The sequence below is a fragment of the Providencia sp. PROV130 genome (assembly GCF_028482225.1).
GTDB classification, from domain to species: Bacteria; Pseudomonadota; Gammaproteobacteria; order Enterobacterales; family Enterobacteriaceae; genus Providencia; species Providencia rettgeri.
In genome coordinates, this window is sequence record NZ_JAMPQC010000003.1 from 1 (window position 1) to 57,671 (window position 57,671).

51 protein-coding genes and 2 pseudogenes (1 of these 53 running past the window's edge) are annotated in these 57,671 nt (G+C 40.5%); 43 read left to right on the plus strand and 10 right to left on the minus strand.

The features are described from left to right. The 13 genes and pseudogenes from PSF28_RS01090 to PSF28_RS01150 all read left to right on the plus strand — a co-directional run. Window positions 1-313: pseudogene (locus PSF28_RS01090) on the plus strand (hypothetical protein); the annotation flags it as partial. A 2-nt stretch (window positions 314-315) separates the two neighbouring features. Continuing rightward, the gene (locus tag PSF28_RS01095) at window positions 316-1,800 is read left to right on the plus strand and encodes a terminase (protein ID WP_272684500.1); all 1,485 of its coding nucleotides are present in this window, start codon (window positions 316-318) and stop codon (window positions 1,798-1,800) included. Window position 1,801: 1 nt separating this feature from the next. Continuing rightward, window positions 1,802-3,178 (plus strand): DUF4055 domain-containing protein, encoded by a 1,377-nt coding sequence (locus PSF28_RS01100; RefSeq protein ID WP_272684501.1) that lies wholly within the window; start codon window positions 1,802-1,804, stop codon window positions 3,176-3,178. 8 nt (window positions 3,179-3,186) lie between these two features. Beyond that, complete coding sequence (locus PSF28_RS01105) at window positions 3,187-4,251, plus strand: minor capsid protein (protein ID WP_272684502.1); 1,065 nt, start codon at window positions 3,187-3,189, stop codon at window positions 4,249-4,251. 74 nt (window positions 4,252-4,325) lie between these two features. After that, the gene (locus tag PSF28_RS01110) at window positions 4,326-5,012 is read left to right on the plus strand and encodes a hypothetical protein (protein ID WP_262960991.1); all 687 of its coding nucleotides are present in this window, start codon (window positions 4,326-4,328) and stop codon (window positions 5,010-5,012) included. A 5-nt stretch (window positions 5,013-5,017) separates the two neighbouring features. Beyond that, a complete protein-coding gene (locus tag PSF28_RS01115) occupies window positions 5,018-5,968 on the plus strand; it encodes a major capsid protein (protein WP_272684503.1) in 951 nt (316 codons plus the stop codon). 40 nt (window positions 5,969-6,008) lie between these two features. Then, window positions 6,009-6,386 (plus strand): DUF7370 family protein, encoded by a 378-nt coding sequence (locus PSF28_RS01120; protein WP_272684504.1) that lies wholly within the window; start codon window positions 6,009-6,011, stop codon window positions 6,384-6,386. Window position 6,387: 1 nt separating this feature from the next. Then, window positions 6,388-6,759 carry a hypothetical protein gene (locus tag PSF28_RS01125; RefSeq protein ID WP_272684505.1) on the plus strand — a complete coding sequence of 124 codons (372 nt, stop codon included), beginning with the start codon at window positions 6,388-6,390 and terminating at the stop codon, window positions 6,757-6,759. Window position 6,760: 1 nt separating this feature from the next. After that, entirely contained in the window at window positions 6,761-7,129 is a 369-nt protein-coding gene (locus PSF28_RS01130) for an HK97 gp10 family phage protein (protein WP_272684506.1), read from the plus strand. Continuing rightward, on the plus strand, window positions 7,126-7,497 hold the full coding sequence (locus PSF28_RS01135) for a phage tail termination protein (RefSeq protein ID WP_272684507.1): 372 nt from the start codon (window positions 7,126-7,128) through the stop codon (window positions 7,495-7,497). Before PSF28_RS01130 ends, PSF28_RS01135 begins: the two co-directional genes overlap by 4 nt. A 61-nt stretch (window positions 7,498-7,558) precedes the next feature. Next, the gene (locus PSF28_RS01140; RefSeq protein WP_272684508.1) at window positions 7,559-8,299 is read left to right on the plus strand and encodes an Ig-like domain-containing protein; all 741 of its coding nucleotides are present in this window, start codon (window positions 7,559-7,561) and stop codon (window positions 8,297-8,299) included. Between the two features lie 49 nt (window positions 8,300-8,348). Next, window positions 8,349-9,035, plus strand: coding sequence for a DUF6246 family protein (locus PSF28_RS01145; protein WP_272684509.1), 687 nt, complete (start codon window positions 8,349-8,351; stop codon window positions 9,033-9,035). Between the two features lie 2 nt (window positions 9,036-9,037). Continuing rightward, window positions 9,038-9,301 carry a hypothetical protein gene (locus PSF28_RS01150; protein WP_272684510.1) on the plus strand — a complete coding sequence of 88 codons (264 nt, stop codon included), beginning with the start codon at window positions 9,038-9,040 and terminating at the stop codon, window positions 9,299-9,301. 12 nt (window positions 9,302-9,313) lie between these two features. On the opposite strand, the gene PSF28_RS01155 is transcribed toward PSF28_RS01150, so the two are convergent. Then, entirely contained in the window at window positions 9,314-9,559 is a 246-nt protein-coding gene (locus PSF28_RS01155) for an Arc family DNA-binding protein (protein WP_006661960.1), read from the minus strand. A gap of 325 nt (window positions 9,560-9,884) precedes the next feature. On the opposite strand from PSF28_RS01155, the gene PSF28_RS01160 reads away from it, so the two are divergent. Together PSF28_RS01160 and PSF28_RS01165 are read left to right on the plus strand one after the other, a co-directional pair. Continuing rightward, a complete protein-coding gene (locus tag PSF28_RS01160; RefSeq protein WP_272684511.1) occupies window positions 9,885-10,331 on the plus strand; it encodes a hypothetical protein in 447 nt (148 codons plus the stop codon). A gap of 3 nt (window positions 10,332-10,334) precedes the next feature. Further along, entirely contained in the window at window positions 10,335-10,772 is a 438-nt protein-coding gene (locus PSF28_RS01165) for a type II toxin-antitoxin system YafO family toxin (RefSeq protein WP_272684512.1), read from the plus strand. Between the two features lie 44 nt (window positions 10,773-10,816). Here the strand turns inward: PSF28_RS01165 and PSF28_RS23615 are convergent, their stop codons facing one another. The 3 genes from PSF28_RS23615 to PSF28_RS01180 are packed head-to-tail and all read right to left on the minus strand — an operon-like array spanning window position 10,817 to window position 12,901. Continuing rightward, entirely contained in the window at window positions 10,817-11,899 is a 1,083-nt protein-coding gene (locus PSF28_RS23615) for an ORF6N domain-containing protein (protein WP_442958795.1), read from the minus strand. After that, complete coding sequence (locus PSF28_RS01175) at window positions 11,896-12,753, minus strand: phage antirepressor KilAC domain-containing protein (protein ID WP_272684513.1); 858 nt, start codon at window positions 12,751-12,753, stop codon at window positions 11,896-11,898. The genes PSF28_RS23615 and PSF28_RS01175 overlap by 4 nt, the downstream gene beginning before the upstream one ends. Then, window positions 12,731-12,901 (minus strand): Arc family DNA-binding protein, encoded by a 171-nt coding sequence (locus PSF28_RS01180; RefSeq protein WP_187710208.1) that lies wholly within the window; start codon window positions 12,899-12,901, stop codon window positions 12,731-12,733. The genes PSF28_RS01175 and PSF28_RS01180 overlap by 23 nt, the downstream gene beginning before the upstream one ends. A gap of 112 nt (window positions 12,902-13,013) precedes the next feature. Here PSF28_RS01180 and PSF28_RS01185 point away from each other — a divergent pair, with 112 nt between their 5' ends. The 5 genes and pseudogenes from PSF28_RS01185 to PSF28_RS01205 all read left to right on the plus strand — a co-directional run bounded on the left by PSF28_RS01185 (window position 13,014) and on the right by PSF28_RS01205 (window position 18,705). Next, the gene (locus PSF28_RS01185) at window positions 13,014-13,451 is read left to right on the plus strand and encodes an Arc family DNA-binding protein (RefSeq protein WP_272684514.1); all 438 of its coding nucleotides are present in this window, start codon (window positions 13,014-13,016) and stop codon (window positions 13,449-13,451) included. A gap of 67 nt (window positions 13,452-13,518) precedes the next feature. Continuing rightward, window positions 13,519-13,746, plus strand: a complete 228-nt coding sequence (locus tag PSF28_RS01190) for a hypothetical protein (protein ID WP_272684515.1) — start codon at window positions 13,519-13,521, stop codon at window positions 13,744-13,746. 55 nt (window positions 13,747-13,801) lie between these two features. Next, window positions 13,802-14,014, plus strand: a pseudogene (locus PSF28_RS01195) (DNA translocase FtsK); the annotation flags it as partial. A 727-nt stretch (window positions 14,015-14,741) separates the two neighbouring features. Then, window positions 14,742-15,260: a hypothetical protein gene (locus PSF28_RS01200; RefSeq protein WP_272684516.1), complete on the plus strand. Its 519-nt coding sequence runs from the start codon at window positions 14,742-14,744 to the stop codon at window positions 15,258-15,260. 100 nt (window positions 15,261-15,360) lie between these two features. Further along, on the plus strand, window positions 15,361-18,705 hold the full coding sequence (locus tag PSF28_RS01205) for a tape measure protein (RefSeq protein WP_272684517.1): 3,345 nt from the start codon (window positions 15,361-15,363) through the stop codon (window positions 18,703-18,705). Between the two features lie 217 nt (window positions 18,706-18,922). Here PSF28_RS01205 and PSF28_RS01210 read toward each other — a convergent pair whose 3' ends face one another. Further along, a complete protein-coding gene (locus tag PSF28_RS01210; protein ID WP_272684518.1) occupies window positions 18,923-19,453 on the minus strand; it encodes a hypothetical protein in 531 nt (176 codons plus the stop codon). An 87-nt stretch (window positions 19,454-19,540) separates the two neighbouring features. On the opposite strand from PSF28_RS01210, the gene PSF28_RS01215 reads away from it, so the two are divergent. The 5 genes from PSF28_RS01215 to PSF28_RS01235 all read left to right on the plus strand — a co-directional run bounded on the left by PSF28_RS01215 (window position 19,541) and on the right by PSF28_RS01235 (window position 25,771). After that, window positions 19,541-20,026 carry a hypothetical protein gene (locus PSF28_RS01215; protein ID WP_272684519.1) on the plus strand — a complete coding sequence of 162 codons (486 nt, stop codon included), beginning with the start codon at window positions 19,541-19,543 and terminating at the stop codon, window positions 20,024-20,026. Then, window positions 20,023-20,490, plus strand: coding sequence for a DUF1833 family protein (locus PSF28_RS01220; RefSeq protein ID WP_036943373.1), 468 nt, complete (start codon window positions 20,023-20,025; stop codon window positions 20,488-20,490). The genes PSF28_RS01215 and PSF28_RS01220 overlap by 4 nt, the downstream gene beginning before the upstream one ends. Further along, entirely contained in the window at window positions 20,490-20,882 is a 393-nt protein-coding gene (locus tag PSF28_RS01225; protein ID WP_136135588.1) for an NlpC/P60 family protein, read from the plus strand. The genes PSF28_RS01220 and PSF28_RS01225 overlap by 1 nt, the downstream gene beginning before the upstream one ends. Window positions 20,883-21,504: 622 nt before the next feature. After that, entirely contained in the window at window positions 21,505-23,346 is a 1,842-nt protein-coding gene (locus PSF28_RS01230) for a host specificity factor TipJ family phage tail protein (RefSeq protein WP_272684520.1), read from the plus strand. 61 nt (window positions 23,347-23,407) lie between these two features. Beyond that, entirely contained in the window at window positions 23,408-25,771 is a 2,364-nt protein-coding gene (locus tag PSF28_RS01235; RefSeq protein WP_272684521.1) for a hypothetical protein, read from the plus strand. A gap of 106 nt (window positions 25,772-25,877) precedes the next feature. Here PSF28_RS01235 and PSF28_RS01240 read toward each other — a convergent pair whose 3' ends face one another. From PSF28_RS01240 to ybfF, 4 genes are all read right to left on the minus strand, one after another. Next, complete coding sequence (locus tag PSF28_RS01240; protein ID WP_272684522.1) at window positions 25,878-27,809, minus strand: type I secretion system permease/ATPase; 1,932 nt, start codon at window positions 27,807-27,809, stop codon at window positions 25,878-25,880. Window positions 27,810-27,812: 3 nt separating this feature from the next. Then, window positions 27,813-29,141, minus strand: a complete 1,329-nt coding sequence (locus PSF28_RS01245) for an HlyD family type I secretion periplasmic adaptor subunit (RefSeq protein WP_210840210.1) — start codon at window positions 29,139-29,141, stop codon at window positions 27,813-27,815. Next, complete coding sequence (locus tag PSF28_RS01250; protein ID WP_210840211.1) at window positions 29,138-31,243, minus strand: peptidase domain-containing ABC transporter; 2,106 nt, start codon at window positions 31,241-31,243, stop codon at window positions 29,138-29,140. Before PSF28_RS01250 ends, PSF28_RS01245 begins: the two co-directional genes overlap by 4 nt. A 242-nt stretch (window positions 31,244-31,485) precedes the next feature. Continuing rightward, complete coding sequence (ybfF, locus tag PSF28_RS01255; RefSeq protein ID WP_210840128.1) at window positions 31,486-32,262, minus strand: esterase; 777 nt, start codon at window positions 32,260-32,262, stop codon at window positions 31,486-31,488. 324 nt (window positions 32,263-32,586) lie between these two features. Here ybfF and seqA point away from each other — a divergent pair, with 324 nt between their 5' ends. The 13 genes from seqA to kdsB all read left to right on the plus strand — a co-directional run bounded on the left by seqA (window position 32,587) and on the right by kdsB (window position 47,921). Further along, window positions 32,587-33,132: a replication initiation negative regulator SeqA gene (gene seqA / locus PSF28_RS01260; RefSeq protein WP_210840129.1), complete on the plus strand. Its 546-nt coding sequence runs from the start codon at window positions 32,587-32,589 to the stop codon at window positions 33,130-33,132. A gap of 56 nt (window positions 33,133-33,188) precedes the next feature. Then, window positions 33,189-34,823, plus strand: coding sequence for a phosphoglucomutase (alpha-D-glucose-1,6-bisphosphate-dependent) (gene pgm / locus PSF28_RS01265; protein WP_272684523.1), 1,635 nt, complete (start codon window positions 33,189-33,191; stop codon window positions 34,821-34,823). Window positions 34,824-35,110: 287 nt separating this feature from the next. Further along, complete coding sequence (serC, locus tag PSF28_RS01270) at window positions 35,111-36,202, plus strand: 3-phosphoserine/phosphohydroxythreonine transaminase (RefSeq protein WP_210840131.1); 1,092 nt, start codon at window positions 35,111-35,113, stop codon at window positions 36,200-36,202. A gap of 120 nt (window positions 36,203-36,322) precedes the next feature. Next, window positions 36,323-37,600 (plus strand): 3-phosphoshikimate 1-carboxyvinyltransferase, encoded by a 1,278-nt coding sequence (gene aroA / locus PSF28_RS01275; RefSeq protein ID WP_210840132.1) that lies wholly within the window; start codon window positions 36,323-36,325, stop codon window positions 37,598-37,600. A gap of 187 nt (window positions 37,601-37,787) precedes the next feature. Next, window positions 37,788-38,471, plus strand: coding sequence for a (d)CMP kinase (cmk, locus tag PSF28_RS01280; protein WP_004909557.1), 684 nt, complete (start codon window positions 37,788-37,790; stop codon window positions 38,469-38,471). 173 nt (window positions 38,472-38,644) lie between these two features. After that, on the plus strand, window positions 38,645-40,318 hold the full coding sequence (gene rpsA / locus PSF28_RS01285; protein ID WP_004909559.1) for a 30S ribosomal protein S1: 1,674 nt from the start codon (window positions 38,645-38,647) through the stop codon (window positions 40,316-40,318). A gap of 56 nt (window positions 40,319-40,374) precedes the next feature. After that, a complete protein-coding gene (gene ihfB / locus PSF28_RS01290) occupies window positions 40,375-40,662 on the plus strand; it encodes an integration host factor subunit beta (RefSeq protein ID WP_004256221.1) in 288 nt (95 codons plus the stop codon). Between the two features lie 394 nt (window positions 40,663-41,056). Then, the gene (locus tag PSF28_RS01295; protein ID WP_272684524.1) at window positions 41,057-43,459 is read left to right on the plus strand and encodes a DNA internalization-related competence protein ComEC/Rec2; all 2,403 of its coding nucleotides are present in this window, start codon (window positions 41,057-41,059) and stop codon (window positions 43,457-43,459) included. A gap of 36 nt (window positions 43,460-43,495) precedes the next feature. Continuing rightward, entirely contained in the window at window positions 43,496-45,241 is a 1,746-nt protein-coding gene (msbA, locus tag PSF28_RS01300; protein WP_210839492.1) for a lipid A ABC transporter ATP-binding protein/permease MsbA, read from the plus strand. Then, entirely contained in the window at window positions 45,238-46,236 is a 999-nt protein-coding gene (lpxK, locus tag PSF28_RS01305; protein ID WP_210839490.1) for a tetraacyldisaccharide 4'-kinase, read from the plus strand. The genes msbA and lpxK overlap by 4 nt, the downstream gene beginning before the upstream one ends. A 399-nt stretch (window positions 46,237-46,635) precedes the next feature. Next, entirely contained in the window at window positions 46,636-46,851 is a 216-nt protein-coding gene (locus PSF28_RS01310; protein ID WP_004909576.1) for a cold-shock protein, read from the plus strand. A gap of 138 nt (window positions 46,852-46,989) precedes the next feature. Further along, window positions 46,990-47,169 carry a Trm112 family protein gene (locus PSF28_RS01315; protein WP_115167639.1) on the plus strand — a complete coding sequence of 60 codons (180 nt, stop codon included), beginning with the start codon at window positions 46,990-46,992 and terminating at the stop codon, window positions 47,167-47,169. A 5-nt stretch (window positions 47,170-47,174) separates the two neighbouring features. Beyond that, a complete protein-coding gene (kdsB, locus tag PSF28_RS01320) occupies window positions 47,175-47,921 on the plus strand; it encodes a 3-deoxy-manno-octulosonate cytidylyltransferase (RefSeq protein ID WP_210839488.1) in 747 nt (248 codons plus the stop codon). Between the two features lie 87 nt (window positions 47,922-48,008). Here the strand turns inward: kdsB and elyC are convergent, their stop codons facing one another. Further along, the gene (elyC, locus tag PSF28_RS01325) at window positions 48,009-48,836 is read right to left on the minus strand and encodes an envelope biogenesis factor ElyC (RefSeq protein ID WP_210839486.1); all 828 of its coding nucleotides are present in this window, start codon (window positions 48,834-48,836) and stop codon (window positions 48,009-48,011) included. Between the two features lie 355 nt (window positions 48,837-49,191). Here elyC and cmoM point away from each other — a divergent pair, with 355 nt between their 5' ends. The 5 genes from cmoM to ldtD form a co-directional block, all read left to right on the plus strand. After that, window positions 49,192-49,980 (plus strand): tRNA uridine 5-oxyacetic acid(34) methyltransferase CmoM, encoded by a 789-nt coding sequence (gene cmoM, locus PSF28_RS01330; RefSeq protein WP_272683410.1) that lies wholly within the window; start codon window positions 49,192-49,194, stop codon window positions 49,978-49,980. Continuing rightward, a complete protein-coding gene (gene mukF, locus PSF28_RS01335) occupies window positions 49,977-51,302 on the plus strand; it encodes a chromosome partition protein MukF (RefSeq protein WP_210839482.1) in 1,326 nt (441 codons plus the stop codon). The genes cmoM and mukF overlap by 4 nt, the downstream gene beginning before the upstream one ends. Further along, window positions 51,283-52,008, plus strand: a complete 726-nt coding sequence (mukE, locus tag PSF28_RS01340; RefSeq protein ID WP_210839474.1) for a chromosome partition protein MukE — start codon at window positions 51,283-51,285, stop codon at window positions 52,006-52,008. The genes mukF and mukE overlap by 20 nt, the downstream gene beginning before the upstream one ends. Beyond that, window positions 52,008-56,453 (plus strand): chromosome partition protein MukB, encoded by a 4,446-nt coding sequence (mukB, locus tag PSF28_RS01345; RefSeq protein WP_210839472.1) that lies wholly within the window; start codon window positions 52,008-52,010, stop codon window positions 56,451-56,453. Before mukE ends, mukB begins: the two co-directional genes overlap by 1 nt. Before the next feature lie 417 nt (window positions 56,454-56,870). Next, window positions 56,871-57,671, plus strand: partial view of a L,D-transpeptidase gene (gene ldtD / locus PSF28_RS01350; protein ID WP_210838434.1) — the 5' portion only. 942 nt of this gene lie beyond the right edge of the window; 801 of the gene's 1,743 nt are visible here — the first part of the coding sequence; the start codon lies at window positions 56,871-56,873; its stop codon lies beyond the right edge, outside the window.

Genomic DNA, 57,671 nt, shown 5'->3' on the forward strand with positions numbered 1-57,671 from the left:
TGATATTCGCAGGGCAAGAGAGCTGACCAATAACTTGTTTGATGAGCTATCGGCTGAATGTGCCGATGTGCCAGCTTTAAGAAAACTAGGCGAGTTAATGTTTAGCCCTGATGACAACGGACGCGACAAGCTAAATGAAATTTACAACTCAATCATTTCTCTCCCTGAGCGCGTTAAGTCAGTCAAAGCATTAAGCGAAACACTTAAAAATCTAGTTGGACTTGAGCGTCAAGCTTACGGGCTAGATGAAGTACAGCCGAATAAGACAGCTAGCCAGCTATCAGAACTAATGGACGACTTATCTAAGGAATAATCATGAAGCCAGAACATCTTGCACTATTGAGAGATAAGCTCTGGCGATTGAATCATCTTTACTGGATCACCAACAAAGAAGGTAGGCCAGTTCGATTTAAAATGACGCCTGAGCAGCTTGAATATTTTGAAGGGATGCACACGCGAAATATTATCTTAAAGGCTCGCCAGCTTGGTTTCACGACTGAGGTTTGCATCATCCAATTAGATGCAGCGTTATTTGAGGCGGCTAAATGTGCATTGATAGCTCACACGCTAAATGATGCTAAGCGGCTATTCAGGGAAAAGATAAAGTATGCCTACGATAAGCTACCCGATGAAATTAAAGCAGCAAATCCAGCGAGTAATGACGCGGCTGGTGAATTGGTTTTTAGCAAAGGCGGCTCACTTTATATCAGCACGTCATTTCGTGGCGGAACGCTCAGATATTTACATGTATCTGAGTTCGGTAAGATATGCGCTAAGTATCCAGAAAAGGCTCGTGAGATTGTTACTGGCGCGTTTGAAGCGGTATCAAGCGATTGTTTCACGACGATTGAAAGTACAGCGGAAGGTCGAGCGGGTTATTTCTATGATTACTGCCAGTCTGCTGAGAAAGCGCAAATTCAGAGTAAGACTCTCTCTAACCTAGATTGGAAATTCTTTTTCTTCTCGTGGTGGAAGAATCCTGAATATGCCATTGACCCTGTAGAGCAATTACCTAAGCGTTTAGTTGATTACTTCGATGAGATAGCTAGCAAACACGGCGTTCATCTCAACGAGCGCCAGAAAGCATGGTACTACGCCAAAGAGAAAACACTTGGCGACGACATGAAGCGGGAATACCCGTCAATACCGTCTGAAGCATTTCAGCAATCAGTGGAAGGTGCTTATTACGCCAAACAATTCCGCTTTCTGTACGAAAACAAACGTATTGGCGCACTCCCTGATAACTCACACTTACCTGTGCATACCTACTGGGATATTGGTGTGGGTGATTCAACATCAATCTGGTTTATTCGTGAGGTTGGTGAGGAATTTCACGTTATCGACCATTACTCAAACAGTGGTGAAGGTCTGCGGCACTATATGAAAGTGCTGAAAGATAAAGGCTACACATACGAGAGTCACAATGGACCCCACGATATTGAGAATAGGGAATTTGGCTCTGATGCTAAATCACGGAAAGAATTAGCCCGTGAAGGGTATGAAATTGACGGGCAGGTTTATTCAATTCGATTTAATGTCGTGCCGAGAGTGTCTATTGATGAGGGTATTGAGGCTGTACGTGAAATTCTCCCTTGCTGTGCTTTTGATGAGCATAAATGCAGCGAGGGAATCGCACACCTTGAAGCCTATCGTAAAGAGTGGGATGACAAAAAGGGATGCTGGAAAGATAAGCCGCTTCATGACTATACATCACATGATGCTGATGGATTCCGTTACTTTGCTGTAAGTAGACGGAACGTTAAACGACTAACCGAGAAACTAGAATTCAACTGGAACTAATATGAATACAAACGTTGATTATAAACATCCAGCGTACAGCGAGTTTTTGCCTGAGTGGGACATGATCGGCGATTGTGTTGATGGCGAACGAGTTGTAAAAAGTAAAAAAGAAAAATACTTACCACATCCAGCGGATAAAAAAGAAGCCGATGACAAAGATAACTCACGTTACAAGAGTTATCTGGCGAGAGCTTCATTCCTTAATGCTACGGGTAGAACGTTAAGTGGCCTACTCGGTATAGCATTTGGCAAGCCAGTAAAGATTAGCGTAAGCGGAGGCGTTGAATATTTAGAAACTGACATCGATGGTCAAGGCCAGCCATTAACGCAAATGATAAGAGATGCTTTATCGCAAAACTTACAGCGTGGACGTGCAGGATTATTAAGCGACTTTAGCGGTTCAGGTATTCAATCTGAAGCTAATAAAGGCCGCCCATACATTCGATTGTTTACAGCAAAAGAAATCATTAACTGGCGAGTGACTAACGGAAAAACATCACTCGTTGTTCTTCAATATCAAGAGCCTGTTGATACCGAAGATTTTGAGCTGAAAATGCAGAATAATTGGATTGAATTACGGCTTATTGATGATGTGGCTCATTCACGCCGTTGGTATGAAGATGGCGATATAAAAGTAACAGACTGGATTGTACTGAGTGATGCTTCTGGGGGTCCCTTGAGTGAATTACCGTGGTCATGGATTGGTTCTATGAACAATGACCATACCCCTGACGCCCCACCGCTTGCTGATATAGCTTACTTAAATATCAAACATTACCAAGCCGAAGCAGATATTGCAGAGTCAGCTCACACGGTTGGTCAGCCAATGATTGCTTTAACTGGTCTAGATAATACTTGGGTGCAAGATCACCTAAAAGATGGTTTTAATGTAGGTTCACGTAAAGGTGTATTACTTCCTGTCGGTGGTGATATGAAGTACGCCCAGCCAGAAGATAGGAATATCCAAATCACACTAGCAGAGCGCAGAGAGAAGCAAATGGCAATGTTAGGGGCTAAGTTGGTTGAGCGCGGTACATCGGCTAGAACAGCCACACAGGCTCAGGATGAGGCGCAAACAGATAACTCTGTGCTTTCCTTGTGTGCAGGTAATGTGGAGCAGGCATTTAACCGAGCGCTTGGATTCTGCATTCAATTTGCAGGAAGTGGGGAGGCGACTATTGAGCTAAATAAAGTTTACGACATTGCTCAATTAGATTCTCAAGCAATTACAGCCTTACTTGCTGCTTTACAGTCTGGTGCTATGCGAATGATTGATTTTGTGAAGTACCTGCAAAGCATCAATATCATCCCGCAAGATGAAAAAGCTGAGGATGTTATCGAAGAGATAGAATTATCGCGAGCTAACTCAATGATGTAGAGGTGAATATGCAATCACAATTGATGTTAGATAACTCAATGATGATCCAAATTCTCCTAGAGCGATTAAAAGCTGGCATTGTTGATAGTGAGGAAATGCAAAGAGAGTTAAGGGCGGCTGTTGCTAAAGCATTAGCTAACTTCTCAGGCCAGATAACATCGAGGTCAAAACTAAACGCCATCATTACTGAGTTAAAGCGAGAGTTATCACCAGCTCTTACCAACTATTCTGAATATTTACTGCAATCGGTTATCGATATTGGTGTCGAGTCAAGTCAGCTTGAAGTTGATAGCTTATCGCAAATAGTGACAAATGAAGTAAGCAAGCCTAGTGCTGATAAAGTTGAGAAATCTATCTTAAATGTACCACTGATATTAACGGCTTGGGGAGGCTCACTGTTCCTCAAGAAGTTTATATCCTCTTGGGTAAATAGTTCAGTTCAACAAGTAGAGAATCAGGCCGTTTTGGCTATGGCTGCACAAAGTAATGTTCAAACTCTACAGGCGACTATTAACGGGGCTGCAATTGATAGGTCTCAGGTTACAACATCAACAATATCTCGCATCACTTATAACTACCAAACAATTGCAAATACTGCTATTCAGCATGCACATACTTGCGCGGCTCAGGAGTTTTATAAGGAGAATGACGACTTAATCAAAGAGGAAGAGTTTAGCGCCATACTGGACAATAAAACCTCATCTACGTGCAGGGCTTTATCTGGTAATAGATATCCGGTTGGTGTTGGTCCAATGCCGCCATTGCATCCTAACTGCCGAAGTCAGCGATTACCAATTCTTAATGATAGTTTTGCGGATTTGATAATCACTAGGCCAGTTGGCAGGTCTGAATGGGGGGAAGAAAATTATTATGAGTGGTTAACTCGCCAGCCTGCAAAGCGCCAAGATTTAATACTTGGGCCAACGAGAGGAAAGCTATTTCGTGATGGTGGCTTATCTCCAGAGCGATTTGCGCAATTACAGTTACACAAAAACTTTAAACCAATGACGCTCAAAGATATGCAAAAGCTTGCACCTGAAGCATTTGAGCGAGCCGGAATTGAATTGAAATAACACAGACCCGCCACTGAGCGGGTTTTTTATTATCTGCGGTCAGAGGCCGCGCCATCTAAACCAGAGGTTTGACGATGTTTAAATATTTATTATCGAAAGAAGAATTTGACGCATTAGCCGATGAGCAAAAGGCTTTTTACAAAGAGTCTAGCGGTAATTACCAGCTTCAAATTGAAGGCATGCCTGATATTCCAGATGTGTCAGGGCTTCAGAAGAAGGTTGATGAGTTGCTTTCTGAGAAAAAATCAGAGCAAGAGAAACGCCGACAAGCTGAAGAAGCTGCAAAGAAGGCAGCGGAAGAACAGGCTCGTAAAAATGGTGACATCGAATCATTAGAAAAAAGTTGGGCTGAAAAGTTAAAAGCGCGTGAAAGCGAGCTATTAGCACAATTACAGGAAAAAGACACAAGTCTACACACGCTTTTGGTTGATAACGTTGCACAGACATTGGCCACAAAATTGGCTGGTGATGCTGCTCCGTTAATCATGCCACACATTAAATCTCGCTTATCAGTAGAAGAAGGAAAAACGCGAGTCGTTGATTCGGCTGGTCATCCGTCTGCATTCACTATTGATGATCTAGAAAAAGAGTTTCGTAGTAACCAATTATTTGCTCCAGTCATTATCGGTAGCAAAGCCACCGGAACTGGAGGTGAAGGCGGTAAAGGGAAGTCACCAGCCGGAGGCAGTGATAAACCCAAAAGCGCTAATCCATTAGTTGATAGCGCACGTGAAATCATTGCTAATATCCAAGAGGATTAATTTATATGTCTTTATACATTTTTCAAAAACAAGTATCACTGGCAGCTACCGAGCTAGTCGCTCAGGCAGTCCGTCAGTTTAATGAGGCATCTGGCGGTGCTTTGGTTCTCGGTGATGGTGACCATATTGGTGACTATATTGAGCAAACATCATGGCAATTACTTGGCGGACTGGCTCAACGCCGTAACGCTTACGGTTCAGGTAATTTGACTCCGCAAGAGTTAGGTCAAATTCTTGACCGTATGATTAAAGTCGATGGACGTATTGGTCCAGTATCTGTTACTCCAACCATGATGAAGCGCTTAGGTAAAGATGTTACCGAGGCGTCTGCTGTAGTGGCTGCACAATCAGCTGAGGCAATGCTTCAAGATTACTTAAATACGGCTGGTGCGGCATTGAAAGCAGCTATCTCTGGTAATACGAATGCAATCACTGTTGGCGGTGATACACCATCATTGCGTGGATTAAACAAGGCCACTCGCCCGTTTGGTGATGCATATTCACGTATTGTTGCTTGGCTGATGGATGGTGCGACGTTCAATGACTTTATGGACGAAACACTCACCAACGCTAACAACCTGTTCCAGATTGGTAATGTTGCGATCAAGCAGGATAATTTAGGTCGTCGATTCGTTATCTCTGATATTCCTGCTTTATCTGATGCAGACAAACAGCATTCATTAGGTCTGGTTACTGGTGCTGCTGCTATTCAAACATCACCGCTTATCATGAAGGCTCAAGATGTATTAGGCCAAGAGAATATCAAGGCGTTAATGCAAGGCGAGTATGACTTTACGATTGGTCTGCGCGGCTATCAGTGGGGCAAAGATAGCATTAAGTCACCTACCAATGCGCAAATCGCAACAGTTGCGAACTGGAAACAAATCGCTACTGACATCAAAGACACTGCCGGTGTAATGGTTACATTCGGTAAAGAGTCGGGGACTGGAGAGTAAACAACAGTAGGGGCTTAGGCCCCTCACTTCAGGTGATTTCATGGCTGCAAAAATAAAACTTGAGCAAGTTCAAGAGTTGCTTGATTCAATGGGATTTGAGGCTCCTGACTTCATCATAGAGCCATTCATGACGATAGTTAATGGCATCGATAAATGTCTAGATGGCGCGGGGTATTCAAAGGAAACAGTGACGCTAATCAAGCTATATGCTGTCGCGTTGATGCTGTCATCCGCTGATGTGAGAAAAACAACATCAGAACACGCACCGTCTGGCGCGTCTCGCTCCTATCAGTACTTTGATGATGGTAGAAAGAAGCTTGCTAACCTCTTATCAAGTTTAGATACGGCTGGTTGCACTGACGCCCTTCCCATAAGCAAGCCGTTATCAATAGTGCAATTCGACGTGTTCAGGGGTTGATATGGCTAAAATGTCACGCTGGTCATATAAGAGCGTCGCTACTGTTTATCCTGTAAGCATGGGAGGAAAATGGGGCGATGAAATAATCTTCGGCGCTCCATATCTCATTGATTGTAACTGGGTAGCGACGAACGAGAAAGCGATGGACTCAAACGGTGGTGAGTTTATTTCTCGCTTAGTATTCAACACTGAATCATTCAGCCAAGGTAAGCCTGTAAGGTTGCCAGAGGTTGGTGATTACATTACTCAGGGCGACACTCGCTCAATTCTAGACCCGAGGAAAGTTGAAGGTAATAGCTCAAAAATTAAAGCTGTTGATGGCTTTGACACTCGAATGTTTAGGCAAGACCCTGATTACAAAATAAGGACTTGATATGGCAACGAGAGTTAGAGGTATTAATGAAGCTCGGGCTGCCTTATCTAGGATAGTTGGTGATATTACAGCCAATAAAGCGACAAGGGCTATGCACAGGGCGCTAGATATTGGAGGTAGGCAAGCAGCCATCTACACGCCAATCGATACAAAGACATTAATCAACTCAAACTATAGGTCGGTTAGGGTTAACGGAACGATATTGACTGGGCGTGTTGGTTATAGCGCTAGTTATGCTGTTTATGTTCATGACCCTAGAGTTGTGCAAAAGTTTAAGCGCCCAACAGCCAAGAAGCTTTTCCTTGATTCTGGTTTTGAAGAAACAAGAGAAATGATTGACGCTGCGATAATGGAGGAAATGAGATTGTGATTATTGATGATTTCCTTGACTACTTGGAGCGCGGAAATGTGACAGGTGATTTTGACTTCATTCAGCCGTACCTATGGAACGAGAAACCAAATTCAAAGGCGGGGCGATACTTAGTTGTACAAGCGTCAGACGGTAGTGGTCGATTTGGTGAATTGTCTGCTGATGATTATATCGATGTGTTAGTTATATCGGCTCAGGATGATGTGCCTTGGGCTGCAAAGAAAGCGGAATCAATACTCCAGTATGTCACCAATAACCCAAGCGATTGTAGTTTAAACTCAGTATTTAACATGGGTGGATTACCTAACCCTATACCAACATCAGATAACAGGGCCATATTCAGACTCTCATTCCGCTGCTTATCATAAACAAACAAATCTCAAACTAGGTCGCCAATGTGCGGCCTTTTTTATTTATAAGAGAGGCAACATGCAAGGTTGTACTACTAGCTCAGACATCATGACTGGGCGATTGAAAACTGTCGAGTTGGCATATGGTTGTCCTGACCAGCTCCCGACTGACGAAGAGTTAAAACTAAATGGCCTGCCAACATCGGTAACGTGGGATTTAGCGCCCGAAACGCTGGTTTCTGATGCTGATAATGGCGGTATTTCTTCCACTATGATTTCAAACCTTGACCCGACTTACTCGATTGAAGGTGAGGTACGTCTTCATGACCGTTCTGATGAGTTTGGTATTCAGCAATTTATTAAATACGTTGTTGATGAGATTAAGGCTCGTCGTCAGCCTACAGTGTGGATGCGTTTGCACTGGGGTGATTACTATCACATTGGCTACATGAACGTTACTGGGCTAAGTGACGGTGGCGGGGTGAAAGAAATTGTAACTTACAGCTTAGAGTTAAAACTGGCTGATGGTACTACTTTCCAAGTTATCGAAGATGACAACGCCATCCCTGTGACGAATGTTGCGGTGTCGCCTAAAACTGCATCCGTTGAATTAGGTAAGACAACGCAGTTATCGGCAACAGTGACGCCTAGCAACGCAACTAATAAAGCGATTGTGTGGAAAAGCTCTGATGCAGGTAAGGCAACTGTTACACCAAATGGCCTAGTTACTGGTATCGCTGCTGGCAAAGTTACCATCACGGCGACAACCGCTGATGGCGGCTTGACTGATACGTCAGAAGTAACCGTAACGGCTCCTTAATATTACAAAGGGTACTTACGAGTGCCCTTGATAATACTAGGAGTATCTTATGACACCGAAAATAGAATATGGCGAGTTCGCTGTTCAAACACCTAATAACGAGTACATTTTTAGCCCGTCATTTAATGCAATGACGAATATCGGTAGCCCATCAGAAATAGTTGACACCTTCACGGTTTTATCTGGCTCTGTAGTTAGTGAGGCCATTTCATTATTGGCGGCATATTCGCTTAACGGCGGTTCAAATAGCAATTGGCTTTTGAAATATTTGAAAAAAAGTACATCTCGCAAATTGTTATCATCAGCAATGATAGTGATGCAAGCCTGTTGTAATAAGGACTGCGACGAATTAATAGGTCAGTGGCGTGCGGGTAAAAACGGCACAGCATACCGTATGGGTAAAATGCCAATATCTGACATTATCGTGCTAGCTAGAGAGTTGATGATCCATGGCGTAATTGGCAAGGTGAAAATCAGGAAGCTGCAACGCAATGAAAGTGATAAAGAGTTCACTGATTCATTTAATGCTGTCGAATATATCAATGCCTCCCGCGTCCACTTTGAAATGAACCGTGATGAAGCCGAGAAACTCACAATGTCAGAGTTTTTGATGATGCTTAAAGCTAAGTATCCAGAGGAAAAAGGCTTCACCAAAGAAGAATATGACACTGCTGTTGATGATTATTTCGAGCGTAAAAAACGTCGAATTGCACAAGCTAAAGCGAGTAAGGGGTAATTATGTATTTACAATTAATCTATAAAGATAATTCTGCCCGTGGTAAATACGGAGCAAAAGAGGAATTTATTAAAATTAATCGAGCTATACATAGCGATGGGTTTGAATATGGCTTAGAAAATGAAAAATCAATTGGTGAATGTATTTTAGTTGAGCGAATTATGGAAGATGGAAAAATAAGTGAGGATTTCATGGCGCTTGATGAGCATGTGATTTTTAGGGTTTTAACTGAGTCTGGCGCCATTTTGAAAGAATATAAAAAATAACGCCAAGAGACTCTACTTCTTAATCCCTAATTTTTCCTTAACGACTTCCATCTCTCGTTCAAGCTGGAATATGCGCTCAGCCGCATCGGAGATCGTTAAAACCTCAACATGAGAATTACGCAGTATCCAATATTCGATAGCTGCGACCATTTCCTGATTGGCTGACCGATTATTAAATTCAGCTAACTCTTGAATTCTATCTTTTAAATCAGTCGGTAATCTGAGGTTAACCTGCGGATGCTTATATTTTCTTTCCATGCCACCTATCCTCAAAAACTCTCATTCTAGATAGGTGTTTTTTAGGTATCAATGCGTACCAAGTAGGTATCATTGTATATGTATACAGTGTTTTTTTAGTCATCTATCAATCGTTAAGCATCGCTATCGATCGCTAAATTCTCACAACTGGGGTTGTTAAGTTAGCTTAAAAACTCTAATATACTCCAAGGTATATTTAGCAATTTGATAAGGCATGAAAATGAATCCTTTACTAAAACATTGTTTTGCGATTTTAGCGAGTGGAGTGCTCAGCATTCCTTCGTATTCGCTAGCTGACGCATGTAATGATAAGGAGCCACATGTCATGAAAAGAAATGTGATTGATAATGTTATAGAGCTTAAGTCTGAGTATGCAGAAAGAAATCAGATAGTTAATAAGCTAGCTGATGAAATAAACGCGTACTACTTTAATCTGCTAGAGATGGACGATTATCAAGCTCATGGCGTTATGCTTCAAAATGGGCTTGTTGAAAACAAAGCTTGCGAAGCTGCTTTAAGAGGATTTGAAAATGTTCTTAAAGTAATGGTTAAGCAAGACGACTTGTCCGATGAAGAAAAAACGGAAATGAAATCATACTTGCGAACAGTTGCTAAGGCTAGACATGCAATAGCTCGTTTAAATGATCTTTCTCGTCAGTTATTCACTATCCCTAAGACATTCGAAAGTGATATTGACTTTAATGCTTTAAGGGAATTGGCTGATCACACAACTAAGAAAATAATTTCAGGTGACTATTCCTTTACTGGCTAATTCATGGACGAAATAGAAGTAACTATAAACGAGCAAACAAGAAATCATTTTTTTGGCGACTTATTCCAAAAACATTTAGATCTCGAAGCTAAGCTACTCAAAGACTTTAAAAAGTATAAGTCAGATGAGGGGATTCCTAGTTATTTCGGAAGAGATGTTTCATACGTTAAGCCATATTCAGCTGAAAAAGCTTGTTTGATGCATATTCATTTAAAAATACCGCCAGATAAATTTCCAGATGATAGGGTTCAATATTATAGAACTCACAAAAAAGGAAATTCTGAAAAAGATATCTGCTTGGTGTATGTGCAGGGGCTTATTGAAGATCACCGATACTCAATTATAGCCATACTACATCCTGATGCTCACCTGAAAGCACAAGACTATAAGTTCATGGATGAGTTGGCGCAAATAGCCCAAAAATTTAGAGATGAAAACTAACCCACTCCGGTGGGTTTTTTGTTGCCCGTCCTTGGGCTGGGTGGTTAGGCTAACAGCTTGCCTGATTTAGTTCCTTGCAAGCTCATGAGGTTAGCGTAAATAGCGCCGTTCATTTCAGCCAGTCTGCGTGTAACTTCGTATTCTAAGTTAGGGTTAAGTTTCTCAATCGCAGGTGCTAGCGTGGTTCTCCATTCTTCTCTAATCGCTTTAAGGTGATTAAAGGCCACGTTAGTATTTGACAGTAGCGTCTTTGTATCTTTCCTGCTGGCAATATCAAGCTGCATGATTGTAGCTCTCAGGTGATTGCGTAATGCTCTTAGCTGAATTTGAGCAGCCGATACATCAACACCTGCTGATTGCAATTTATTTAATAAAACACCTACAGGGTTCGGATATTCAGGCGCAGTTTTCAGCATGCAGCGAGGATAAGCATCTGCATGAGATAGCGCTTCATTCTTGCTAATGTTTTCTTCTTCAAACAGCCAATCGAAATCATCGAAGAACGACATAGGCATAGCTAGGTTTTCTAATCCAATTTGAGGCAACTGCTGTTTGGGAATATATTCACCTTCAAGCGCATCAAGAAATGAAATGGCTTGCGGTATCTGTTCAGGTAAAAGCTCGTTGATGTGCTCAACACCGAACTCTTTGTGAACATACTTCCAGATATCAGGGTAAATATTACCGACACCAGTAGCAATTAAACGCTCGGCTGTTTGACGTAGCGGAGTAAGCTCTTTTGCTGTTGATTGACGAATGCTTATTTTTTGTTGAGCATCTTCTTTCTTAGCAAAATAGAAATCTTCCAGCGCCTCGAATACATCCCATGCGTTATCGGTGTCTAGCATTTTGGCATGACGTGCGGCTCCGCGTTCAGTCCAGAGGATAAGGCTTCTAACCTTGGCTGATATTTGTAACTGACTCATTGTCAGTCGCAAATTATTGAGGGTATCACCGACAATCTTGAAGTAATGCTTACCCTCGATAAAGCGTTTTTTATTACGTTTAAAATTTTGCTGAATGTTGTTAATTTCAGTTTCATAAACGTTAGCTAAAAGTTCGGTAGTTATTACGCGAAACCCGTTATGTTGAACAGGTGGTAAATTTTGAACAGTTAATGTGCTCATGCCATTACCTCCATGCTTAACAGTTTTGCTAATTTAGATAAACCTTTGGCAGTAACACGAACTTGTGATACTTGCTTATCTTCACCTGTTGAGCTTTTTACTACTGTAACTTTATGCTCAAGCAGACCTTGCTGGATTTTATCTTGGTAAGCAATCCAAGCAGTGCCAAGGCGACGATAAATCCATTTGCTATGACTCATTAAATCAAATAGTGACTTAGGCTTAACTTGCAATTGTTTAGCGGCATCAGTAACACACAGTGAGCCTTCTGCTTTAGCAATGCGGGTTAGCGCATCAACATCAGGTTTCATTTCTTCGACTTGGTGCTCAAGTTCTTTATTCTCTAACTGAAGACGTTCTTTTTCTTCTTCAGCCTGAATAACTAATAATGCCAACTCTTTTGCGCTAGGTAATGTAGGTGTGTTGTTTCGGTTTGCTGACTCAAGTTCAAATAAGCGATCAATAACAGCCGTTCTGCGCTTGATATCGTAGCCAGTAATTAAAATTTCAGTATAGCGACGAGAAATGTGATATTCCCATGAATTGTGGTTGTCGATATCATACTGAATGCATTTAACATGCTGATTAGTAAGGTAAACCAAATCTGGATTACGGGTGTAGTCTGAATCTTTTCCGCCAAGTAAGGCAACTAAGATGGTGCGAATGTCGCGGCAGACATGTGCGTGATTCTTTCCTGTTAGCTTGGCAATCTCACGGCTAGACATGGTGACAACTTGGTTAGTAGTTGTTAAAGTATTCATGACGTTATTTCCTATGGTTGGTGTGACGTTAATAGAAGCTCCGAAGGCTGCAACCGACGGGGCTTCGTCCTTATACTGCTGCGTTACTATCATTTTTTTCATCTCCTTGTAGTGATTGTACTAATCGCTGAATAATCGCGGCATTTATTGACAGTCCTTCTTTATCTGCTTTTGATTTGATCGCCATTTTAATGTTATCAGGCATTCTTAAAGGGAATACACTTGGCTTTGCTTCTTTCATTTTTATCTCTCCGTTAGCATCAAAATGATGTTATGACATCAATATAACATCATTGAGCGTGCTGTCAATATGATGTTATTCTCTTTTTCAAATTAATTTTGAGAATGAGTTTATGAGCGAGCAAGACGGAAAAGAATTTATTGAAAGATTCACCGTTCGAATGCCAATGGGTATGCGAGAGCGCATAGCTGATCGGGCTGAGAAAAATGGTAGGTCAATGAACTCTGAAATTGTTCAGATACTTCAAGATATTCTTGATGGTAGAGTTCAATATGACCTGCCTGATGGTGTAAGAGATTCAGGCATAAGCGGAACAGTTGATATTCTTAGTGCGAACAAAGAGCTTTTGCATGAGCAGGCAAGTAACTATCAAAAGCAAATTGCTGAGCAAAGATTAATGCTAGAGCAGCTAGAGCAAATGAAGATAATTGCACTAGAGCAGAAACAGCTACAAGAAGAAATAAATAAATACAAAGACACTTTTGATTTGCAAAAAGAATTGATAGAGCAAAATAAAAAACTTATTGAAGAAATCACTAAGAATAAATAACGATTTACTCCCAATTGCGGAATTTTACATTTTTCATTAAGTGAAATTAACAGAATGTGAGGGAAGTATGGCAACTAAAATAAGCAACCTAACAATTGATGTTTCAGAAATGAAAGACAGCATAAGTGCTTTAAAAACAGATGTAGCGGTTATTAAATCAAACTACGCCAAAAAAGAAGATGTAGTTTCGTCAGCTAATAAAATAATTCTATGGGTGGCTGGCGTTGTTATTTTCTCTCAGGTCGTTCCCGCTATGCCTAAAATCATAGAGGCTATTGGTAAGCTTGTTGGTTGAGCGGTTAATTTGCTCCCAATTGCGGCACTAAGAAACTAGACTGATAAAAAACTGAGGTGAGGGTGGGATGGCTGATGATGTGAATGATGATCTTGACCCATTGTTAAATGAAGCAATTGATTTTGTCATTACTAATCAGAGGGTTTCTATTTCAGGCGTGCAGCGACAATTCAGAATTGGATACAACCGCGCTGCTCAAATAGTTGAACAAATGGAAGGGTTTTGCATTGTTTCTGAGCCGCTCAAGGATGGGAATAGAGAGGTTTTAGTCAGCGAGATTGGCGAAGTAAAGTTTGATAGACAAAGCCAAAGGAAAGAGCAGGAAGTTAATACTGGCTACAAAAATTTAGTTAAGCAAGTTGGCGGTAAAGTAATCGTCTATCAAGATGCTTATAATTATGGGTTTACGGGTAAGCCGAAATTAATAACTGACACTCATCATGATATATCCAAATATGCTGGGCTTGAGTTAGGTGAGCCACTGGCTGAGAGCTTAGCTAGAGTTTACTTGTCATTGGAATGGCGCAGGGAAACAGTGATTGAATTCTACTTGGATGAAGAAAATACTGTTTTACACCTACAGATTGATTTTCCTGAAATTCAAGACACGCCAGTGTCAGATGGCGATGGCATCAAATCAGCGGATAAGTACTATTATGATTATTGTCGCCATGTTCACTCAATTGTTGTAAGAGTTATGTCAGTGTCTTTTTTAAGTTGCCCTAAAATAAACAAAGTGATCATTGCTGGATATTCTCAATTGTTCAATCACGATACAGGCGATGACGAAAGTAATTATCTGATAAATATTAATGTAACCCGTGATGAGTTCGAAAAGCTAAACCATGAGGCAATAGCCCATGCAGACCCGATATTGTACTTGTCAGGTTTACACGCGATCACAAATATAGATAAGAACTATAAAATGAATGTCATTGATTTGAGATGGTGATTTTACAGATTGGCTAAATTGAAAAGAAATATAAGGTATGAAAATGAAAAAAGCATTGATGGTTGGCGTGGTGGTTGCTTTGCTGGCTGGGTGTGGTGAACAGTCCGCATCAGAAAAGGTCATGGCATTTATAAAGACTGAAAATGTAGATTTACTATCTAAATCGTCTATAGCCAAATGCACCCCAGCAGGTATAAAAAAGATTCATTTTATAGATAAGAATGATTTACCAACAACTAACGATTACTATAAGTTAAGTAAATTTTTATATGATAAATCAAAATATAGTGTCATTTCTGAGGAATCGATAGGTGATGCAACAAAAGTAAAAGTTAAATGGACTTATCCAAAAGCCATTGATGACGCAGATTTTTTTCTTGGTGCAGAAAATCCAGCAATTAGCGAAAGAAGCAAGAAAGATTTAGATAATTTAAATGATCTATACTTAAGCGGTGATTTGGATAATTTAGAATATGAAGAGTTTATCAAGGAGTGGGTAGTCCTACCTGATGGAATAGACCCTCAGTTATCAAAAGGGCAGATGGAAATTTGCTCCAGCTAATTGAATATTTACATATAAACCCTGCTAACTGGCGGGGTTTTTTATTTTAGCTAAAGGCTCATACATTTGTATGGGCTTTCTTTTTTTAAAGAGGTTAGATATGGCTGAAAGTCAAAGTGTTGGCGGAATTCATTATGATGTAGCTATGGATGTTAGACCGCTTTTAGTTGGTGAAAGACAAGTTGGAACAAGCCTAAACCGTATGGAAACAGGGTTTAATAAGGCTTCTAAATCAATTGATAGTGCTGAAAAAGCCATGTTGTCACTATCAAATGTTGCGAAGTCATTAACTGCTTATTTATCAGTTTCCGCTGTGGCTGGGTATGCTGATGCTTGGACTGATTTAAGCAATAAATTAGCTAACTCTATACGACAAAATGAGAGGCTTGTAGACGTAACTGAGCGAGTCTTTGATATTTCCCAAAGAACAAGGTCAAGTTTAAATGGTACGGCAACGTTATATGCAAGATTAGAGCGCGGAACGAGGGAATATAACACATCGGCAGCAGACCTAGCAAAACTAACAACTATTATAAATCAGGGGTTTGTTGTATCAGGGGCTACAGCTCAAGAGGCTGAAAATGCCATTATTCAGTTATCTCAAGGTATTGCTTCAGGAGTTCTTAGAGGTGAGGAATTTAACTCTGTAGCTGAACAAGGAAGCCGTTTAATGGTTGCTTTGGCTGATTCTTTAGGTGTTGGAATTGGCGAACTAAGAAAGATGGCAGCAGAAGGAAAGTTAACAACCGATGTTGTGGTTAATGGATTGCTTTCACAAGGCAACTCAATAGGGAAGGAATTTGCAAATACTACAGCTACTATGTCGCAGTCAATTCAAGCTGCTGGTAACAATCTGACTAAGTTTTTTGGGGAATCCACCACTGTTCAAGCAGGGGTGAAGGTATTCAACTCCGCAATCATAACGTTATCTGAAAATATTGACGTAATTAGCACGGCTGTCACTGCACTTGGCGCGGTTTTCGGTGGTCGGTTGGTTGCGTCAATTCTACTTTCATCTAAAGCTAAAATAGAAGCGGCTATTTCAGCTAGAAACCTTGCTATAGCAGACGCACAGGCAACGCAATCAGCGTATCAGGAGTCAATTGCTAGAGTAAGATCGGCGGAGACGGCAAAAATTAATGCCCTTGCAGAATTAGATCTTGCAAGAAGATTAAATTTAAGTGCCTTCTCTGCCAATGATGCAGCTATCGCAACCGCAAGGCTTACCGCAGCTAGGTCGGTGGCTGCAGTAGCAACTAGTAATTATAACAAAGCCACAGCAGCAAGCGTGCTAAGCCAGAATGCAGCAGCACAAGCAGCTACTAGAGCTAGTAAAGCTACAAGTCTATTTAGCTCGGGAATGGCTTTACTAGGAGGGCCAATTGGAGCGGTCGCTTTGGCTGCTGGCGCTATATACCTATGGGGGCAAAGAGCTAAAGAAGCTAGAGAGGCAGCAAACAGCCTAGCAGACGAAGTAGGTAATCTGACTTCAAAATTCGATAGTATGAGTCGAATTCAAATAACAGAGGAAATAAAAAAAGCCAAAGATGCGATTCCAGAGTTAGAAGATGCTTTAGAGGATGCTAGAGCCGCATATAAACGAGTTAGTGAATCTGTTGAATACAATACTAAGGTTTCAAATGATTATGGGACAAGCACCAGAAAGGGAAGAAAAGCCACAGAAGATTTGACTGTAAACCTAGAGCAGCAAGCTGATGCACTTGAAGCCGTTAAAGCAGCAGAGGATAGATTATCTAAAACTTTAAACTTTACAATTATGGCAAGGGCTAAATTAAATGGAGAGCTATTAACAGGTGCAGATTTATTAACCCATGAGGCAACAAGCGCGATTCCTAACGCAGCAAACGCATGGAAAGCATATGGGCTTGATATTGATAGAGCAACTAAGAGCAAACAGAAGTTTAATGCAGAAAGCTTAAAATTAAACTTTGGTGGTGAGAAAGGGGAAAACTTAAAAAAACAAATTGAAAGAAACCTTGAACTATCAACATTGGATGGTGAGGCAAAGGTTAGGCTTCAAGTTAAATTTGCCGCTGAAGATGCAGGAATTACTGATAGAGGAGCAATAAGAAAACTTCAGGATGATGAAGCGGCAAGATGGAAGAATGATGAAGCGAGAAGAAATTCAATAAAAACCAGCAATGATGCAGCTACCGCAGCGGCTAAAGAAGCCACAGAAGCCGAGAAATTGCAGAAGAAAATTGCTGATCTTGCTGATACAACAAAAGTCGCAGCGTTAGAAGCTAAAGGATTATACAGAGACGCAGCCATTGAAGAAGCCAAGTTAAAACTAGGTAAAAAAGCCACAGAACCACAAATTAAAGAAATAACAGAGCTTGCAGCCAAGGAGTTTGACCTTAAACAGGCAATTAAGGATAGGGAAGATGTCTACAAACAAAATACTGGACTGCAAGCAACAAGAGATCAGAAGTTAGCATTAGAGCAACTAGATAGGCAGCTTAAAGCCAACCTAGTCACAGAGGAACAATATCAGAAACGTCGAGCTGAAATAAATGCGGAATACTCTAAGAAGATTGCAGAGGAAAACGCCAAATCAGTCATAACACCTACGCAAGAAATGGCAGGTCAGATAGACCCTGTTCAGCAATTAGCCAATGAGAACGCTCAAAAACTCGCTTTAATCCAAGAGTATGTTAATCAAAAAGTTCTTACTGAAGAGCAAGGATTGGCATTAATGAATGCTGCTAATAGAGAATATGAGCAGTCTAGATTTGATGCAATGTGGGGGCTTTGGAAAGGGCAGAATGATTTAAACAACCTCATGGGAACCGCGATAGATTCATTGAGCAGCGGAACAGCAACGGCGGTTTCGGCTATGTTATCTGGAACGCAATCGGCTGGTGACGCTATGCGTAACTTGGCTAACACAGCCTTGAACGCGATGATACAGCAATTAATGCAAATGGCAGTTCAGGCATTAATTACCAGAACAATACTAGGTACTTTTATGGGCGGACTGGGTGCTATTCCTAATATAGCCAGCGTAGCAAGCAGTGTTACATCCTCGTCTAGTATTGGTGGTATGGGTATGCCTACTGATTTTAGAAGCTATGGTGGAGGTCGTTACAATGGCGGATCAGTAAACCCAAATAGTTACTATCGTTTTGGTGAGGGCGGTAAGCCAGAGATTTTACAGACAAGTTCTGGGAAAAACTATCTCTTGCCTGGTGAAGGTGGGAAAGTAATTCCTAATAAAGACTTACAAGGAGGCGGTAGCCTTCCTCCGATTATCAATGTTTATCAACAAGCCTCTGGTGCAACAGTTGATGTGAGTACAGAGAAAGGACTCAATGCTCAAGATGTTATTAATATAGTCGTTCGCAACATTATGGAAGGACGCGAAATAAGCGGAGCTGTATCAACACATCATAATGCACCAAGAAAAGCAGTTGGTTCACTTTAAACAATTAAGGGGTAACACATGAGCAACAATGACAAAGAAATATTCAAAGAAACAAAGAGTTATTTCCTACCTCCATCTAGCAGCATGAAAGCATTCTCAATAGTAAACATTCATAGCGGGTTATTTATTTCGACGGATTCACAAAAAGAGTTTCTAATTTATTTCGGTAAGAATATGGGGTACGGGCGCTTTTCATTGGTGCGCCCTGAAACAGATTTTACGCCGAATGGAGGGCTGTTTGAATTAGCTGAAATACATCAGGAACGCGAGAAATTCCCGCATCTAGAAGTTTTAGAACTAGGTGTCTTATGGACTCTGCCGGAAGCTTTGAGAGCTCACGAATCAATTTCTGCTTATGCTCGTGGGGTTGGCTTGAAGCCATGATTATGCTCTTTAATGCCTCAATAGAGTCATCATGAAATTTTATTGTAGTGACATTCAATATTGCAGCTAGCCCGCCATCACACCGTAAATAATTAATCCCGTCGCGAGTAATAACTGTCATCCATGGCCTGACAACCACTGAATGATCTGAGTTGGCTCGTTTAAAACTGTCTATTGAAATTAAACCACTTTCAACGAGATAGACAAGGCTTGATAAAAATTCACGGTAACTATCAAAGATATTAATTGCTTCTTGGTATTCGTCATCATCCATACCATCAGGATGTAGCTTATATAAAAAGTGCAATAGTTTGTTTTGGTTTTCTCTTTCGGTTGGGTCGAATTCGATTTGAAAGTCACTCATAAAACACCCTTGTTTGATTAATGTATAACCAGAATATCTTATGCGTGTGGATATTCTATCCTGATAAAAGATCAGTGATGAGAGTCTATGGAAATAATCGACTACCCTGAATGGTTCCCGTTACCACAAAAAGCGGATAAGAACATGACGTTTGATACTGGGTTTCGAACGGACCAACCTCAAGTTGGAGCGCCGATATTCCAGAAACTTACGGATGACATAAAGACAACGTGGAATGTGAGGTGGATTTTCACATTGGATGAGGAACGTGCTTTTCAGCAATGGTTGAGAAGCCCTAACTATCTGGATAACTGCAATAAGTGGTTCAGGATGCTAGTAAACCTTGGCGGCTCAGGACTACAGCCACAAGTACTGCACTTCATTAATGGTTACCCTGTACAAACATCGATTAATGGCAACGTAGTAACTTGGACTGGCACAGTTATCTGCCGCAAACTGTTTAATGAAGATGACGAGTTTGGCGATTTAATCGTTGAGATACCGCCAAGGGATTGGGGATTGCTCGATATCGTCGTCACCGAGCGATTACCACGATGTAAGGGGGGAGAATGAAGTTAAGAGAGTACAGAGCGCAACGACCAATGCGTACATTCTACGAAACTATCCAGTTCTACCACCCATCATTCGGAAACATTCATTTAGTCAGTTTGCAGATAGAGCCTAAAGTGCTTGGTGGTGTTGAGTATCAGCCGTGTAACTTTGAGCTTGCAGAGAGTCAGCAGAGTAAAACGCCGATTATCGATGCTTCGGTTAAGTTTAGCCGAGTCGCACAGGACTTTAAACAGCAACTCAAGTTATGGCGGTCAAATACTCGAATGAAGCCAATTATCGCAACATTCAGACTATTTGATTCAGCCGATAAAGATAACCCGATAAGCGAGTGGTCGCTGTACGTGAAAGACTGCTCACTTGATGCCGAGTCGGTCACTGTCACGCTGTCGATGAATAACCCGCTGAATAAGAACGTTGGCAGAATATACACAATGGAAGAATTCACAGGCTTGGAGACTGTTTAATGACGAGGAATGAATTCATAAACAAGATGATAGGCAAGCCATGGAAGAATCGTGCGTGTACGTTTGAAGCGTGTGATTGCTGGGGCCTTGTCGTGTTGTATTTTAGGTACGTACTAGGTACGGAAATCCATCATGACGCTGGCTACGAATCGGACCATGATTTTGTAACTTGCTATGAGAATGAAGTCGAATTCTGGCAACGTACCGAGCATCCAGTAGATGACGGTATATTTATTGGTTATCGCGGCTCTCAGCCAGCGCACATCGGGTTAATTATCGATGGTAATGCATTTCATAGCAGGGGCGAGAATGGCGCTGTAAGAATGGATAGGCTCATTGTGCTTGAGAAGAAATTCACGAAATTGGAGTTTATGAAATATGCCGATAGTTGAAATTCAGCGAATAGCTGGAACACCTAAAGAGAGAGTCGATTTAACAGTCGGCTCTTTTTTTTATAGCGATTTTCTAGTGCATCGAAAGGATTTATCAAGGGATGTACTGGTGACAGTGAACGGTGTAGAGCTTGGCCTAGATGACGAGTTAGATTTCGAGATAGCACCAGCTCACTTTATTCAAGTATTCGACCAGCCGAAGGGCGTTATCGGCGATATCCTGAATCCAGTGTTTAATCTTGTCACGAAAGTGTTCTCGTTTCTTGCGCCGAAAACGCCGTCATTTTCTGCTGCTGAGTCGAATGTTAAAGATAGCCCGAATAACCGACTCACAGGGCAAACAAACGTTGCTCGAGCATACCAAGCAAGACCAGAAATTCACGGGCAAGTGAGGGCATTCCCTGACTTAATTCAGCAGTCTATGTTTGAGTATAACAACAACCTCAAGACAGTAACCGAGTGGCTGAACATCGGCATAGGCGAATATAAAACTGAAAGTATCCGATTTGCCGAATCTGATTTCACGGCGATGGCAGGTGCTAGCTACAAGATATACAAGCCAAGAGAAGTTATCCCGCTGATTAACGAGGGATTTGAGTTTCCCGATATTGACGGGCAAGAATTGCCGGGTCCCAATGAAAGTAATGATATCCCGCAGCAAACAGCAACCGCTAACGAAGTGGTTTCAGGTGAGATAAAAGGCGGTGAGGCTGCGATTAAAATCGTTAAGCAAGATGAGTTTGAATACTTCTACGAACTGACAAAGCCACGCTCTATCTCAATGACTATGAATGTGAGCTACGACACGCCGCAGGGCTATGTAACTAAAGATGTAAAAATCGACGCTCAGTTAGTTGATGCTAAAGAGAGTGACGATGGCTCATTGATTAACCCAGTTGAGTATTACGAATTCTTCTTCACTAACCTAAGCGGAACAGATTTAGTACAACTTCCTCCGAATGCAGTAGTGAACACGACGAAATTCATTCTCTATGACAATCAGTTTTTAACAGTGGGTCCGTTCTTCTCTCCAGTAGATGGCGACCAGATGTGGATTCACCTGCAAGCGCAACTTGGCGGTGGCGATAACTGCAATGCAACCGTTGAAATCTGGAAAATAAACACGGATAACGAGGAAATAGCAAGCACTCGCCAAAGCTTCAATACTGCGCTAAGCGCTAACAATGGCGCACGAGTTTATTACAAAACCGACAAGGTGACGCTTAACTCAGGCCGTGGACGTTACGCTGTACAACTCACTCGGCGCAATAACAGCAGTGACCAGAGCATCATGAAAATCGAAAACGCTCACATTGTCCGAGTTCGTGAGAATGCCGTTTTTGAGAATGACACGATTGTTAATGTGTCAGTGAGAGCAACAGAAGCACCAACGGGGGCAAGAGAGAGGAAGTATAACTTGTTGGCCACACGCATGGTTATTTCGTATGACCGAGTATCAAAGCAAGTGGATTATACACTCAGACCATCACGGAGTTTTGCTGATGCCGTGCTGCATACTTGGTTAATTACTGCAGGCGAAAGCGAGAAGAATATCGACATTGACTGCCTGTATCGAATTTACGATAGCTTACCTGATGAGAGATTGGGATGTTTCGATTACACATTCGACGACGAAGATATTTCCCTTGGCCAACGCATCGAAACTATCTGTAACGCCGCAAGGGTAACTGCTTATTACGACAATGCGGTTCTTACATTCTCCCGCGAGCAGTCCAGCGAATTCCCAATGACCACATTCAACCGTTCCAACATCACAGGCAACGATATGAAGATATCGTATGACATGTCGATGCCTAGCGGATATGACGGGATTGAGTTGGAGTATGTCGAGCCGGTTCGCAACAAGAAAGACTATATCCGCTTTCGAGTTGATGAAAACGGTATCACGGAAGGGTTATCCCGCACACCAAATAAGATAGTTTTGCAAGGCTGTAGAAATCGCTATCAGGCACTAGATAGGGCGTTGTTAGAGGCCAATCGACTTATTCATCAGCGAACAAGTATCAGCCTGACAACGCTTGCGGATGGTGGAAATGTGTACCCTAGCGATATGGTGCTGATTGCTGATACCTACGATTCTAATCAGCAATCAGGATATATCACTGAACGAAAAGGAGAGATATTCACAACAAGCGAGAAAATCAAATTTGATGATGAAATGTGGGTGTATCTCACTGATTCGATGGGTTACACAACGCAGAAGTTTAAAGCAGAACCTAGGCAAGATACCGAATTCGGCTTTATCGCAAGTGTGCCAGAAGATATTGAACTCAATTTCTACGATGGATATCTAGTGCAATCACCCTCTCGATATGTGATAGCAACATCAGTTGAACTTGAAAACACCAAGTGGGTAATTACAGATAAACGACCACTTGGCGGCGAACGCTACACAATAACCGCAACAGAATATTTCGACGCAAAACCAGACTATAACGCATAACAGCAATCATTAACCAACAAGCCAGCCATTAGAGCCGGCTTTTTTATTGGGAAAAATAAGCATGAGAGAAGTCAAACCAACACAAAAGCCAGTTCCAAGTAGTGACATCAAAGACCTTTTCTTTAACTCCGGATTATTGGATATATGGGCAACGTCATTAGAGCGTAAGTACATTGACCGTTTTGGAAATTGCCATTTAACAGCGGCAGGGATGGAGTGGCTATTCAAAGAGTTAGTCGAGAAATTTAAAGTCGACATGAATACCGCGATTGTAGCAGCTGGTTACATTACCATCGATAGCTTCCAGAAAGGTGCTGATTTACCGAATAATGAATTAACTCAACATAATCATATACTGCGCGATGAAACTACAGGTGAATACTATCGATGGGATGGTGATTTACCGAAACAAGTTCCAGCAGGATCAACTCCACAATCAACTGGCGGAATTGGCAAAGGAGCTTGGGTTAGCGTTGGTGATGCTAGTTTGCGTTCTGATTTAAAAAACGGAGATGGCTCATTAATCGGTGTTGGAAGTGGAACTCTTAAAGATTTGATAGAATCTATGCAATACATAGACTTTAACTCATTTTCATTGGGTCGGAATGATAAATCACAAGCGTTTATTGAGTTTATAGAAAAGTGTAATTTGGAAAACAAAAAAGCCGTCGGTGACTTAACTGGGGTTGTGGTGTCTTCACCTTTAGCAATAAACAATGGTTTTTCGTTTGATGGTGTTGTTACCTTCATCGGAGATGGTCGATTAACGTGTATCAATGAACCCTATGCGATGCTGCCTGTTAATGCCCAAGAACTCACTCAAGGAGCAATATCTCCCTCCTCTCTTTCAGGGTTATCCGGCATGGTGTTTATTAATACAAAAACACGGTTAATGAAAAGAATGGGGCTCGATGAAATCGTCCATTATGGTGAGATAAACTATGTCGATAATGGTGTATTGAGGCACCCACTTAACGATGATTATAGTACGAAACAAGGGGTTGAAATTCGATTTCTCCCAAAACAGATCCGACCTAAAATACGGTGTAAAATTTCTGTGGCTGTAGAGAGTAACGCAGGTCATGTTTTGGTGTTTAATGGCAGCAATTTTGACGCACACGTTGAGTTAATTAAGGCAAAAAATACCGCGCAATATTCTAATTTTGTGCGATTTGAATATTGTCACTCCTTCTCTTATACCCTGACAGCGCATCAGTCAATGGGAACGCCAACACATACAGCCTATGATGCGTACATGCTGCTTGTTTATGGTGTTGATATTAATCAGCCCACCGCACCAACAGATAGCGGATGGAAGACCATCGACGGCACGCACTTTAGAAACGTCACGTTGAACGGGGGAAGTATCTATGCTTTTCACAGTCATTGGAATGGGTGTGATGTTGTAGTCAACGGAGGGAGAGCCACCAAAGCATTTTCATTCGCAAGTCATATACAAGCAGGGATGTATGATATTAATGCAGTGGTTACCAATGATAATACGTTCGTAGGGTGCCGAGCAGATTACGGCTTTTTAGCAGGAAGCTTAAACTTAAGCGGCAAGTTGCTTCACAACAAACAGAACTCTGGTGCAATCTACAGGCATGTTACTGACTTGCATGTAGACCCTGACAATGTGGGTGTTGTTTTTAAAATGCCAAAACATGTTCACATGAATATTGCATTGCTCGGTGGGAGAGCCGGCGAGGAAGTGTCACTAATAGAGACAAGGAATCCAGACCAAACATCAAGTTATATACCTTGGGGGAAATTATCAGGGAGTGTTGATTACTCTGGCTTTAATGGTAATCCAGTGCTAAGAGTAGCTATGACCACGGTTAGTAACCATGTATTTAAAGTGGACTTAAAACAGTGCTTAGATAATGGGTCGGCAATGCGATTGGAGATTGGAAAGCAAGACCAATCAATACTAATGAGTGATAATGTAAACGTAAATATCACGATAAGAGACTCAAAAGTATCTTGCTCATCGCAAACAGTAGGAAATAGGAAAATTTTGTTTGCACGTGGTGAGTTGAATGTTATCGGTGGTGAAATGGCCGGTTTATTCTCTTCAATAAATCAATATTCAGTCCCTGTTGGTGGAAAGATAAATTTAGAATCATGCATCTGGAAGTTCAATTCTGTATCTGAGTGGGCTGGAACAAATCTTCTAGCGAAATATACAACTCTTAGCAATGTAACTTTTGACGGATCAAACATCGAACAACTTTTTACGAAGGCAGGTTTTTGGGTTTCTGCGTCACATGGATGTAAAGCAATAAACTTAGATTTAGCTAATGACTTTGCTATGTATGCTCCACGATCTAATGCAATTAATGCTTCTACAAAGAAAATGGCACCGATAAATGGACGGGGTATGCTAGACAATTTTGATAGAGATTTCGTTGCGACGAAGCTGTGACGGACTGTGCCGAAATTGTGACACAAAAATGAGAGGAATCGATAAAAATAGAAAAAAATAAGCAAATCGCAAAAATGCTGGCTGGCTTGTAGTGCGGCTTTGCTAGCTAAAAATCGTTAATCAATATTTGCACATCCTGTGACTCGTAATCGAGTGCAGAAGTAGCTTCATCGAGAATCAAGATATCGGGTTCGGTGAGTAATGCACGCGCAAGTGCAATCCTTTGACGTTGACCACCTGAAAGATTCGAGCCTTTTTCTGATAAGGGATAATTAAAATTATCAGTCAATGTCATGATAAATTCATAAGCTCCCGCTAATTTTGCTGCGTGAATTACTTGCTCGTCAGTCGCTTGTGGATGACTCAAACGGATATTATCTGCGATTGAACCAACGAATAAGGTACTTTCTTGTAATACAACGCTCATTTTTCGGCGTAATGATACAGTGTCAGCGACAGCTAAATCCATGCCATCAACAATAACTTGTCCATGTTGTGGGATATAAAGCCGTTGTAATAATTTCGTTAAAGTACTTTTTCCAGAACCTGAGGGGCCGGTAATACCAATAAATTCACCTGCATTAACCATTAAGGATAAATTATTGAGAACTTCAGGCGTATCAGGTTGATAGCGAAAACGGATATTTTGAAACTCGATTTTGCCGTGAATATTTGACGTATTTGCAATCCCTTTACGTTCATTTTCTACCGGTTCATCAAGAATATCTCCCACCCGGCGTAATGAGATAATGGTATGTTGGAAATCTTGCCAAACTTGGGTAAACCGCAATACGGGCTGCGTAACATGTGCACTTAGCATATTAAATGCCACTAATTCGCCAGGAGAAATTCCACCATTTAATACCTCTTTGACACCAACCCACAAAAGGATCGCAGTCGTTATTTTGCTCACAAAAGTCATTAATTGAGAGGCTACTTCACTGCGCATTGAGACTTTGAAGCTTTGAGTTAGCTGTTTGCTAAATATTTTTTTCCAGCGTTGATTAAAATATTTTTCTGTTGCGGTTGTTTTGATGGTTTCAATCCCAGTGATACTTTCGGTGAGAAAAGTGAGACCATTTTCATCCGCTTGATAAGATTTTTCAGTTTGTTGGCGAATAATGGGGCCGAGTATCATCCATAAAACAAAAAATACCCCCATTGAGCCCAATAAAATCCAAGCCATCAAACTACTGTAGGAAAATAAAACTGCGACAAAAAGGATGACAAAGATAAAGTCAATAAATAGCATCAGTGTTGAGCCCGTTAAAAATTGCCTTATATGGGCTAATTCACGGATCCTAGCGATAATTTTCCCTGTTGGCCTTAACTTAAAATAATTTAACGGTAAGGCCATTAAGTGGCGATAAATTTTCCCTGACAACTCAGCACTGATCTGGCTACTACTATGACTAAAAATTTTATTACGAATAAAACCATATATCGGTTCTGCAACAGCAATGGCAAAAATCGCCAATGCAATGACATGTAAATTTGAGAGACTGCGACCAACTAACACTTTGTCGATTAAATTCTGAAATAATAGCGGGCTAATTAAGGCAAAAAGCTGAATAATGGCTGAGAGAATAAAAATATTTCGTAATTTAACATGTTGCCGCAAAATAGAGGGAATAAACCAGCTAAAGCCAAAGGCCTTTTTTTGCTCCGGTTCTAATTGCTCCTTAATGAGTAATACATCATATTCAGTTTCTTGATGTCCAATAGAATTATGAATAGGTTTTCGTTCCTCATTAGTCGGGTTAATGAGAATTAATTCATTTTCTTGGCTAATAACTTGCCAAAAACCATCTATATAGATTAAAGCGGGTAAAGGTAGCGTTTTCAATTGTGTATATTGCACAGCAATAAGTTTGGTTTCATACCCGAGTGTATGTGCACATTCTCTAATTTCCCACTCCGTGGGGGATAGAGTTTGCATACCAATTGCATGCCTAAGTTGATCAGATGAAACATTGTTTTGGTAATATTTAGCCACCCAAACTAAGGCATCCAAGCCATGATTATTTAACTGTTCCATCGATTATTTTTCTCTCATCGCGTTTGAGGTGTACTCGTTTATAGGACTAAGCAAGTAGTCAATAATACGGCGTTTATCCGTTTTTATTTCTGCCACAATGGATAAACCGGGAGTCAGTTCAATAGATTTGCCATCAACAGATAGTTCTTTTTGGTTAAGACCAATTTGCCCTAAGAACACTAATCCAAGCTTTTCATCGAGAGTACTGTCACGCGATATGGAAATCACTTCCCCTTCAATCGTGCCATAACGCGTGTAAGGGAATGCATCTATTTTCACCTCTGCTCTCAACCCTTCATGGATGAACCCAATGTCTTTGTTCAAGATTTTAATTTCAGCTAATTGAACATTATTGTTAGGAACAACAGCCATCAGTTGCTGTGCGGGTTGCAATACAGCTCCTAAAGTGTGTGTGGCAAGCTGTTGAATAGTGCCATCAACGGGAGCTCGTATAATTTCTAATTGATTTCTTTCTTTATTTTTTAATAGTTCTTGCTCAAGGGAAGCCCGCTTAAAGTCAGCTTGTTTGTATTTTTCATCCCACTCTTGGTTTTTTTGGGCTTTTATCCGGTCTATTTTTTCATTTAAGGCATGGTGCTGGCTTTTTAGAATTGAGAGCTCAGATAATTTGGTCACTTTTTCTTTTTTAGCGATTAATAGTTCTCGCTCTTGTTCTAAAAATTCCTTTTGGCTGATTAACTGTTTTTCAGTTAACGAATGGTGTGCATCGAGGCGTTTTTTGATATTGACAATAAGGGAGTTGATAGTGAGTAATTCATCTTTTCGGGCTTGTTGATTGGCGGTATTCAATTGAATTTCATTATTAAGTTCATTCATTAATGAATCAAATTCTAATTTTTGTGTTTGATAGCTAGCCTGCGTATTGTTTTGTTCTGTTTCAGTTAATTGATTAAATAAAGGTAACTGCTCAATAGGCTGTCGTGAAATCAATGCCTGATAAATTAATATTTCGGCTAAATGAAAGTTATGCTGGTAATTTAAACTTAGGATATCTTGGTCAACACCTAACACATTGACGGTAATTAAAGGGTCTCCTTGTTTTACTGTTTGCCCGTCAGTAACATGAATATGTTCTAAACGGCTTAATTCAAACGCTTGAATTAACTGTGTTCGCCCTGAAACAATAAGTTTACCCTGTGTGGTGGCTTGAATATCCAATTTACCAAAAAATGACCAAGTCACAGCAAGAAAAATACCCACACTAATAGAAATAGCAACGTATAGTGCCAAGTAAGATGGGGGAGTTTTTAATATCGCCAAGTGTGAAGGCAAAAAGCTGTTATAACGGTTTTTGTCTAATCGATGTTTCATTTTACGTCCATGTCTGATTTCAGAGACTGCTGTAGAGTCCACAAGTGTTTATAAAAATTACCTTGTTCAATAAGCTGTTGATGGCTACCTTGCTCAATGATTTCACCATGTTGCATCACAATGATCCGCTGGTGATGGCGAATGGTTGATAGGCGATGAGCTATTGTGATGACGGTTCTTCCTTTCGCAATGAATTGCATATTTTCTTGAATAACCGCTTGGGACTCGTCGTCTAAAGCGCTAGTCGCCTCATCAAAAATAATTACTTTAGGATTTGAAAGCAGCGTTCTAGCAATCGCAATGCGTTGGCGTTGACCACCCGAAAGAGATGATCCCCCCTCAGCAAGAACGGTGTCGTAACCTTTGGGTAATTTCAAAATAAATTCGTGTGCTCCCGCCATTTTGGCGGCATGAACCACTTCATCCATGGAGGCATTAGGTGAGGTTTGAGCAATATTATGGAAAACAGATTGGCTGAATAAGAAATTCTCTTGCAACACAATACCAATTTGCTGACGAAGAGAGTGTAAGTTAATCGCGGATACGGGAGTGCCATCCACAAATATGGTTCCACTTTCAGGGGTATAAAGCCGTAGTAATAATTTAGCAAGGGTGCTCTTACCTGACCCTGAAGTACCAACAATGCCAATGGTTTCCCCCGCTTTAATATTTAAATTAAAGTTTTTTAGAACAAACGGCATGTTCGGTTGGTAGCGGAACGAGATATTTTTTAGGTTTAAATGCCCTTGAAGAGGTAATTTATTTTCTTGCTGAGATTGTTCGATGGGTAAGTTGATAATCTGGGACAGTTTTTCGATAGCGACGCTCGTGCGAATATAGTCTCCCCAAAGCTTGGTCAGTTTGATGAGGGGCTGGTTAGCATGGTTAACCATCATATAAAAAGCAATAAGTTGGCCAATTGTCATCTGTAATGCTAAAACTTCAGAGGCACCAACCCACAATACAATCGCACTGGTGATTTTTTCGATAGCCATAACGAGATGCTCGGAGCGGGAGCTAATTTGTCCTGCTACAAAGTTAGTTTGGCTCATATCTGAGGTTTGACCATCCCAGCGACGCGTAAAATTCGGTTCGACGGATAAGCTTTTGGCGGTTTCTATCCCATTAATACTTTCGGTCAAAAAAGAGGTATTAATGGCGATATTAGTAAACTGTTGCTGTGCGGCAGATTCGATTTTAGGCGTTAGCCACCAAGCCAATAAAAGATAAAAAGGTATAGAGCACAAAAATATTATTGTGAGTGTCGTGGAGATCAAATTCATCACGAAAATGAATACAAATAAAAACAACACATCAACACATAGAGTGAAAAAACTACTGGTTAAAAATTCGCGAATAGTTTCGAGCTCTTTTACGCGAGTGACAATCGCACCTATTTGCCTACTTTTAAAAAAGGGAATAGGCAATCTCAATAAATGATTAACTAGTTTCAAGCCGAGTGTCATATCAATACGGTTAACTGTATGATGATAAATGTATTCACGTAACCCTTTTAACGTTACTTCTATTAGTGCAGCAACCATTAACCCAAAAATTAAAACGTCCAATGTGACTAAACTATTATGAACGAGCACCTTATCCATAATCACTTGCATAACAATAGGGGAGACTAATGCGAGGATTTGCAATATGAATGAAAAAAATAAAACCCATAAAATAATGGATTTGTATTTTAGAAACTCAGCTTGGAACCAAGTGATGTCAAATTGCCCTTGTTTAAGGTTTACTTGTAACCAATGGCCACTCCATTGTTGGTTTAGCTCGTCAATGCTCCATATCTCTGGCGGTCTATTTCCAAATTGCTGAATGAGAACCTGTTCTTGATTGCGGTTAGCTAATAGAAAAGCTTCGCCTTTGGTATTATATAAAATTGCTGGGCAGACGATTTTAGCTATATTTTTATCTTTCTGATATTTATTCCTACAGCGAATGGCGTGTTTCGATTTAATAATGTTAATTTTTTCATTATAACCAATAGATTGATTGAGTGTTTGTTCTAGTTCTTTAGGATTTACTTGCCCTGATAACTTAGCAATGACACTAATGAAATATAATGTTGATTTTGATTTTAGACTATCCATTTTCTATATTAATAAATTCCTTAAGTTATTTGAATTTTTAAATCCAAATTTGCATTAATAAAATATGCACTAGATAGTAATAAGGTGGAGTAGAATTTGGATAATACAGGGTTTGTAATTCGCTGTGTATTGAAGTTAGTCTTATTATGTAATTAATAAAGTAATTATATTTAACTACAAATATATTTAAAGATATTGAAAAGATATATGTCTTTTCAATACCTATATTTAAATATGATTAATTATTCAGAAATAGATAAAAAGCGATGGATAGCTCTTAATACATGGTCTGGTTTTTCTGCATGAACCCAGTGGCCCGTTTCAGCGACAACCCATGCTTTGGCTTGCGGAAATTGTTGTGCGATTTGCTCTTTATATTCCACTTGCACATAAGGGGAGTTTCCTCCGGGGATTAACAATACGGGTTTATCCCAGGCGGGTACGGTTTCCCAACCAATAATATGTTCATAATTCGCTTTAAGGGCAGGTAAATTAAATTTCCATTCACCTTGTTTAAAAGATTTAAGCAGAAATTGGATAACGCCTTCTTCGTTAATGTAATCACGCATAATCACAGTAGCTTCTTGGCGAGTTTTCGCATTTTTTTCTGTGACGGCATCAAGAGCCGCAAATATTTTATCATGACGACGAACTTGATAAGCGACAGGCGCCATATCAATAGCAACGATGTTATCAATAAAATTAGGGGCGATTGCAGTTGCAGCCATGGCAATTTTGCCACCCATTGAGTGACCAATTAAAATAGCATTTTCATACCCTAAAGATTTTATTAATGTAATAACATCTTGGGCCATTTGTTGGTAACTCATTTGCTCATCACGGAAAGAATCACCGTGATTACGAACATCAATTTGAATCGTATCGAAATATTGTTGTAAATTACGACCTAAAACACCTAAGTTATTGAGGTCACCAAATAACCCATGTATGAGTACTATAGGGCTATTTGAGATTGGATTTTCAGGCTTATGGATAGTATGGTTAAGTAACACAGTCATATTTATTTGATCAATTCGTCAGTGGTACATGTGGTCTTATCATGTCACGGCTCTGAGTAAAATCCAAATGGTCAAATAAACTACGATCTTGGCTGAGGTAAGTTAATGGTCGATAACCAAGAGGTTTATAGCCACTAAATTTCAGAAAGTTGAATTTGCTCTCGGAAGTAAAATACTGAAAGTAATGGCATGATAACCCACTGAATTATCTTTGAACTTAGAATAATGTTTACTTTAAGTTATTGAAATTTTAATTGTTTTGTTTTTTTTAAATCTGTCTTATAATCACACCGCAAATTTTAGTTAAATAAGTACTGGGAAAAAATGAAAACGATAGAAGTTGATGAAGAGCTTTACCGCTATATTGCGAGCCATACACAGCATATCGGTGAAAGTGCATCGGATATTTTGCGCCGTATGTTAAATTTCAAATCCGGGCAGCCAGTACAAGCAAAAGAAATTATTCAGGAACATGCCGCCATTAAGGCTGAACCTGCGATGAGTACACCCGCTGTTGCATTAAATCCTGTTAGAGTCATTAGAGAGCTTCTGTTATCTGACGCTTATGCAGAAAAAAGTAAAGCGATTGACCGCTTTATGTTGATTTTATCTACCTTATATAGTTTAGATGCAAATCGTTTTGCGAGTGCAACAGAGTTAATGCATGGCCGAACTCGTATTTATTTTGCGGGTGATGAGCAAACATTACTTGCAGCTGGCAAGCAATCTAAGCCGCGTCATATACCAGGAACACCCTATTGGGTGATCACAAATACGAATACTAATCGTAAGCGTAGTATGGTTGATGCAATCATGCAGGAAATGCAATTTCCAGCCAATGTGATTGAAAAAGTTTGTAATACTATTTAAAAACTGACAGGCCACTGGTGTTGATAACAAAGCATCAGTGCTTTGGGAGAAAACAAGTGACAATACATGAACGTGCAGGGCAGCTTCCGTTTCAAAGTGACTTGATCAATGTCGCTCAATTAACCGCTCAATATTATACGCAGCAACCACAACCTGGAAATGCATCTCAAGCTGTTAAGTTTGGAACATCAGGGCATCGCGGTAGCTCATTGCGTAAAAATTTTAATGAAAACCATATACTAGCCATTGCACAAGCAATTGCTGATTTACGCAAAAAGCAAGGCGTAACAGGCCCTTGTTTTGTGGGAAAAGACACCCATGCGCTATCAGAAGCGGCATTTATGACTGTGGTTGAAGTGTTAGCGGCAAATCAGGTTCATGTTATTGTTCAGGAGAATAATGGGTTTACTCCAACTCCCGCTATCTCTCACGCTATCTTAAGTTATAACCAATCACACCAAGATGTTGCGGATGGCATTGTGATTACACCATCACATAACCCACCTGAAGATGGCGGTATTAAATACAATCCAGCAAATGGCGGGCCGGCTGATACCGATTTAACCTCTGTGATTGAGAAAAATGCCAATCAATTGCTAGCGAATAACCTTGAAGGTGTAAAACGAGTAAGTTTTGATACAGCGATGGCGAGTGAATATGTCATCCAGCAAGATTTGGTTATGCCTTATGTCTCTGCATTAGGTGAAGTTGTTGATATGCAAGCAATTGCCAAGTCAGGTTTAAAATTTGGTGTTGACCCTCTAGGCGGCTCCGGTATTGAATATTGGAAAAAAATTGCAGAATATTATCAACTCGATATTGAAATCGTAAACGACCAACTCGACCAAACTTTCCGCTTTATGCCACTTGACCATGATGGTGTTATTCGCATGGATTGCTCATCCAGTTGGGCGATGGCGGGTTTGCTTGGGATGAAAGAAAAATTTGATCTTGCGTTTGCCAATGACCCAGATTACGACCGTCATGGCATCGTCACGCCAGATGGTTTAATGAATCCAAATCACTATCTTGCTGTTGCTATTGATTATTTATTTCAACATCGTTCTCAATGGGGTAAAGATGTTGCCGTCGGCAAAACATTGGTCTCGAGCGCCATGATTGACCGTGTGGTTAATGACATCGGTCGTGAACTAGTCGAAGTACCTGTAGGGTTCAAATGGTTTGTTGATGGCTTATTTAGCGGTAAATTAGGTTTTGGTGGCGAAGAAAGCGCTGGAGCATCGTTCTTAAAATTTGATGGCACACCGTGGTCAACGGATAAAGACGGTATCATTCTTTGCTTACTCGCAGCTGAAATTACGGCTGTTACAGGTGAAAATCCTCAACAACGTTATAATAATCTCGCTAAGAAATTCGGCGCGCCGATTTATAACCGTATCCAAGCGAAAGCCACTCACGAAGAAAAAGCAAAGCTAAGTAAATTATCACCTGAAATGGTTGCAGCAGATACATTGGCGGGAGATAAAATTACACAGCGTTTAACCGCTGCGCCAGGTAACAATGCACCAATCGGTGGTTTAAAGATCATGACGGATTATGGCTGGTTTGCAGCAAGGCCATCAGGCACGGAAGAAGCCTATAAAATTTATTGTGAAAGTTTCCGTGGTGAAGAGCATTTACGTCAAATAGAAAAAGAAGCGATTGAAATCGTAAGCAAAGTTATTCGCTAATTTTTAATCCTCAATAAAAGACATTTCAATGAATATCCCGAAATACAGCGCAATGACGTAATTCGGGATATTATCGCTTATTTATTGTTAATTTCTCCATAAAATGATGCTTGTCGAGAGTGTGACAAGATTAACAAAATTCTTTTCCTCATTATCAAAAAATAACCCCCCTTTCTTTTTTAGGCTTGTTGACAATAACCGTTGCAGCTAAAGGCTTGGAGTGGTACAACTTTAATTATCTGAGTGAATTTTATTAACCATAATTGAAGATGGATAGGGTGAGGTCAATGAGTCAGGTTTATAATTTCAGTGCAGGTCCAGCTATGCTACCTGTTGAAGTCATGCGTCGTGCTGAGCAAGAATTTTGTAATTGGAAGGGGTTAGGCGTTTCTGTGATGGAAGTGAGTCACCGCGGAAAAGACTTTGTCGAAGTGGCAACAGAAGCAGAGCAAAATCTACGTGATTTATTAAATATCCCTGATAACTATAAAGTTTTATTTTGTCACGGCGGGGCACGGGCCCATTTTGCAACGTTACCAATGAATTTATTAGGTGATAAAACGACAGCAGACTATATTGTAAGCGGTTATTGGTCCGAGTCTGCAGCAAAAGAAGCTGAAAAATACTGCACGCCTAATGTGATTCAAATTACTGAAGAAAAAGACGGTGTCGTGAGTTTAAAATCCATGAAAGAATGGCCGTTAAGTGACGATGCTGCTTATGTCCATTATTGCCCAAATGAAACCATTGGCGGCTTAGCTATTCATGAGGAACCTGACTTCCCTGAAGATAAAATTATTGTTGCTGACTATTCCTCTTCTATCTTATCTAAACCGATTGATGTAAGCCGTTATGGTGTAATTTATGCAGGGGCTCAAAAAAATATTGGGCCAGCAGGACTAACTATCGTTATTATCCGAGAAGACCTACTCGGTAAAGCTTCACCTCAGACTCCATCTGTATTTGATTACACGGTATTAGCAAAACATGATTCAATGTTTAATACTCCACCGACTTTCGCTTGGTATCTCGCAGGTATGGTCTTCAAATGGTTAAAAGAGCAAGGCGGTTTGCAAGAAATGGCTAAGCGTAATTATGAAAAATCACAATTACTCTACAATGCAATTGATGATAGCCAGTTCTATATTAACCGTGTTGCAGTTGAAAACCGTTCTTGGATGAATGTACCGTTCCAAATGCAAAACCCAACCCTTGATGCGAAATTTATTGAAGAAGCCAAAGAACAAGGCCTACTTTCGCTGAAAGGCCACAAAGTGGCTGGTGGTATGCGCGCATCAATCTATAATGCGATGCCATTAGCGGGAGTTCAGGCTTTGGTTGATTTTATGGCTGATTTCGAACGTCATAACGCTCAATAACGAGATTTGCCGACTGAAATAGGATGTTCAGTCGGTTATTTGTGCTCTTTGCATTTGACTTAAAAGAAAATAGAGCCAAATTTTATTTACTTGCAAACTTCACTGGAGAAACTGCTTTTTATGCAATCCCTGACATTACAACCTATTCCTTCAATTAACGGCACAATTAATTTGCCAGGGTCAAAAAGTGTCTCAAACCGCGCACTGTTATTAGCCGCGATGGCTAAAGGAACGACCACACTCACTAATTTATTGGACAGTGATGATATTCGCCATATGCTGAATGCATTAACCCAGTTAGGTGTTAGCTTCCAACTGTCTGAAGATAAAACACGTTGTCGTGTGGAAGGTTTAGGCGGAAATTTATCTCATCCAGATGAGCTAGAAATATTTTTAGGCAATGCGGGAACGGCAATGCGCCCACTGACTGCTGCACTATCACTAAGTCACAATAATATTATTTTAACGGGTGAGCCTCGCATGAAAGAGCGCCCAATTGGGCACTTGGTCAATGCATTAAAGGAAGGTGGTGCTGAGATTGAATATTTGGAACAAGAAAACTACCCGCCACTACGTTTAAAAGGTGGTTTTATCGGTGGCCAGATTTCAGTCGATGGGTCTGTTTCCAGCCAGTTTTTAACCGCATTGTTAATGGCGGCTCCGCGTGCAGAGCAAGATACAACAATTACAATTATTGGCGAGTTAGTCTCCAAGCCTTACATTGATATCACGTTAGCACTGATGAAAACGTTCGGTGTTAGTGTCGAAAATCATCAATATGAACATTTCGTCATCAAAGGGCAGCAACAATACCAATCACCGGGTGAATATTTGGTTGAGGGTGATGCTTCATCCGCATCTTATTTCCTTGCTGCGGCTGCCATTAAGGGGGGCGTGGTACGAGTCACAGGAATTGGGCGCAATAGTTTGCAAGGAGACACGAAATTCGCCAATGTATTAGAAAAAATGGGGGCGACTGTTCGTTGGGGTGATGACTACGTTGAATGTGAACGCGGAACATTGACGGGCATTGACATGGATATGAATGCGATTCCTGATGCGGCAATGACCATTGGTACCGTCGCTTTATTTGCTGAAGGCGAAACAGTGATACGTAATATCTATAACTGGCGAGTGAAAGAGACCGACAGGTTATATGCGATGGCGACAGAGCTAAGAAAGGTTGGCGCTGAAGTGGAAGAAGGGCATGATTATATTCGTGTGGTCCCACCGAAAAAATTACAACATGCTGAAATTGAAACCTATAACGATCATCGTATTGCAATGTGTTTTTCATTAGTTGCGTTATCAGATACGCCAGTAACAATTTTGGATCCCGGCTGCACTGCAAAAACGTTTCCTGATTACTTCGAACAGTTGGCACGTTTAAGTCATTAATCTATTGATTGGGTTGATATTATTTTGTTTTGTATCAACCTAATTTTTATGGTTCAAATATCAATTTTTTCTTATTTTTTAGTAATCATCAGAACCTGCTTATTTCACAAATCTACTGAATTGGTATAATACCTTCACAGATTTTAATTGCGGGTAGCTCGGCTATTTGCAGAAAAGGAGATTTTTTATGGTGGCGATAGCCCCTGTAATCACCGTTGATGGACCAAGCGGAGCAGGTAAAGGTACACTTTGCCAAGCATTAGCAAACGAATTTGGGTGGCAACTTTTAGACTCAGGCGCAATTTATCGTGTATTAGCGTTAGCTGCGTTACATCACCATGTTGACATCCAATCCGAAGATGCGTTAGTTCCTTTGGCTGCAAATTTAGATGTGAAATTTGTTCCTGAAGACAATGTACTGAAAGTCATTCTGGAAGGGGAAGATGTTTCAAATCAAATTAGAACCGAAACAGTAGGAAACACGGCATCCCAAACAGCAACTTTTCCTCGCGTGCGTGAAGCGTTACTTCGACGCCAACGTGCATTTAGAACTCTACCTGGGCTTATTGCTGATGGCCGTGATATGGGAACGGTGGTTTTCCCCGATGCACCAGTAAAAATTTTTCTTGATGCCTCAGCTGAAGAAAGGGCTCATCGGCGGATGAAGCAGTTGCAAGAGAAAGGTTTTGATGTTAATTTTGAACGTCTTTTGAGCGAAATTGAAGAACGTGACTTTCGTGATCGTAACCGTTCTGTTGCCCCCCTTATTGCCGCGAAAGACGCATTAGTGCTGGATTCCACAAGTATGTCTATTGGGGAAGTTATTGAAAAAGCACACACCTATGCAAAAAAAATTCTACAATTATCGTGATAATAGGCTTTATTTTAGCTTATAATTAGATAATATACGCAGTTACCGCTATGTGATTATATTATTAGCATAGCATCAACCTTGCGACATGGAATGTTGTGGGGTATGTGAAACAACCCCATTTGGCGGGAAGCTAAGTGGACGTTAATTTAAAACTCTTGAAGATCATTAATATGACTGAATCTTTTGCTCAACTCTTTGAAGAATCCCTGCAGAATATTGAAACTCGTCCTGGTTCTATCGTCCGTGGTACTGTTGTTGCCATCGATAAAGACGTAGTCCTTGTTGACGCAGGTCTTAAATCAGAATCTGCTATCCCCGTAGAACAGTTCAAAAATGCTCAGGGTGAGCTAGAAATCCAAGTTGGCGATGAAATCGATGTAGCTCTGGATGCAGTAGAAGATGGTTTCGGTGAAACTATCCTGTCTCGTGAGAAAGCTAAACGTCATGAAGCATGGCTGATGCTGGAAAAAGCTTACGAAGAAGCTGAAACTGTAACTGGTGTTATCAACGGTAAAGTTAAAGGTGGTTTCACTGTTGAACTGAACGGTATTCGTGCGTTCTTACCAGGTTCACTGGTTGATGTACGTCCAGTTCGTGATACTACTCACTTGGAAGGCAAAGAGCTTGAGTTCAAAGTAATCAAGCTGGATCAGAAACGCAACAACGTTGTTGTTTCTCGTCGTGCTGTAATTGAATCTGAAAGCAGCGCTGAGCGCGATCAACTGCTGGAAAATCTGCAAGAAGGCATGGAAGTTAAAGGTATCGTTAAGAACCTTACTGACTACGGTGCATTCGTTGATCTGGGCGGTGTTGACGGCCTGCTGCATATCACTGACATGGCTTGGAAACGTGTTAAACACCCAAGCGAAATCGTCAACGTTGGTGATGAAATCAATGTTAAAGTTCTGAAATTCGACCGTGAGCGCACTCGTGTTTCTCTGGGTCTGAAACAACTGGGCGAAGATCCTTGGGTCGCAATCGCTAAACGTTACCCAGAAGGTACTAAACTGACTGGTCGCGTTACTAACCTGACTGACTATGGCTGCTTCGTAGAAATCGAAGAAGGCGTTGAAGGTCTGGTTCACGTTTCAGAAATGGATTGGACTAACAAAAACATTCACCCATCTAAAGTTGTTAACGTTGGTGATGTTGTTGAAGTTATGGTTCTGGATATCGATGAAGAACGTCGTCGTATCTCACTGGGCCTGAAACAGTGCAAATCTAACCCATGGCAGCAATTTGCTGAAACTCACAACAAAGGCGACCGCGTTGAAGGTAAAATCAAGTCTATCACTGACTTCGGTATCTTCATCGGTCTGGACGGCGGCATCGATGGCCTGGTTCACCTGTCTGACATCTCCTGGAACGTTGCAGGCGAAGAAGCAGTTCGTGAATACAAAAAAGGCGATGAAATCGCAGCTGTTGTTCTGCAAGTCGACGCAGAGCGTGAGCGTATTTCTTTAGGTGTTAAACAGTTAGCTGAAGATCCTTTCAATAACTACTTAGCAGCAACTAAGAAAGGCGCAATCGTGACTGGTAAAGTAATCGCAGTTGATGCTAAAGGTGCAACTGTTGAGCTGACACTGGGCGTTGAAGGTTACCTGCGTGCATCAGAAGCTTCACGTGACCGTGTTGAAGATGCAACACTGGTTCTGAACGTTGGTGATGATGTTGAAGCTAAATACACTGGTGTTGATCGTAAAAACCGTGTAATCAACCTGTCTGTTCGCGCTAAAGACGAAGCTGATGAGAAAGACGCTGTCGCAGCTGTGAACAAACAAGAAGATACAGCATTCGGCAACAATGCTATGGCTGAAGCTTTCAAAGCAGCTAAAGGCGAATAATTAAGTGGGGGCAACAGTAGTGTTGTCCCTTTGTAACGGTAGTTTAGGGAGGTACTATGACCAAGTCTGAATTAATTGAAAGACTGGCTAGCCAGCAGTCTCATCTTTCAGCAAAAACCGTTGAGGAAGCTGTAAAGGAAATTCTTGAGCATATGGCGGATACGTTAGCTAACGGTGAACGTATTGAAGTCCGTGGTTTCGGCAGTTTTTCTCTTCACTACCGTGCTCCACGCGTTGGCCGTAACCCGAAAACTGGTGATAAAGTGGAACTAGAAGGTAAATATGTTCCTCATTTTAAACCAGGTAAAGAATTACGTGATCGTGTAAATATTTACGGCCAATAATTAGGCTGTAGATCTTAATTATTACATCAAAACAGTGCTTGTATTCTATACGGCACTGTTTTTTTATATCTAACCAACACCAACACCAACACCAACACCAACACCAACACCAACACCAACACCAACACCAACACCAACACCAACACCAACACCAACACCAACACCAACACCAACACCTCTCTATTCTCTATATTTATAAAAAATATTAAAACCAATTCAAAACCATATTGAGTAGTATATCGATATTTTGCGAAGCTCCTCGCAAACGAATATGTACATTTTTGTAAGTGAAAAATATACTGGAAAGCGCTACGTAAAATAAAAGAAAGAAACTTAAAAAACTAATAGAAATAAATAAACTAAAGCGAATAAATGCTATGTAGGGATACAAAAATTGATAGAAAATATCATCTACATAATAAGATGGCTAAAAAATCCACTGAAAAAATATAATTCAATCTTTAGTGAAAGTTTACCTGTTTCGATAACAATGACTTCTATTGCATTGATTTTTGGTACGTTACCACTTTTATTTATACCTAAAATTATAATGTTGAGTGAATTGTTATTTGTTTTTTTATTTCTTATGTTATTAATAATATTTTTTCTATTTGGTAAGTTAGGCAAATTTTTAGCACTAATTATTATATTTTTTCTATGGGGTAATTGGCATGGGGTTAATATTATTAATCATATTAATTACCTATCTAACAAAAATAATGATATTGATGTGGTTATTATTGGTATTCCTTTGAATAACAAAGAGCAAAAAATCAAAGTACGTATTGAAAAAATTAATAACCATATTGTTTTTCCGCCTCTATATGCAACATGGAAAACAAAAGAATCTGTTTGTGCAGGGCAATCTTGGCGAATCAATGGCAAAGTAAGGCCATTGCACAGCTCACTAAATGAAGGTGGAATTAATCTGCAACGCTATTATTTGGCGAATAGAATTATAGGGGTTTTGAAAAGCCAAAAAGTAAAACCACTACAAATGGGGTGTTCTGTAAGGCAAAAAATCATTTATAATTATATGAAGCTAATTAATCCATTGTCTAATAAAGGGGTTATTTATGGACTCATGTTTGGTGATAGAAGTTTATTACCCGCAGATCAAACTTATTTACTACAAAAAACGAACTTAACACATTTAATGGCCATATCAGGTTTGCATATTGGCTTAGCTTACTTGTTTGGCATTTTTATTGCTCGGGGAATTCAATACCTTTTACCAATAAAATATATCAATGAAATACTGCCAACAGTAATAGGTTTGGGATTAGCTATTTTTTATGCGTGGATCTCGGGGTTTGCTATCCCTGCGACTCGAGCATTATTTGCCTTACTATTATGGATATATATTAGAAATAAACCAGCAAGGTATTTTGTTCGGCAATGGGCTCTTTGGAGTATAGCTGGAATATTATTATTTGATCCATTGGCGATTTTGTCAGATAGTTTTTGGTTGTCTAGTTTCGCTGTTCTAGCCATTCTTTATTGGTTATCAATATTTCCATTACCATATTATTTAGCTAAAGGTGTACAGGGAAAAATTATAGGATTAATACACTTACAAATTGGCTTACTAGTATTACTGATTCCAATGCAACTTATCATATTTAATGGTATTAACGTAATGGGCTTAGTGGCTAACCTTTGGTTTGTCCCACTCGTTTCTTGGTGTGTTGTTCCTGCTATTTTAGTCGTTTTTTTAGTGCCAATAGAAGTAGTTCAGCAGTCTCTTTTATATGTGATAGATAGCGTTATAGGCTTAGGGTTAAAGCCATTACCTTATTTAAGTACTTTTTGGTCAGAATTCATCAATGTCCCTTATTATTTATTCTTAATATGTTGGCTAAGTATCATTGTTGTCTTATTTAAGTGGTACAAGCGTTATTTCGGGCTTGTTAGTTGTGTGGTTATTTTGATTTTCTTAGAAAGGGGAAGTGGTAAACAATTCAAAGAAGGCTGGAGAATGACGGTATTAGATATCGGACACGGTTTGGCTGTTGTGATAGAACAAAATAATTTGGCGTTACTCTATGATACAGGTAATGCATGGAAAGGGGATAGCAATGCCCAGCGTCAAATTATTCCTTTCCTTAAATATCATGATATAACCCCAATTGGAGTAATTCTAAGCCATAATCATTTCGATCACACTGGAGGGGCTAATTATTTAATCCAGCAATATCCATGGCTAAGCGTAAGAAGTAGTTTTGGGCCACAAAAAACTTCGGCATACAGGAAAAAAAATAATAAACTTAATAAGATAAAAAATATGGCACACCTTCCATGTTTTAAAGGCCAAAAATGGCGGTGGGGGATATTAACTTTTGAAGTATTATGGCCTGAAAAGTTAGCATCGATATCGCATAATAATGATTCTTGTGTCATTCAATTAACGGATGGCCACCATAAAATTTTATTAACAGGGGATATCGAAAAACAAGGGGAAAAATCACTTGTTGCAATGTACAAGAACCAATTACGTTCGACTCTTCTTTTCGCTCCACATCATGGAAGCAGCACTTCATCAACAGATTTATTGTTAAGAAATGTTCAACCTTCAATGGTGGCAGTATCATCAGCAAGGTACAGTGCATGGAAAATTCCATCGCCAAAAGTCTATTTTAGATATAAAAATAGTAATATTAAATGGTTAAATACAGCAGAAGATGGACAGTTAACTTTATGGTTTACAAAGGAAAAAATTCAGGTTTCACGTTATCGCTATGAAATTCAGCCCCGCTGGTATCATCTGTGGTTTGGCTTACCGCTATTTCCCGAGTAGAATAGTGCGCTTACATTAAGTCTGGTAATTAAAAGTATGAATGATAAAGACCTTTCGACAAAACAAACTTTTCGTCGCTTGTGGCCGATAATAGCGCCTTTTAAAGCGGGTTTAATCGTTGCAGCAATAGCACTTATCATAAACGCAGCAGGTGACGCGTTTATGATTTCTTTATTAAAACCTTTATTGGATGAAGGCTTTGATAAGGCAGATAATGACGTTTTAAAATGGCTTCCGCTCGCGGTGTTAGGATTAATGATTGTTCGTGGTGGGTCTAGCTTTGTTTCAACCTATTGTGTTTCGTGGGTTGCAGGTAAAGTCGTGATGAACATGCGCCGTAAATTATTTGGTCATATGATGGGAATGCCGGTTAGTTTTTTTGACCAGCAATCGACAGGAACACTGTTATCTAGGATTACCTATGACTCAGAACAAGTTGCATCCTCTTCTTCTGGGGCATTAATTACAATTATTCGGGAAAGTGCTTATATCATCGGGCTGTTTGCGATGATGTTTTATTATAGCTGGCAACTCTCCCTTATTTTAATCGTGATCGCCCCCGTTGTATCCGTCACTATTCGTATTGTCTCCAAACGTTTTCGTAAGATCAGTAAAAACATGCAAACGGGTATGGGGCATGTGACGGCTAGCGCGGAACAGATGTTAAAAGGCCATAAAGAAGTTTTAATTTTTGGTGGGCAGAAAGTTGAGACTGAGCGATTTAATAAAGTCAGTAACAATATGCGCCGCCAAAATATGAAAATGGTAACCGCTTCAGCAATTTCAGACCCTATTGTTCAGTTAATTGCATCATTTGCATTAGCATTTGTCCTATATGCTGCGAGTTTTCCTGAAATTCGTGATCAGCTAACTTCAGGTACAATTGCTGTTGTATTCTCATCAATGTTTGCATTGATGCGCCCATTAAAATCATTAACGAACGTTAACTCTCAATTCCAACGTGGTATGGCGGCCTGCCAAACTTTATTTGCTATCTTAGATTCTGAACAAGAGAAAGATAATGGAACCAAAGTACTTAAAGAAGTTAAAGGTGATATTAAATTTGAGCATGTCACCTTTACCTATGCAACCAAAGAGCATCCTGCGTTAGACGATGTTTCATTTACTTTGCCAGCAGGAAAATCAGTTGCTTTAGTTGGGCGATCGGGCTCAGGTAAATCCACAATTGCAAATTTGATTACACGTTTTTATGACATTGATGAAGGGTCTATTCAAATTGATGGCCATGACATCCGTGAATACACATTGTCTTCATTGCGTAGCCAAGTCGCATTAGTTTCTCAGCATGTTTATCTATTTAACGATACAATAGCGAATAATATTGCTTATGCAACAGATGGTAGCTACAGTCGTGAGCAAATAGAGAAAGCTGCAGAAATGGCCTATGCAATGGATTTCATTGCTAAACTTGAAAAAGGCCTAGATACCGTTATTGGGGAAAATGGTGTGATGCTTTCTGGCGGACAACGTCAAAGAATTGCGATTGCTCGCGCACTTCTACGCGACGCTCCAATTCTTATTCTTGATGAAGCGACATCTGCACTAGATACAGAGTCTGAACGTGCTATTCAAGCAGCCCTCGACGAGTTACAGAAAAATAGAACATCCTTGGTCATTGCTCACCGACTATCGACGATAGAAAATGCGGATGAAATATTAGTTGTACAAGATGGACGAATCATTGAACGTGGTAACCATGCATCGCTATTAGCTCAAGATGGCGCATATTCACAATTACATAGTATTCAATTTAAACAATGATAGAACGTATTTGGTCTGGTAAATCATGGCTGTATCTCTTATTACTGCCGTTATCTTTCCTGTATGGGTTAGTAACGGTAATTAGGGATGTGGTTTATAAAATCGGGCTAAAACGTTCATGGAAAGCCCCAATTCCAGTGGTAGTGGTTGGAAACCTGACAGCGGGGGGAAATGGTAAAACCCCTGTTGTTATCTGGTTAGTGGAATCACTTACTAAAGAAGGCTGCCGTGTGGGGGTTGTTTCTCGAGGTTATGGTGGTAAATCTGAAAAGTACCCGCTGATACTCGATGAAACAACGACAACTGAAGTTGCAGGGGATGAGCCCGTATTAATTTTTCATCGTACTAAATCTCCTGTAGCGGTTGCCCCCAAGCGTAGTGATGCAGTTAAAGCTTTACTAGAGAAATTTCCATTAGATGTGATTATTACTGATGATGGGCTGCAACATTATGCATTGCAACGTGACTACGAAATTGTCGTTATTGATGGTCAACGTCGGTTTGGTAATGGTTGGTGGTTGCCTGCAGGGCCTATGCGCGAAAGGGCTGGGCGTTTGAAGAGTGTCAATGCTGTCGTTGTTAACGGCGGTGAAGCTCAAGAAAATGAAGCCTTAATGGCCCTTGAAGGTGATGTTGCTTGTAACCTTGTTAGTGGTGAAAAACGAGCGGTTACACAATTACCTGCGGTTATCGCAATGGCAGGTATTGGTCATCCACCTCGTTTTTTTACCTCATTAGAAAACAAAGGGGTAGATGTCATTAACACTTATGCTTTTGCTGACCATCAGTCATATGAATTAAAACAGCTTTCGCGGTTAGTTAAAAATGAGCAAAACTTATTAATGACCGAAAAGGATGCGGTGAAATGTCGTGCTTTTGCACAACCGAATTGGTGGTTCCTGCCTGTCCAAGCACAATTACAGCCGACAGACGCTGAAAAAATCTTAAGTGGAATAAAAAAACTTATTACAAATAACAAAAAAACTTGTCTATAACGTTCCTCTGTGATAATAATATCGCCAATGTGATATAGATCCACTTATTATGTATCTAGATGCAATACATTGATAATTGGATTTCATACTAGCTTAAATTTCACGCTCCGTTCTTTAGTTAGTCTTCATATCCTCGCACAATCTATACTGTAAAGTCGCTGTCACTGCGTTTTGTCATCATAATGTCAAAATAGACTGTTAACTTCTCAGTAGATTTGCGGTGTCTGAAATCTACATTTATGAGCGTTATAAAATATGCACAATGATTTGTGCGCATGAATTGGTAAAGTTTAATTACTCTTTGATGTATTAATAGATCGGCAATTTATAAATGGGAAGCAAGAAAGAGTAATGATACAAAGATAAAAATATTGTTCTCAGAACAAAAGGAGTTTTAATATGAATTTTCAATTACATATGGGTCGAGTTAAATGGTTTGACGCAAAAGAAGGTTACGGTTTTATTTCCCCATTCAATGGTGGTGATGATGTATTTGTGACAACAAAGTCAATTGCTAATAAAAAAATCAAATCATTATTCGAAGGTCAAAACGTTGAGTTCTCTGTTACTCGTAATTCGGATGGCGTAACGGCAGCTGACGTTATTGCTTATTAAATAATAAACAGAACAATTTCTCCTGCTTTATCCTCTCATCTCCTGCAGGAGATCTTATTCAGGAAGATTAAAGTTAACGGTGATATCTGCATGTGATATCCTGACTCCAAGTGAGTTAAAATCCATTCGGGAGAAAACATGGATCACCGTTTACTTGAAATCGTTGCCTGTCCTGTATGCCACGGCAAATTGAGTTATAATAAAGAAAACCTTGAACTTATCTGTAAGTTTGATCATCTAGCCTATCCAATTCGTGATGGCATTCCTGTATTGCTAGAAAATGAAGCGCGCCCTATTTCATTAGATGAAGGCCAGTAATCATCATGTTTACGGTTATTATTCCTGCTCGTTATGCATCAACACGTCTACCTGGTAAACCTTTGGCCGATATCCATGGCAAGCCGATGGTTGTTCGAGTGATGGAGCAAGCGATTAAATCGGGTGCTAGTCGAGTGATAGTTGCGACAGATCACGCTGATGTTGCTAAAGCGGTGATTGAAGCAGGTGGCGAAGCTTGTATGACGAATCCAGACCATCAATCTGGAACAGAAAGGTTGGCTGAAGTTATTGATACCTACGCTTTTTCTGACAATGAAATCATCGTGAATGTGCAAGGTGATGAACCTTTAATTCCACCGGAGATTATCAGCCAAGTTGCTCATAACCTTCAGGGGAGCAAAGCTGAAATGGGGACACTTGCTGTGCCTATTAATGATGCTCATGAAGCATTTAACCCAAATGCTGTGAAGGTTGTTACTGATCACGAAGGTTATGCATTGTATTTTTCTCGGGCAACCATTCCTTGGGATAGAGACAACTTTGCGAAAAGCCAAGACACAATAGGTGATACCTTTTTACGTCATATTGGTATATACGCTTATCGTGCAGGGTTTATTCGCCGTTATATTAAGTGGGAAGCAAGCCCATTAGAAAAAATTGAAATGTTAGAGCAACTTAGGGTGCTTTGGTATGGAGAGAAAATTCATGTGGATGTTGCGAAAACGACACCAGGTGCTGGTGTTGATACCCCTGAAGACCTTGAACTAGTTAGAAAGCAATTTATTCAGTAATCAGCATTTCCCTAATAGCTGGAATAGCTAATATGCGATTTAGCTAAATGAAAGGTGTAATCTCAATAGATTACACCTTTTTCGTTACTATTCAGCGGTAATAACTTCAGGCGTGGCAAGCTGCTCTTCTAACGTTTGTGTGTTATTGGGTTTTAAATGCCACCAAAGCGTACCAAGAAATTCATACCAAGCACGTTCGCTATGACCGAAGTAATATGAGGAAGGGATGTATTTCTCCCATGGATTAATTTCACTCGTGATAACTAACTGGTTTGCGGGTGCAGGGAAAGGGTTCATTCCCCGTTGAGTAAACATAGTCATCGCTCGAGGTAAATGGTTAGCAGAAGTGACTAATAAAAAAGGCGATTTCCCAATAATTTTTTCAACTTCATAAGCTTCTTCTTGTGTATCTTTGGGTTCAGTGAGTGGGATCGTATCCTGTGCGGGAACACCCAAGGATTGCGCAACTTGTGCGGCAACTTCGGCACTGCTGATAGGGCTACTTGCTTTACCACCAGTGAAAATGAGTTTACTGCCGGGGTGTTTTAGATAAAGGCGGACGCCTTCAGTCACTCTAGGTAAGCTATTATTCAATAGGTTAGAACTTGGGCTCCAATCAGGGTTATATGTAAAACCGCCCCCGAGTACAACAATGTAACGTACCTCTTGAGGTGGAGTTTCAGTGATAAGTTCATAGCGTTTATTAAATTGTTTTTCTGCAGGAGCAAGCAAAGTATCTGAAATAGGCTGTAACCCTAATAGGGTTATTAAAACTAAACTTAGGGTAGCAAATGCTTTCCCACAACGTTGCCAGCGCGTGAACCACAGCAAAAGTAACCCGATAAACCCGACGATGAGCAATAATGGTAATGGCATCAATAGCGAACCAATATATTTTTTTAAGAGAAATAACATAACTAAGCCTATTCTTAAGAGTTATCGAACAATCGTTGTGGTGGTGTTTGCAGAAAAAAAACGCAATAAAGCAGCTAAATTGGCGTAAAAATAACAAGTTAGTGTTTAATAGCACTAAATCGAAATTTACTGAGTACAATAAAGTACTATGCAAAAATATAGCTATTATCTGTTATAATTCCTGCCTTAACTGTCGCTTGGCATTGTATGTGATAAGTACAATGTAATGTGAGAATATTTCTGGTTAGCATTAATTTTCTCAGTATCAGGATGTAATCAACCATTTTACGTTTTTTCGCGACAAATTGGCTCATAAACCGCTTTAAATAATAGATGATAGGCAACCGGATAGCACATGGCAGACCGCAACTTTGATGATATTGTCGATAAATTTGCAAAAAATATCTACGGAACGACAAAAGGAAAAATACGAGAAGCGGTAGTTTGGCAAGATTTAACTCAATTATTGTGCAGCCAATTTGAGGGTAAAACCCTAAAAATACTTGATGCAGGCGGTGGTGAAGGGCATTTTTCACGCAAACTTGCCGAAATGGGGCATCAAGTGATACTTTGCGATTTATCCGAAGAGATGTTGGAGCGTGCCAGTGAACTCGCCAAGAAACAAGGCATAAGCGATAACATGCGTTTTATTCATTGTGCAGTGCAAGACATAGCTCAGTATGTTGATGAACCAGTCGACCTTGTTTTATTTCATGCAGTACTTGAATGGATTAGCGATCAAAAATATGCAATTGAACAACTGGTAGATATAATTAGACCTGAAGGCGTATTTTCTGTCATGTTCTATAATGCAAATGGCTTGGTGATGCGTAACGCAATTTTGGGAAATTTTCATCTTGCAACGCCACATATTCAACGTCGTCGTAAACGCTCGTTATCACCACAAAACCCGCTTTTTCCTCATCAAGTTGATACTTGGTTGGAGGAGTGCAATATGCAAATCATCGGTAAAAGTGGTGTTAGGGTATTCCATGACTATTTACAAAGTCGGCAGTTACAGCAAAAAGATTTTCCGGCATTGTTGGCATTAGAACAGCAGTATTGCCGTGAAGAACCCTATATTAGCATGGGGCGTTATATTCATGTCATGGCACGCAAACAAATACAAAAGGACGATTTATGAGTGATTTTTCCCAGACCGTCCCTGAACTTGTGTCTTGGGCACGAAAAAATGATTTTTCAATTTCACTTCCTGCTGAACGTTTAGCATTTTTGCTGGCGGTAGCGGTATTAAACAGTGAAAGAGTCAATGGTGAAATGAGTGAAGGGGAGCTGATTGATGCCTTTCGTGAGGTTTGCAAAGGGTTTGAACAGACGACTGAATCTTTGGCGGTAAGAGCCAATAATGCTATCAATGATATGGTTCGCCAGAAGATATTTAACCGTTTTGCTAGTGACCTTGTTGAAGGTAATGCAATTTACCGTCTAACCCCTTTGGGGATTGGTATCAGCGATTATTATATTCGTCAGCGAGAATTCTCAACATTAAGACTTTCCATGCAGCTTTCTATTGTTGCAGGAGAACTACAACGTGCCGCTGAAGCCGCTGAGGAAGGGGGGGATGAATTTTATTGGCACCGTTATGTATTTGCTCCACTAAAATATTCAGTTGCTGAAATTTTTGACAGTATTGATTTATCGCAACGCATTATGGATGAACAACAAAATTCAGTAAAAGAAGATATTGCGGCATTATTAAATCAAGACTGGCAGGCGGCTATCGCTAACTGTGAGCAATTATTGTCAGAAACATCAGGTACATTGCGCGAATTGCAAGACACCTTAGAAGCCGCAGGGGATAAACTGCAAGCGAATTTATTACGTATCCAAGAAGCCAATATGAATGCGCCAGTGTTCTCGGACTTAGTGGATAGGCTTATTTTTGATCTGCAAAATAAATTAGACCGTATCGTTAGCTGGGGTCAACAATCTATCGATTTATGGATTGGTTATGATCGTCATGTTCATAAGTTTATCCGTACGGCCATCGATATGGATAAAAATAGAATTTTTTCTCAGCGGTTACGTCAATCCGTTCAGCATTACCTTGATAGCCCTTGGGCGCTCACTTACGCCAATGCGGATCGATTATTCGATATGCGTGATGAAGAGCTCGCGTTGCATGATGAAGAAGTCACGGGTGAATTACCTCCAGAGCTTGAATTTGAAGAGTTTAGTGAATTAAATGATCAGCTTGCAGAGCTAATGGAAATTGAGTTAGCCATTTATAAAATCGAGCAGCGGCCACTCGATGTGGGCCGTGTGTTGCATGACTACTTACTGCAATATCCACAAAAACGTCATTTTGATGTTGCTCGAATTATTATCGACCAAGCTGTTAAATTAGGTATCGCAGAGGCTGATTTGGCGGGATTACCGGCAGAATGGCAAGCTATTAATGATCACGGAGCCAAGGTACAGGCACATGTCATCGACAAATATTGAACAATTTATGCCAGTTAAACTGGCTCAAGCATTAGCTAACCCGATTTTTCCAGAGCTAGACAGCCAATTGCGTTCAGGTCGCCATATTAGTGTTGATGACCTCGATAACCACGCATTTTTAATGGATTTTCAGGAAGCATTAGAGCAATTTTATGCACGATATAACGTAGAGCTAATTCGCGCCCCTGAAGGTTTCTTCTATTTACGTCCGCGCTCAACAACCTTAATACCTCGCTCCGTGTTATCTGAATTAGATATGATGGTCGGCAAAATTCTTTGTTATCTCTATCTCAGCCCTGAACGCTTGAGTAACCAAGGTATTTTTACCTCACAAGAGTTATTTGAAGAATTGTTATCATTAGCGGATGAAAGCAAATTACTTAAATTTGTTAATCAACGTTCGACAGGTTCTGACCTAGATAAACAAAAATTGCAGGAAAAATTAAGAACATCACTTAATCGCTTACGCCGTTTGGGAATGGTGCATTTCCTGCAAAATGATTCGAGTAAATTTATTATTAGTGAATCTGTATTCCGTTTTGGTGCCGATGTGCGCAGTGGTGATAATCCACAAGATGCGCAGTTACGGATGATCCGTGATGGTGAAGCTATCTCTCTTGACGGTGAATTATCACTAAAAGACAGTGATGAAGAGAATGGCGAAGAGAGTCAAGAACCGGCAGAAAGTGATGAGGATGAAGAATAATGATTGAACGCGGAAAATTTCGCTCACTGACGCTGGTGAATTGGAACGGTTTTTTTGCCCGAACTTTTGACCTTGATGAATTAGTGACTACGTTATCGGGTGGTAATGGTGCTGGCAAATCAACCACAATGGCGGCGTTTATTACCGCGATGATCCCCGATTTAACCTTACTTCACTTCCGTAACACAACGGAAGCTGGTGCGACATCAGGTTCGCGTGATAAAGGCTTGCATGGGAAATTACGCCCTGGGGTCTGCTACGCTATTTTGGATGTATTAAACTCGAAGCATCAGCGTGTTATGGTGGGAGTGCGTTTACAGCAAGTCGCTGGGCGCGATAAAAAAGTCGATATCAAGCCATTTATGGTTCAAGGTATTCCTTTAGCGACTGTGCCGACAGAAATATTGACTGAAGTGATTGATGGGCGCCAAGCCAAAGTCATTCCACTGAATGAACTCAAAGAACGCCTTGAGCAACAAGACGGGATCTTATTCAAGCAGTTTAACTCGATAACAGACTATCATTCGGTTTTATTTGAATTAGGGGTTTTACCTAAACGCTTACGCTCCGCGAGTGATCGAAGCAAATATTATCGACTAATTGAAGCATCACTATATGGCGGTATTTCTAGCGCAATCACCCGCTCATTACGTGATTATTTATTGCCAGAAAACAGTGGGGTACGTAAAGCATTCCAAGATATGGAAGCTGCTTTGCGTGAAAACCGTTTAACATTAGAAGCCATTCGTGTAACGCAATCTGACCGCGACTTATTCAAACATTTGATTAGCCAGGCGACTGATTATGTTTCTGCGGATTATATGCGCCATTCCAATGAAAGACGGATTCACCTTGATGCAGCACTGGCTGCGCGCAATGAGTTATTAGCCAGCCGTAAACAATTGCGAATTGAACAAATCCGCAGTGTCGAAATGGCGCGTGAGTTGAATGAGCAGAATGGAGCTTCTACAGAATTAGAAGCGGACTACCAAGCAGCCAGTGACCATTTGAATTTAGTGCAAGCGGCACTGCGTCAGCAAGAGAAAATTGACCGGTATCAGGCGGATATCGAAGAGCTGACTTATCGCCTTGAAGAACAAAGTGAAGTCGTTGCTGAAGCGACTGAAACTCAAGATGAGTATGAGGCACGAGCTGAAGCCGCTGAAATTGAAGTTGATGAACTAAAAAACCAACTCGCCGATTACCAACAAGCGTTGGATGTACAACAAACACGTGCTATTCAGTACCAACAAGCGTTGCATGCTTTAACGCGTGCTCGTGAATTATGCCAACTTTCTGAATTATCCATTGATAATGCAGATGAATGGTTAGATACCTTCGAAGCGCGTGAGCAACAAGCAACTCAAGCATTATTAGCGCTTGAGCAAAAAATGAGTGTGGCGGATGCCGCACATAGCCAATTTGAGCAAGCCTATCAATTAGTTAAAAGTATGGTAGGTGACGTGAGCCGCAGTGATGCATACCAACAAGCGCGGGCGTTATTGCGTGATTGGTCATCTCAACAGCATTTAGCGGAGCGAGTGCAACCGTTACGTATGCAACTCTCTGAATTACAACAGCGTTTGAATAGCCAGCAAAATGCAGAACGTATGTTGGCAGAATTTTGTAAACGTCATGGGCAAAGCTATGAGCCAGATGAGCTTGACGCATTAATGGCTGAGCTGGAAGCACAACAAGAGGAACTTAGTGTTGGTGTGAATGAGAGTGGTGAAAGACGGATGCAAATGCGCCAAGAATTGGAACAAATTCGCCAGCGTATTAGCCAACTTTCATCTAAAGCTCCCGCATGGATTATGGCTCAAGAAGCTCTAACACAGCTTAATGAGCAATCCCATGAAACGTTTGAGTCAAGTACTGCAGTGACTGAATTTATGCAGCAACTCCTCGAACAAGAAAGGGAAATAACGGTTGAACGAGATGAAGTTGCTGCGCAACGTAAAGATCTCGAAAAGCAAATAGAGCGGCTAAGCCAGCCAAGCGGTGCTGAAGATGGCCGCATGTTAGCGTTGGCAGAGCGCTTTAATGGTGTTTTGTTATCTGAAATTTATGATGATATTACCATCGAAGATGCGGCTTATTTTTCTGCATTATATGGCCCAGCTCGTCATGGTATTGTGGTTCAAGACTTATCTGTGGTTCGTAGCCAGCTAGAAACATTACAAGATTGCCCTGATGATGTTTATTTTATCGAAGGGGATCCTCAATCGTTCGATGACAGCGTTTTTGATGCGCAAGAATTTGAAAGTGCGGTATTAGTCCGTTCGTCTGAGCGCCAATGGCGTTACTCTCGTTATCCTGAATTGCCTTTGTTTGGTCGTGCAGCTCGTGAAAGTCATTTAGAGTCATTAACTGCTGAGCGTGATGAGTTGGCTGAGCGTTATGCGAATTTATCATTTGACGTACAGAAAATTCAGCGTTCACACCAAGCATTCAGTCGGTTTATTGGTCAACATATTTCGGTGGCCTTTGAAGATGATCCTGAAGCTGAAATTCGTACGCTTAATCAGAAACGTTCGGAAATTGAACGTGCTTTGGCACAGTTTGAAGAGCAAACTCAGCAACAACGTCAACAATTTGCACAAGGCAAAGAAAGCCTTGCTGCTCTTAATCGCTTATTACCTCAGATGGGGTTATTACTCGATGAAACATTGGTGGACAGAGTCGAAGAGATAAGCGTAGAGCTAACGGAAGCGGAAGAAGCCGCACATTTTCTGAATAAACATGGTCATGCGTTAGAAAAATTAGAACCGATTGTGACAGTATTGCTCAGTGACCCTGAACAACACGAGCAATTACGCAAAGATTATGAGTCAGCAAAACACAGCCAACAAAATGCTAAACAGCAAGCTTTTGCATTAGTCGAAGTCGTTCAGCGCCGTGCTCACTTTAGTTACAGTGATTCAACGGGGATGGTGAATGAAAATGCGGACTTGAATGAAAAACTACGCCAGCGTCTAGAGCAGGCAGAAACTGAACGTACACGTGCTCGTGAACAATTGCGTCAGCACCAAGCACAAAGTGCACAGTTCCATCAAGTTCTCGCTTCGTTACGCAGTTCTTTCGATACCAAACAAGAGATGTTGAAAGAACTCGAAGTTGAAATGCAAGAAATTGGCGTAAAAGCGGATCCTGATGCTCAAGAACGTGCTCGAATTCGACGTGATGAACTGCACCAGCGAGTCATGGAAAATCGTAGTCGTATTAACCAGTTAGAAAAACAGCTGACGTTATGTGAAGCTGAAATGGATAACTTACAAAAGCGTCTTCGTAAGTTAGAAAAAGACTACTATATGCTGCGTGAGCAGGTAGTGACAGCAAAAGCCGGTTGGTGTGCGGTCATGCGCTTGGTGAAAGACAATGGCGTTGAGCGTCGTCTACATCGCCGTGAGCTGGCCTATACTGACGGTGATAGCTTACGTTCGATGTCGGATAAAGCCTTGGGTGCGCTGCGTTTAGCGGTTGCGGATAACGAGCATTTACGTGATGTATTGCGTTTATCTGAAGACCCAAAACACCCAGAGCGGAAGATAAACTTCTTTATCGCGGTATACCAACACCTACGTGAACGTATTCGCCAAGATATTATTCGTACAGATGACCCGATTGATGCAATCGAGCAAATGGAAATTGAACTGGCGCGTTTAACAGAAGAGCTAACAGCGCGTGAGCAAAAATTGGCGATCAGTTCAAAAAGTGTGGCAAATATTATTCGCAAAACCATTCAGCGCGAGCAAAATCGTATTCGTATGCTAAACCAAGGGCTGCAAGCGGTAGCGTTTGGCCAGGTTAAAGGGGTTCGCCTCAATGTGAATATTCGAGAAAGTCATGCGTTGTTACTCAGTGTGCTTTCTGAAGAAAGTGAAATGCATCAAGACTTGTTCACCAGCCAACGGTTAACATTCTCTGAAGCGATGGCGAAATTGTATCAACGCCTTAACCCACAAGTGGATGTTGGGCAGCGGTTGCCACAAACGATAGGTGAAGAATTACTTGATTACCGTAATTACTTAGAGTTAGACGTCGAGGTGAACAGAGGTTCAGATGGCTGGCTAAAAGCAGAAAGTGGCGCGTTATCAACGGGTGAAGCGATTGGTACTGGGATGTCGATCTTAGTGATGGTGGTACAGAGCTGGGAAGAGGAGTCTCGTCGTTTACGTGCGAAAGATATTATTCCTTGTCGTTTATTATTCTTAGATGAAGCTGCGCGATTAGATGCTAAATCTATTGCGACATTATTTGAGCTGTGCGATAGGCTTGAAATGCAATTGATTATTGCCGCACCAGAAAACATTAGCCCAGAGAAAGGCACGACGTATAAATTAGTTCGTAAAGTAATTGGTACACATGAGCATGTGCATGTTGTTGGTTTAAAAGGGTTTGGACAAGAAAACCCGAATGTACAAGCACTCTCATTGCAGCAATAATTTTTGTGAATAAAATGAAAGCCGGTATTTAGGAATGAATATCGGCTTTTTTATATTTAACAAATAACATAAAAGCGGTTTCATAGGAGTATTAATTAATTTGAATAAAACCCGATTTTTAAAATATATTATCCCATGATAAAAACCACTTTTTTTATATGGAGTTAAGTGGTGAAGAAAACGTTGGGTAAAGCTTTTAATTAAAATAAAATTCATCTATGTTTAAAGCACTAATAAATTTTTGAACTCCTCATGATGAAAATAATTCTTTTTCTCACTAATCGTTAACGTAACTGCATATAATCTGAAAAAAGGAAAATTAGTCTATTCCTATAACATTACTGCTAAAATTAAATACAATAAAATTGTAATTATAATAAAAAAATTGTTATCCATGTAGTAAATTAAGGTGGATGTATGGCGAAGAGAAGAGTGCGAGCTCTGCAAGTCTCAGTAATATGCGGGTTGATGGCGTTACAATTTCCTGCATTTTCAAACGAAGAAAATACGCAACAAAGTGTTTCTGAAGTTCAAACGGTAGCTTCAGTTACACCAACAGAAAGTTTAGCCAAAATAACACAGTCGCTTCCTGCGGATGTGAAACCCATTTTTTCTACGCAATTAGCAAAACTATATGCTGATAGGCAAATGCAGCTATTGTGGCAAGATGAAACAGCAATTAGCCAATTTCAACAGCAATTGGCCGAATTATCTCTTGCTGGGGTTCAGCCACAATTCGGGGAATGGTTGGCGATATTGGAAAATAACCAATTAAATGAGTTGGGCCGTGACGCTATTTTATCTGATGCCATGCTTGGATATTTACAGTATTTATCTTCGATAGAAGCGAGTGGGCAGTACTGGCTATATACAAATCGGCCATATAAAATTATTGCACCCACGACGGCTCAAATGAAACCATGGCTAGAGGCAGTTGAGTCTAATAACCTAAGTAATTGGGTAAAATCACAGGCACCAAATCATCCAATGTATTTGCCAATGCGCAAGGAAATGTTGAAGTTATTGGCGATGCCTGAAGATAATTTGGAAATGGTGGGAACAAAAACATTAAAGCCAGGACAGTCTAGCGATGATGTGGTTATTTTACGTCAAATTCTGCAACGTGAAGGGTTACTTGAAGGTGGAAGTGTAACCGAAGAAATTGAACCTCCAGAAACAATGGCTCAAATTGCAGAGCAGGCGGTTGAACAAACAGTC

Excerpts from the sequence above, each read along its gene's own strand:
- elyC (WP_210839486.1), bottom strand. The coding sequence starts at position 48,836 with ATGTTATTTCTCTTAAAAAAATATATTGGTTCGCTATTGATGCCATTA.
- mukF (WP_210839482.1), top strand. The coding sequence starts at position 49,977 with ATGAGTGATTTTTCCCAGACCGTCCCTGAACTTGTGTCTTGGGCACGA.
- PSF28_RS01250 (WP_210840211.1), bottom strand. The coding sequence starts at position 31,243 with ATGGATAGTCTAAAATCAAAATCAACATTATATTTCATTAGTGTCATT.
- PSF28_RS01205 (WP_272684517.1), top strand. The coding sequence starts at position 15,361 with ATGGCTGAAAGTCAAAGTGTTGGCGGAATTCATTATGATGTAGCTATG.
- PSF28_RS01315 (WP_115167639.1), top strand. The coding sequence starts at position 46,990 with ATGGATCACCGTTTACTTGAAATCGTTGCCTGTCCTGTATGCCACGGC.
- PSF28_RS01095 (WP_272684500.1), top strand. The coding sequence starts at position 316 with ATGAAGCCAGAACATCTTGCACTATTGAGAGATAAGCTCTGGCGATTG.
- aroA (WP_210840132.1), top strand. The coding sequence starts at position 36,323 with ATGCAATCCCTGACATTACAACCTATTCCTTCAATTAACGGCACAATT.
- mukE (WP_210839474.1), top strand. The coding sequence starts at position 51,283 with ATGTCATCGACAAATATTGAACAATTTATGCCAGTTAAACTGGCTCAA.
- cmk (WP_004909557.1), top strand. The coding sequence starts at position 37,788 with ATGGTGGCGATAGCCCCTGTAATCACCGTTGATGGACCAAGCGGAGCA.
- PSF28_RS23615 (WP_442958795.1), bottom strand. The coding sequence starts at position 11,899 with ATGAGCACATTAACTGTTCAAAATTTACCACCTGTTCAACATAACGGG.
- PSF28_RS01235 (WP_272684521.1), top strand. The coding sequence starts at position 23,408 with ATGAGAGAAGTCAAACCAACACAAAAGCCAGTTCCAAGTAGTGACATC.
- PSF28_RS01115 (WP_272684503.1), top strand. The coding sequence starts at position 5,018 with ATGTCTTTATACATTTTTCAAAAACAAGTATCACTGGCAGCTACCGAG.
- PSF28_RS01150 (WP_272684510.1), top strand. The coding sequence starts at position 9,038 with ATGTATTTACAATTAATCTATAAAGATAATTCTGCCCGTGGTAAATAC.
- PSF28_RS01130 (WP_272684506.1), top strand. The coding sequence starts at position 6,761 with ATGGCAACGAGAGTTAGAGGTATTAATGAAGCTCGGGCTGCCTTATCT.
- PSF28_RS01155 (WP_006661960.1), bottom strand. The coding sequence starts at position 9,559 with ATGGAAAGAAAATATAAGCATCCGCAGGTTAACCTCAGATTACCGACT.
- ihfB (WP_004256221.1), top strand. The coding sequence starts at position 40,375 with ATGACCAAGTCTGAATTAATTGAAAGACTGGCTAGCCAGCAGTCTCAT.
- PSF28_RS01210 (WP_272684518.1), bottom strand. The coding sequence starts at position 19,453 with ATGAGTGACTTTCAAATCGAATTCGACCCAACCGAAAGAGAAAACCAA.
- PSF28_RS01145 (WP_272684509.1), top strand. The coding sequence starts at position 8,349 with ATGACACCGAAAATAGAATATGGCGAGTTCGCTGTTCAAACACCTAAT.
- PSF28_RS01200 (WP_272684516.1), top strand. The coding sequence starts at position 14,742 with ATGAAAAAAGCATTGATGGTTGGCGTGGTGGTTGCTTTGCTGGCTGGG.
- PSF28_RS01125 (WP_272684505.1), top strand. The coding sequence starts at position 6,388 with ATGGCTAAAATGTCACGCTGGTCATATAAGAGCGTCGCTACTGTTTAT.
- lpxK (WP_210839490.1), top strand. The coding sequence starts at position 45,238 with ATGATAGAACGTATTTGGTCTGGTAAATCATGGCTGTATCTCTTATTA.
- PSF28_RS01185 (WP_272684514.1), top strand. The coding sequence starts at position 13,014 with ATGAGCGAGCAAGACGGAAAAGAATTTATTGAAAGATTCACCGTTCGA.
- PSF28_RS01220 (WP_036943373.1), top strand. The coding sequence starts at position 20,023 with ATGAAGTTAAGAGAGTACAGAGCGCAACGACCAATGCGTACATTCTAC.
- PSF28_RS01120 (WP_272684504.1), top strand. The coding sequence starts at position 6,009 with ATGGCTGCAAAAATAAAACTTGAGCAAGTTCAAGAGTTGCTTGATTCA.
- kdsB (WP_210839488.1), top strand. The coding sequence starts at position 47,175 with ATGTTTACGGTTATTATTCCTGCTCGTTATGCATCAACACGTCTACCT.
- serC (WP_210840131.1), top strand. The coding sequence starts at position 35,111 with ATGAGTCAGGTTTATAATTTCAGTGCAGGTCCAGCTATGCTACCTGTT.
- seqA (WP_210840129.1), top strand. The coding sequence starts at position 32,587 with ATGAAAACGATAGAAGTTGATGAAGAGCTTTACCGCTATATTGCGAGC.
- PSF28_RS01105 (WP_272684502.1), top strand. The coding sequence starts at position 3,187 with ATGCAATCACAATTGATGTTAGATAACTCAATGATGATCCAAATTCTC.
- PSF28_RS01225 (WP_136135588.1), top strand. The coding sequence starts at position 20,490 with ATGACGAGGAATGAATTCATAAACAAGATGATAGGCAAGCCATGGAAG.
- ybfF (WP_210840128.1), bottom strand. The coding sequence starts at position 32,262 with ATGACTGTGTTACTTAACCATACTATCCATAAGCCTGAAAATCCAATC.
- PSF28_RS01245 (WP_210840210.1), bottom strand. The coding sequence starts at position 29,141 with ATGAAACATCGATTAGACAAAAACCGTTATAACAGCTTTTTGCCTTCA.
- rpsA (WP_004909559.1), top strand. The coding sequence starts at position 38,645 with ATGACTGAATCTTTTGCTCAACTCTTTGAAGAATCCCTGCAGAATATT.
- msbA (WP_210839492.1), top strand. The coding sequence starts at position 43,496 with ATGAATGATAAAGACCTTTCGACAAAACAAACTTTTCGTCGCTTGTGG.
- PSF28_RS01180 (WP_187710208.1), bottom strand. The coding sequence starts at position 12,901 with ATGAAAGAAGCAAAGCCAAGTGTATTCCCTTTAAGAATGCCTGATAAC.
- PSF28_RS01110 (WP_262960991.1), top strand. The coding sequence starts at position 4,326 with ATGTTTAAATATTTATTATCGAAAGAAGAATTTGACGCATTAGCCGAT.
- PSF28_RS01310 (WP_004909576.1), top strand. The coding sequence starts at position 46,636 with ATGAATTTTCAATTACATATGGGTCGAGTTAAATGGTTTGACGCAAAA.
- mukB (WP_210839472.1), top strand. The coding sequence starts at position 52,008 with ATGATTGAACGCGGAAAATTTCGCTCACTGACGCTGGTGAATTGGAAC.
- PSF28_RS01100 (WP_272684501.1), top strand. The coding sequence starts at position 1,802 with ATGAATACAAACGTTGATTATAAACATCCAGCGTACAGCGAGTTTTTG.
- PSF28_RS01160 (WP_272684511.1), top strand. The coding sequence starts at position 9,885 with ATGAAAAGAAATGTGATTGATAATGTTATAGAGCTTAAGTCTGAGTAT.
- PSF28_RS01165 (WP_272684512.1), top strand. The coding sequence starts at position 10,335 with ATGGACGAAATAGAAGTAACTATAAACGAGCAAACAAGAAATCATTTT.
- PSF28_RS01175 (WP_272684513.1), bottom strand. The coding sequence starts at position 12,753 with ATGATAGTAACGCAGCAGTATAAGGACGAAGCCCCGTCGGTTGCAGCC.
- PSF28_RS01240 (WP_272684522.1), bottom strand. The coding sequence starts at position 27,809 with ATGGAACAGTTAAATAATCATGGCTTGGATGCCTTAGTTTGGGTGGCT.
- PSF28_RS01215 (WP_272684519.1), top strand. The coding sequence starts at position 19,541 with ATGGAAATAATCGACTACCCTGAATGGTTCCCGTTACCACAAAAAGCG.
- PSF28_RS01190 (WP_272684515.1), top strand. The coding sequence starts at position 13,519 with ATGGCAACTAAAATAAGCAACCTAACAATTGATGTTTCAGAAATGAAA.
- cmoM (WP_272683410.1), top strand. The coding sequence starts at position 49,192 with ATGGCAGACCGCAACTTTGATGATATTGTCGATAAATTTGCAAAAAAT.
- PSF28_RS01140 (WP_272684508.1), top strand. The coding sequence starts at position 7,559 with ATGCAAGGTTGTACTACTAGCTCAGACATCATGACTGGGCGATTGAAA.